50 protein-coding genes, 7 tRNA genes and 1 pseudogene (2 of these 58 running past the window's edge) are annotated in these 56,149 nt (G+C 66.8%); 31 read left to right on the top strand and 27 right to left on the bottom strand.

What is annotated here, in order from left to right:
- The 3 genes from orn to CKW06_RS14770 form a co-directional block, all read left to right on the top strand.
- Positions 1–263, top strand: the end of a protein-coding gene (gene orn / locus CKW06_RS14780) for an oligoribonuclease (protein WP_005413827.1). Its footprint begins 310 nt before the window's first position; only the last 263 of its 573 coding nucleotides appear in the window; its start codon lies beyond the left edge, outside the window; the stop codon is at positions 261–263.
- A gap of 170 nt (positions 264–433) precedes the next feature.
- Entirely contained in the window at positions 434–1,309 is an 876-nt protein-coding gene (locus tag CKW06_RS14775; protein ID WP_024958433.1) for an EcsC family protein, read from the top strand.
- Between the two features lie 139 nt (positions 1,310–1,448).
- Positions 1,449–2,504, top strand: a complete 1,056-nt coding sequence (locus CKW06_RS14770) for an alkene reductase (RefSeq protein ID WP_024958434.1) — start codon at positions 1,449–1,451, stop codon at positions 2,502–2,504.
- Positions 2,505–2,629: 125 nt separating this feature from the next.
- Here the strand turns inward: CKW06_RS14770 and CKW06_RS14765 are convergent, their stop codons facing one another.
- Together CKW06_RS14765 and ppsA are read right to left on the bottom strand one after the other, a co-directional pair.
- Positions 2,630–3,526: a mechanosensitive ion channel family protein gene (locus CKW06_RS14765; protein ID WP_024958435.1), complete on the bottom strand. Its 897-nt coding sequence runs from the start codon at positions 3,524–3,526 to the stop codon at positions 2,630–2,632.
- Between the two features lie 151 nt (positions 3,527–3,677).
- Positions 3,678–6,056, bottom strand: a complete 2,379-nt coding sequence (gene ppsA, locus CKW06_RS14760) for a phosphoenolpyruvate synthase (protein WP_024958436.1) — start codon at positions 6,054–6,056, stop codon at positions 3,678–3,680.
- 144 nt (positions 6,057–6,200) lie between these two features.
- Here ppsA and ppsR point away from each other — a divergent pair, with 144 nt between their 5' ends.
- The 5 genes from ppsR to CKW06_RS14735 all read left to right on the top strand — a co-directional run bounded on the left by ppsR (position 6,201) and on the right by CKW06_RS14735 (position 10,492).
- Positions 6,201–7,022 carry a posphoenolpyruvate synthetase regulatory kinase/phosphorylase PpsR gene (gene ppsR / locus CKW06_RS14755; RefSeq protein ID WP_005410097.1) on the top strand — a complete coding sequence of 274 codons (822 nt, stop codon included), beginning with the start codon at positions 6,201–6,203 and terminating at the stop codon, positions 7,020–7,022.
- 153 nt (positions 7,023–7,175) lie between these two features.
- Positions 7,176–7,685: a DUF1249 domain-containing protein gene (locus CKW06_RS14750; RefSeq protein WP_024958437.1), complete on the top strand. Its 510-nt coding sequence runs from the start codon at positions 7,176–7,178 to the stop codon at positions 7,683–7,685.
- 41 nt (positions 7,686–7,726) lie between these two features.
- Complete coding sequence (locus CKW06_RS14745; protein WP_024958438.1) at positions 7,727–8,215, top strand: NUDIX hydrolase; 489 nt, start codon at positions 7,727–7,729, stop codon at positions 8,213–8,215.
- Positions 8,216–8,377: 162 nt separating this feature from the next.
- Positions 8,378–9,007 carry a DUF2239 family protein gene (locus tag CKW06_RS14740; protein WP_038646182.1) on the top strand — a complete coding sequence of 210 codons (630 nt, stop codon included), beginning with the start codon at positions 8,378–8,380 and terminating at the stop codon, positions 9,005–9,007.
- A 120-nt stretch (positions 9,008–9,127) separates the two neighbouring features.
- The gene (locus CKW06_RS14735) at positions 9,128–10,492 is read left to right on the top strand and encodes an MATE family efflux transporter (protein ID WP_038646184.1); all 1,365 of its coding nucleotides are present in this window, start codon (positions 9,128–9,130) and stop codon (positions 10,490–10,492) included.
- A gap of 742 nt (positions 10,493–11,234) precedes the next feature.
- Here the strand turns inward: CKW06_RS14735 and CKW06_RS14730 are convergent.
- Complete coding sequence (locus tag CKW06_RS14730; protein ID WP_024958669.1) at positions 11,235–11,885, bottom strand: class I SAM-dependent methyltransferase; 651 nt, start codon at positions 11,883–11,885, stop codon at positions 11,235–11,237.
- 343 nt (positions 11,886–12,228) lie between these two features.
- Between CKW06_RS14730 and CKW06_RS14725 the strand changes: the two genes are divergently transcribed.
- The 10 genes from CKW06_RS14725 to CKW06_RS23740 all read left to right on the top strand — a co-directional run bounded on the left by CKW06_RS14725 (position 12,229) and on the right by CKW06_RS23740 (position 22,415).
- The gene (locus tag CKW06_RS14725; RefSeq protein ID WP_005410091.1) at positions 12,229–12,843 is read left to right on the top strand and encodes a CDP-alcohol phosphatidyltransferase family protein; all 615 of its coding nucleotides are present in this window, start codon (positions 12,229–12,231) and stop codon (positions 12,841–12,843) included.
- Between the two features lie 22 nt (positions 12,844–12,865).
- A complete protein-coding gene (phaE, locus tag CKW06_RS14720; RefSeq protein WP_024958668.1) occupies positions 12,866–13,930 on the top strand; it encodes a class III poly(R)-hydroxyalkanoic acid synthase subunit PhaE in 1,065 nt (354 codons plus the stop codon).
- Positions 13,927–14,994 carry a class III poly(R)-hydroxyalkanoic acid synthase subunit PhaC gene (gene phaC, locus CKW06_RS14715; RefSeq protein WP_024958667.1) on the top strand — a complete coding sequence of 356 codons (1,068 nt, stop codon included), beginning with the start codon at positions 13,927–13,929 and terminating at the stop codon, positions 14,992–14,994. Before phaE ends, phaC begins: the two co-directional genes overlap by 4 nt.
- Before the next feature lie 30 nt (positions 14,995–15,024).
- Positions 15,025–15,393 carry a YfeK family protein gene (locus CKW06_RS14710; RefSeq protein ID WP_024958666.1) on the top strand — a complete coding sequence of 123 codons (369 nt, stop codon included), beginning with the start codon at positions 15,025–15,027 and terminating at the stop codon, positions 15,391–15,393.
- A gap of 64 nt (positions 15,394–15,457) precedes the next feature.
- A complete protein-coding gene (locus CKW06_RS14705) occupies positions 15,458–15,661 on the top strand; it encodes a PspC domain-containing protein (RefSeq protein WP_024958854.1) in 204 nt (67 codons plus the stop codon).
- On the top strand, positions 15,658–16,110 hold the full coding sequence (locus CKW06_RS14700) for a hypothetical protein (protein ID WP_024958853.1): 453 nt from the start codon (positions 15,658–15,660) through the stop codon (positions 16,108–16,110). The genes CKW06_RS14705 and CKW06_RS14700 overlap by 4 nt, the downstream gene beginning before the upstream one ends.
- A gap of 731 nt (positions 16,111–16,841) precedes the next feature.
- On the top strand, positions 16,842–17,057 hold the full coding sequence (locus CKW06_RS14695; protein WP_005410085.1) for a hypothetical protein: 216 nt from the start codon (positions 16,842–16,844) through the stop codon (positions 17,055–17,057).
- A 207-nt stretch (positions 17,058–17,264) separates the two neighbouring features.
- The gene (locus CKW06_RS14690) at positions 17,265–19,652 is read left to right on the top strand and encodes a Tex family protein (protein WP_024957814.1); all 2,388 of its coding nucleotides are present in this window, start codon (positions 17,265–17,267) and stop codon (positions 19,650–19,652) included.
- Between the two features lie 208 nt (positions 19,653–19,860).
- Complete coding sequence (locus CKW06_RS14685; RefSeq protein ID WP_012480610.1) at positions 19,861–22,050, top strand: PAS domain S-box protein; 2,190 nt, start codon at positions 19,861–19,863, stop codon at positions 22,048–22,050.
- Positions 22,051–22,112: 62 nt separating this feature from the next.
- On the top strand, positions 22,113–22,415 hold the full coding sequence (locus tag CKW06_RS23740; protein ID WP_012480609.1) for a hypothetical protein: 303 nt from the start codon (positions 22,113–22,115) through the stop codon (positions 22,413–22,415).
- Here CKW06_RS23740 and CKW06_RS14680 read toward each other — a convergent pair.
- The gene (locus CKW06_RS14680; RefSeq protein WP_024957815.1) at positions 22,357–22,647 is read right to left on the bottom strand and encodes a putative quinol monooxygenase; all 291 of its coding nucleotides are present in this window, start codon (positions 22,645–22,647) and stop codon (positions 22,357–22,359) included. The genes CKW06_RS23740 and CKW06_RS14680 overlap by 59 nt on opposite strands.
- Positions 22,648–22,708: 61 nt before the next feature.
- Positions 22,709–23,797 carry a DUF5694 domain-containing protein gene (locus tag CKW06_RS14675; RefSeq protein ID WP_024957816.1) on the bottom strand — a complete coding sequence of 363 codons (1,089 nt, stop codon included), beginning with the start codon at positions 23,795–23,797 and terminating at the stop codon, positions 22,709–22,711.
- A 228-nt stretch (positions 23,798–24,025) separates the two neighbouring features.
- On the opposite strand from CKW06_RS14675, the gene CKW06_RS14670 reads away from it, so the two are divergent.
- Together CKW06_RS14670 and CKW06_RS14665 are read left to right on the top strand one after the other, a co-directional pair.
- The gene (locus tag CKW06_RS14670) at positions 24,026–24,331 is read left to right on the top strand and encodes a GNAT family N-acetyltransferase (protein ID WP_321573242.1); all 306 of its coding nucleotides are present in this window, start codon (positions 24,026–24,028) and stop codon (positions 24,329–24,331) included.
- A 254-nt stretch (positions 24,332–24,585) separates the two neighbouring features.
- Positions 24,586–26,412: a methyl-accepting chemotaxis protein gene (locus CKW06_RS14665; protein ID WP_024957818.1), complete on the top strand. Its 1,827-nt coding sequence runs from the start codon at positions 24,586–24,588 to the stop codon at positions 26,410–26,412.
- On the opposite strand, the pseudogene CKW06_RS14660 reads toward CKW06_RS14665, so the two are convergent.
- Together CKW06_RS14660 and CKW06_RS14655 are read right to left on the bottom strand one after the other, a co-directional pair.
- Positions 26,409–27,843 (bottom strand): annotated as a pseudogene (locus CKW06_RS14660) (GGDEF domain-containing protein). The gene CKW06_RS14665 and the pseudogene CKW06_RS14660 sit on opposite strands and share 4 nt — an antisense overlap.
- A 200-nt stretch (positions 27,844–28,043) precedes the next feature.
- A tRNA-Leu gene (locus CKW06_RS14655) sits at positions 28,044–28,129 on the bottom strand.
- Positions 28,130–28,261: 132 nt separating this feature from the next.
- On the opposite strand from CKW06_RS14655, the gene CKW06_RS14650 reads away from it, so the two are divergent.
- Positions 28,262–28,642, top strand: coding sequence for a response regulator (locus CKW06_RS14650; RefSeq protein WP_005410076.1), 381 nt, complete (start codon positions 28,262–28,264; stop codon positions 28,640–28,642).
- A gap of 10 nt (positions 28,643–28,652) precedes the next feature.
- On the opposite strand, the gene CKW06_RS14645 is transcribed toward CKW06_RS14650, so the two are convergent.
- Positions 28,653–29,609: an SOS response-associated peptidase family protein gene (locus CKW06_RS14645; RefSeq protein ID WP_005410075.1), complete on the bottom strand. Its 957-nt coding sequence runs from the start codon at positions 29,607–29,609 to the stop codon at positions 28,653–28,655.
- 77 nt (positions 29,610–29,686) lie between these two features.
- Between CKW06_RS14645 and CKW06_RS14640 the strand changes: the two genes are divergently transcribed.
- Entirely contained in the window at positions 29,687–30,103 is a 417-nt protein-coding gene (locus tag CKW06_RS14640; RefSeq protein ID WP_024957819.1) for a GNAT family N-acetyltransferase, read from the top strand.
- Between the two features lie 164 nt (positions 30,104–30,267).
- Here the strand turns inward: CKW06_RS14640 and CKW06_RS14635 are convergent.
- From CKW06_RS14635 to CKW06_RS14605, 7 genes are all read right to left on the bottom strand, one after another.
- Positions 30,268–30,343 (bottom strand) — tRNA-Glu (locus tag CKW06_RS14635).
- 47 nt (positions 30,344–30,390) lie between these two features.
- Positions 30,391–30,466: transfer RNA gene (locus tag CKW06_RS14630), tRNA-Ala, on the bottom strand.
- Positions 30,467–30,511: 45 nt separating this feature from the next.
- Positions 30,512–30,587, bottom strand: a tRNA-Glu gene (locus tag CKW06_RS14625).
- A 49-nt stretch (positions 30,588–30,636) separates the two neighbouring features.
- Positions 30,637–30,712 (bottom strand) — tRNA-Ala (locus CKW06_RS14620).
- A 184-nt stretch (positions 30,713–30,896) separates the two neighbouring features.
- Positions 30,897–30,972 (bottom strand) — tRNA-Glu (locus CKW06_RS14615).
- Between the two features lie 54 nt (positions 30,973–31,026).
- Positions 31,027–31,102 (bottom strand) — tRNA-Ala (locus CKW06_RS14610).
- Between the two features lie 89 nt (positions 31,103–31,191).
- Complete coding sequence (locus CKW06_RS14605) at positions 31,192–31,602, bottom strand: heavy metal-responsive transcriptional regulator (protein ID WP_005410073.1); 411 nt, start codon at positions 31,600–31,602, stop codon at positions 31,192–31,194.
- Positions 31,603–31,789: 187 nt separating this feature from the next.
- Between CKW06_RS14605 and CKW06_RS14600 the strand changes: the two genes are divergently transcribed.
- From CKW06_RS14600 to CKW06_RS14565, 8 genes are all read left to right on the top strand, one after another.
- Entirely contained in the window at positions 31,790–32,857 is a 1,068-nt protein-coding gene (locus CKW06_RS14600; RefSeq protein WP_005410072.1) for a GlxA family transcriptional regulator, read from the top strand.
- Between the two features lie 81 nt (positions 32,858–32,938).
- Complete coding sequence (locus tag CKW06_RS14595; RefSeq protein ID WP_024957820.1) at positions 32,939–33,742, top strand: TlpA disulfide reductase family protein; 804 nt, start codon at positions 32,939–32,941, stop codon at positions 33,740–33,742.
- Between the two features lie 30 nt (positions 33,743–33,772).
- On the top strand, positions 33,773–34,615 hold the full coding sequence (gene dsbG / locus CKW06_RS14590) for a thiol:disulfide interchange protein DsbG (RefSeq protein ID WP_005410070.1): 843 nt from the start codon (positions 33,773–33,775) through the stop codon (positions 34,613–34,615).
- A gap of 512 nt (positions 34,616–35,127) precedes the next feature.
- Positions 35,128–36,561 carry a DcaP family trimeric outer membrane transporter gene (locus tag CKW06_RS14585; protein ID WP_024957821.1) on the top strand — a complete coding sequence of 478 codons (1,434 nt, stop codon included), beginning with the start codon at positions 35,128–35,130 and terminating at the stop codon, positions 36,559–36,561.
- Positions 36,562–36,637: 76 nt separating this feature from the next.
- Entirely contained in the window at positions 36,638–37,990 is a 1,353-nt protein-coding gene (gene adiC, locus CKW06_RS14580) for an arginine/agmatine antiporter (protein WP_005410068.1), read from the top strand.
- 20 nt (positions 37,991–38,010) lie between these two features.
- The gene (locus CKW06_RS14575; RefSeq protein ID WP_005410067.1) at positions 38,011–40,299 is read left to right on the top strand and encodes an Orn/Lys/Arg family decarboxylase; all 2,289 of its coding nucleotides are present in this window, start codon (positions 38,011–38,013) and stop codon (positions 40,297–40,299) included.
- Positions 40,300–40,327: 28 nt separating this feature from the next.
- On the top strand, positions 40,328–41,230 hold the full coding sequence (locus tag CKW06_RS14570) for a cation diffusion facilitator family transporter (RefSeq protein ID WP_024957822.1): 903 nt from the start codon (positions 40,328–40,330) through the stop codon (positions 41,228–41,230).
- 180 nt (positions 41,231–41,410) lie between these two features.
- A complete protein-coding gene (locus CKW06_RS14565) occupies positions 41,411–41,845 on the top strand; it encodes a RidA family protein (RefSeq protein ID WP_005410065.1) in 435 nt (144 codons plus the stop codon).
- Here the strand turns inward: CKW06_RS14565 and CKW06_RS14560 are convergent.
- The 9 genes from CKW06_RS14560 to CKW06_RS14520 all read right to left on the bottom strand — a co-directional run bounded on the left by CKW06_RS14560 (position 41,842) and on the right by CKW06_RS14520 (position 49,721).
- Complete coding sequence (locus CKW06_RS14560; protein WP_024957823.1) at positions 41,842–42,555, bottom strand: energy transducer TonB family protein; 714 nt, start codon at positions 42,553–42,555, stop codon at positions 41,842–41,844. The two genes, CKW06_RS14565 and CKW06_RS14560, sit on opposite strands and share 4 nt — an antisense overlap.
- Positions 42,548–43,348 (bottom strand): ChaN family lipoprotein, encoded by an 801-nt coding sequence (locus CKW06_RS14555; protein WP_024957824.1) that lies wholly within the window; start codon positions 43,346–43,348, stop codon positions 42,548–42,550. The genes CKW06_RS14560 and CKW06_RS14555 overlap by 8 nt, the downstream gene beginning before the upstream one ends.
- Positions 43,335–45,806 carry a TonB-dependent receptor gene (locus CKW06_RS14550; protein ID WP_024957825.1) on the bottom strand — a complete coding sequence of 824 codons (2,472 nt, stop codon included), beginning with the start codon at positions 45,804–45,806 and terminating at the stop codon, positions 43,335–43,337. Before CKW06_RS14550 ends, CKW06_RS14555 begins: the two co-directional genes overlap by 14 nt.
- Before the next feature lie 64 nt (positions 45,807–45,870).
- Positions 45,871–46,797: a FecR family protein gene (locus CKW06_RS14545; RefSeq protein ID WP_005413795.1), complete on the bottom strand. Its 927-nt coding sequence runs from the start codon at positions 46,795–46,797 to the stop codon at positions 45,871–45,873.
- A complete protein-coding gene (locus CKW06_RS14540; protein ID WP_012480592.1) occupies positions 46,794–47,303 on the bottom strand; it encodes an RNA polymerase sigma factor in 510 nt (169 codons plus the stop codon). The genes CKW06_RS14545 and CKW06_RS14540 overlap by 4 nt, the downstream gene beginning before the upstream one ends.
- Positions 47,304–47,427: 124 nt before the next feature.
- The gene (locus tag CKW06_RS14535; RefSeq protein ID WP_024956788.1) at positions 47,428–47,934 is read right to left on the bottom strand and encodes a hypothetical protein; all 507 of its coding nucleotides are present in this window, start codon (positions 47,932–47,934) and stop codon (positions 47,428–47,430) included.
- A gap of 94 nt (positions 47,935–48,028) precedes the next feature.
- The gene (locus tag CKW06_RS14530) at positions 48,029–48,253 is read right to left on the bottom strand and encodes a hypothetical protein (RefSeq protein WP_005410058.1); all 225 of its coding nucleotides are present in this window, start codon (positions 48,251–48,253) and stop codon (positions 48,029–48,031) included.
- Positions 48,250–48,951, bottom strand: coding sequence for a glutamine amidotransferase (locus tag CKW06_RS14525; RefSeq protein ID WP_005410057.1), 702 nt, complete (start codon positions 48,949–48,951; stop codon positions 48,250–48,252). Before CKW06_RS14525 ends, CKW06_RS14530 begins: the two co-directional genes overlap by 4 nt.
- A complete protein-coding gene (locus CKW06_RS14520) occupies positions 48,948–49,721 on the bottom strand; it encodes a YggS family pyridoxal phosphate-dependent enzyme (protein ID WP_005413791.1) in 774 nt (257 codons plus the stop codon). The genes CKW06_RS14525 and CKW06_RS14520 overlap by 4 nt, the downstream gene beginning before the upstream one ends.
- Before the next feature lie 76 nt (positions 49,722–49,797).
- Here CKW06_RS14520 and ptsJ point away from each other — a divergent pair, with 76 nt between their 5' ends.
- Positions 49,798–51,084, top strand: coding sequence for a MocR-like B6 salvage transcription factor PtsJ (ptsJ, locus tag CKW06_RS14515; RefSeq protein WP_024956787.1), 1,287 nt, complete (start codon positions 49,798–49,800; stop codon positions 51,082–51,084).
- A gap of 32 nt (positions 51,085–51,116) precedes the next feature.
- Here ptsJ and CKW06_RS14510 read toward each other — a convergent pair whose 3' ends face one another.
- The 3 genes from CKW06_RS14510 to CKW06_RS14500 all read right to left on the bottom strand — a co-directional run.
- Positions 51,117–51,623, bottom strand: coding sequence for a hypothetical protein (locus CKW06_RS14510; protein WP_005410054.1), 507 nt, complete (start codon positions 51,621–51,623; stop codon positions 51,117–51,119).
- Between the two features lie 191 nt (positions 51,624–51,814).
- Positions 51,815–54,925, bottom strand: a complete 3,111-nt coding sequence (locus CKW06_RS14505) for an error-prone DNA polymerase (RefSeq protein WP_024956786.1) — start codon at positions 54,923–54,925, stop codon at positions 51,815–51,817.
- 6 nt (positions 54,926–54,931) lie between these two features.
- Positions 54,932–56,149, bottom strand: partial view of a Y-family DNA polymerase gene (locus CKW06_RS14500; protein ID WP_005413788.1) — the 3' portion only. The gene runs 192 nt beyond the window's last position; 1,218 of the gene's 1,410 nt are visible here — the last part of the coding sequence; the start codon falls outside the window, past its right edge; its stop codon occupies positions 54,932–54,934.

Genomic DNA, 56,149 nt, shown 5'->3' with positions numbered 1-56,149 from the left:
TTTCGCCGATGTGCGGCAACTCGATCTGCCAGGATCGCCGCTTCCTGCACCGCCAGATGCCGCGCCTGGAGAAGTACTTCCATTACCGCAACCTGGACGTGTCCACGGTGAAGGAGCTGGCCAAGCGCTGGGCGCCGAGCGTGGCCGCCGGCGTCGGCAAGAACAGCAACCACACCGCGCTGAGCGACGTGCACGACTCGATCGCCGAGCTGCGCCATTACCGCCAGTTCATGGGCGCGCTGTCGGGCTTGCCCACGGCCTGAACAACAACGCCGGGCAAGGCCCGGCGCGACCGGGTGACACGCGAACTGGTAGTGCCGGCCGCTGGCCGGCAAGGCGTCGGGGCCGAACCCCTTTCCCGCGGCAAGGGCTCCGACCCCTCTGTCGTGCCTCGCGACGAACCGTTCAACTCCCTGGCGCTAAGATCGGCGCCATGAACGAGCCCATCCTGCTCCCCCGCGACATCGCCCACGACGCCCGCGACTGGTCCGACCTGCAGCGGGCGGTGGCCCTGCTGGAAGCGCCGACCCTCACCGCGCGCATGGCCAATCTGGTCGGCACGCCGCTGGAGTTCGCGGTGAAGGCGCTGCCCAGCTCGGTCTCCAACCGCATCCACGGTGCGGTGCAGGCGGCGTTGACCAAGTCGGCGCAGGCGGCGCTGTGGAGCATGGACAACACACCCGGCAAGGGGGCGTCCACCCGCTGGCACAAGCTGGCGGCAGCCACCTCGGGGGCGGTCGGCGGGGCCTTCGGCTTTGCCGCCTTGTTTATCGAACTGCCGGTGTCGACCACCATCATGATGCGCGCCGTGGCCGACGTGGCCCGCAGCGAGGGCTTCGACCTGTCCGAGTTCAGCACCCGGCAGGCGTGCCTGGAGGTGTTCGCGCTCGGTGGCAACTCGCCGCGCGACGACGCCAGCGAGACCGGCTACTACCTGGCCCGCGGCTTCACCACCGACGTGATGCGGCATCTTTCGGCCGAACTGGCTGGGCGTGTGGTGACCGGCCGCGACCTGACCCTGGGCGTGGCACCGAAAGAAGCTGGAAAGCTGCTGGCGAAGATGGTGGAAAAGGTGGCGGCGCGCTTCGGCGTGGTGGTCACTGAGAAATTCGCCGCACAGGCGGTGCCGATCGTCGGTGCTGCCGCCGGTGCAACACTGAATACCATGTTCACCGACTACTACCAGGACATGGCGCGCGGGCACTTCATCGTGCGCCGGCTCGAGCTGAAGTACGGGGAAGATGTGGTGCGCGCCTGCTATGACCGCGTGGCGCATGGCGCGGTGAAGATCGAGCCAAGGCTGGAGTAGAGCCACGCCATGCGTGGATGAGCCCTCGTGGCGGGTGATCCTTGCCTCGAGGGAACAATTGTTTTGCCAGTGCATGCCTGTTGCCTGGCAGCCGGCATCCCCATCCTTTGCGGCACTCCCCCCGCAAGAGATTGCCGCCATGATGTTCACCCCCCACCGCCTGGGTGCGTTGACGCTGCCCAACCGCATCGTGATGCCGCCGATGACCCGCTCGCGCGCCGCCGATGGCAACGTCGCCACCGCGGAAATGGCCGCCTACTATGCGCAACGCGCCAGCGCCGGCCTGATCGTCAGCGAAGGTACCCAGATCAGCCAGCAGGGCCAGGGCTATGCCTGGACCCCGGGCATCCACAGCGCCGAGCAGGTGCAGGGCTGGCGGCAGGTGACCGATGCGGTGCACGCCGCCGGTGGCCGCATCTACGCCCAGCTGTGGCACGTCGGCCGTGTCTCGCATGTGGCCCTGCAGCCCGATGGCGCGGCGCCGGTGTCTTCCTCGGCATTGCTCGCCGAAGGCGTGAAAGTGTTCGTCGACCCGACTGGGGCGGGTCCCGAAGCCGGTGTGGGCGAGATGATCCAGCACTCGATGCCGCGCGCGCTGCGCGAGGACGAGATTCCCGGCATCGTCGCCGATTACGCGCAGGCCGCGCGCAATGCGCTGGCCGCGGGATTTGATGGTGTGGAACTGCACGGCGCCAACGGCTACCTGATCAACCAGTTCATCGATTCGCAGGCCAACCAGCGCACCGATGCCTACGGCGGCTCACTGCAGAATCGCCTGCGCTTCCTGCGCGAGGTGGTGCAGGCGGTGGTCGAGGTTGCCGGTGGCGAGCGTGTGGGCGTGCGCCTGGCGCCGCTGACCACGCTGCAGGGGGCGGTGGACGATACGCCGCAGGCGACCTATCTGGCTGCCGCACACCTGCTCGGTGAGATGGGGGTGGGCTACCTGCACATTGCCGAGGCCGACTGGGACGATGCACCGCCGATGCCGGTGGCGTTCAAGCAGGCGCTGCGCATGGTCTACCCGGGCACGCTGATCTACGCCGGCAAGTACACCGCCGAGCGCGCCAACCCGGATCTGCCCGAGCGCCTGCGTACGGGTGCGGCGCTGAATCTTCCGGATCGCGCCACGTTCTTTGGCGGTGGTGCGGAGGGTTTCACTGATTACCCGGCGCTGGAAGAGAGCGTCGCTGCCTGATTCTGGAGGCTGCCGGCCAGCGGCCGGCACTACCAGGGTGCGCGGGGTAGTGCCGGCCGCTGGCCGGCATTTCAGTCAGGCGGCGAGGGGTAGTGCCGGCCGCTGGCCGGCATTCCACTGCCGGATCACGGCTTGTCGCGCACCAGCGCGTCGGCCTGAACCACGCCGCCATCCTTGCCATGCAGGTACAGGTGCATGTCCTGCTGCGGGTACGGGATGTTGATGCCGGCCTTGTCATAGCCCAGCTTCAGCTGCTCCAGCAGCGTGACCTTGGTGCCGAACCAGTCGGCCGACTTCACGTAGCAGCGGATGCCGAGGTTGATGGCGTGTGCGCCCAGCTCGTAGACCACCACGTCCGGTGCGGGGGTCTGCAGCACGCGCGGGTCGGCCTTCATCAGCGCCAGCGCGGTGTCGCGTGCCAGCTGGATGTTGTCCTCGTAGCCGATGCCGATCACCAGTTCGACGCGGCGTGTCGGCTCCGCGGTGAGGTTGATGATCGGCGCGGCGGTGATCAGCGTGTTCGGAATGGTGGTGTGCTGGTTGTCAGCGCCGGTTAGCACGGTCTGGAAGATGCGCACTTCGCGCACGGTGCCGGTCTGGCCGGCCACCGTGACCACATCGCCCACGCGGAACGGTCGCAGCGTCACCAGCATCACGCCCGAGGCGATGTTGGACAGCGAATCCTTCAATGCCAGACCGACCGCCAGGCCAGCGGTGCCGAGCACGGCCAGCAGCGGGGTGATCTGCACGCCCAGAGTCCCAATGGCCAGCACCACCACGATCACCAGTGAGGCGGCATACACCACGTTGCGCAGGAAGCTGCCCAGCATCGGGTCCACACCCATGCGCGCAGTGGCGCGCGGCATTGCATTGGACAAGCGACGTGCCACCCACAGGCCCACCAGCAGCACCACGATCGCGGCCAGCAACGGCACGCCGTAGGTTTCCAGCAGGCGTTCCCAGTCGAGCGAGTGGAACCAGGGCGTTGCGGCGGGGGCGGCGGGTGCTGCTGCGGCGATCATGCGGAAGTCCTTTGCTGAGAAACGGTGTCTGCGTGGGGCAGGGCGTGCGTGCACGCCAGAAACACGAAGCCCCGCAGAGGCGGGGCTTGCGTGCAGCAGCAGTATCGGCCGACGCCGATGAACACGACGTCAGCCTATGGCCATCACGGCATCAGCCGTTGGCCTTCAGCTTGGCCAGGCGCAGCCAGGTATCGACCACGGTGTCCGGGTTCAGCGACACCGACTCGATGCCTTCCTGCATCAGCCATTCGGCCAGATCCGGGTGATCGGACGGACCCTGGCCGCAGATGCCAACGTACTTGCCCTTGGCACGTGCTGCCTTGATCGCCATCGACAGCAGCTTCTTCACTGCCGGGTTCCGCTCGTCGAACAGGTGCGCAACGATCGAAGAGTCGCGGTCCAGGCCCAGGCTCAGCTGGGTCAGGTCGTTGGAGCCGATCGAGAAGCCGTCGAAGATCTCCAGGAACTCATCGGCGAGCAGTGCGTTGGACGGCACTTCGCACATCATGATGATCTTCAGGCCGTTCTCGCCCTGCTTCAGGCCGTTCTGTTCCAGCACCTCGACGACCTTGCGGCCTTCTTCCAGGGTGCGCACGAACGGAATCATGACCCACAGGTTGTCCAGGCCCATTTCGTTGCGCACGCGCAGCACGGCCTTGCACTCCAGCGCGAAGGCGGCCGAGAAGCTCGGGTCGACGTAACGGCTGGCGCCGCGGAAGCCGATCATCGGGTTCTCTTCGTGCGGCTCGTAGTTGCTGCCGCCGATCAGGTTGGCGTACTCGTTGGACTTGAAGTCCGACAGGCGCACGATCACCGGGTTCGGTGCAACCGAGGCGGTGAGGGTGGCGATGCCTTCGGCCAGGCGGTCGACGTAGAAGCTGACCGGATCACCGTAGCCGGCGATCTTCTCATCGATCTTCTTCTTGGTCGCCGCGTCCTGGCGGTCGTATTCCAGCAGTGCGTTCGGGTGGATGCCGATGTGGCTGGCGATGATCATTTCCAGGCGGGCCAGGCCGATGCCGGCGTTCGGCAGCTGGGCGAAGTCGAAGGCGCGTTCCGGGTTGGCCACGTTCATCATGATCTTCAGCGGTGCCGGCGGCATGTTGCCCAGATCGGTGGTGGTGCGCTCGAAGCCGAGCTTGCCTTCGTAGATGAAGCCGGTATCGCCTTCAGCGCAGCTGACGGTGACCAGCTGGCCATCTTCAATGACCTTGGTGGCGTTGCCCGAACCGACCACGGCGGGCACGCCCAGCTCGCGCGCGATGATCGCGGCGTGGCAGGTGCGGCCACCACGGTTGGTGACGATGGCCGAAGCGCGCTTCATCACCGGTTCCCAGTCCGGGTCGGTCATGTCGGCGATCAGCACGTCGCCCGGCTGCACGCGATTCATGTCGTCCAGCGTCTTGACCACGCGGGCCACGCCCGAACCGATCTTGGCGCCGACGGCGCGGCCTTCGGCCAGCACGTTGCCGCCCTTTTCGGTCAGCGCGAAGCGCTCGATCTGGGTGGCGTGGCTGCGCGACTTCACCGTTTCCGGGCGCGCCTGCACGATGAACAGCTTGCCGCTGACACCGTCCTTGGCCCACTCGATGTCCATCGGGCGGCCGTAGTGCTTTTCGATGACCAGCGCCTGCTTGGACAGTTCCTGCACGTCCTCGTCGCTGATCGAGAAGGTGTTGCGCAGTTCGACCGGAGTGTCCTCGATCCTGACGCGCTCACCCGGGACATCCGAATACACCATGCGGATCGCCTTGCTGCCGAGCGAGCGGCGCAGGATCGCCGGCTTGCCGGCCTGCAGGGTGGGCTTGTAGACGTAGTACTCGTCCGGATTGACCGCACCCTGCACGACCATTTCGCCCAGGCCGAACGAAGAGGTGACGAACACCACGTCGCGGAAGCCGGACTCGGTGTCCAGGGTGAACAGCACGCCGGAGGAACCGACGCCCGAACGCACCATCAGCTGCACGCCGGCGGACAGGAACACGTCCTCATGCTTGAAGCCGTGGTGGACGCGGTAGGCGATGGCACGGTCGTTGTACAGCGAGGCGAACACTTCCTTGACCTTGTGCACGACATCGTCGGCACCGGTGACGTTGAGGAAGGTCTCCTGCTGGCCGGCGAAGGAGGCATCCGGCAGGTCCTCGGCGGTGGCCGACGAACGCACGGCCACCGCCACGTCGCCGCCGCCGTTTTCGGCGCTCAGCTTGGCGTAGGCGGTGCGGATGTCCTGGTCCAGCTGCGGCTGCAGCGGCGCATCGATCACCCAGCTGCGGATTTCCTTGCCGGCGGCGGTCAGCGCGTTGACGTCCTCGACGTCCAGCGTGGCCAGCTTGTCGAAGATGCGCTTGGACAGGTCGTTGTGCGCGATGAAGTCCTTGAAGGCTTCAGCGGTGGTGGCATAACCGCCCGGCACCGAAACGCCCAGACCGGCCAGGTTGCCGATCATCTCGCCCAGGGACGAATTCTTGCCGCCTACGCGGGCCAGATCGGCCAGACGCAGTTCGTGCAACCACAGGATGTTCTCGTTCAAGCGCGATGCTCCGTTTGGCCATCGCCCGAGGCGGGCTGAGTGGCCGCGTCCGTAGGAAGAAGCCGATATGATGCCGGGCAGACCACTGTCGGCACAAGCTTGTGCTGGCGGCCTTTTTAAGCTTCGTAGGGGGTAAAAGCGCGCATGTCGACCATCCGCCCGGTGTTCTACGTTTCCGATGGAACCGGTATCACCGCTGAAACCATTGGGCATAGCCTGCTCACCCAGTTCTCCGGGTTCAGCTTCATTACCGACCGCATGTCGTTTGTCGACGACCCCGAAAAAGCGCGTGAAGCCTGTGCCCGGATCCAGGCGGCCGGGGAGCGGTACCAGGTCCGGCCGATCGTGGTGAACTCCTGCGTGGACCAGAGCCTGAGCCTGATCCTGGCCGACAGCGGGGCGCTGATGCTGGATGTGTTCGCGCCGTTCATCGAGCCGCTGGAGCGTGAACTGGCCAGCCCGCGCCTGGCCCGGGTCGGCCAGGCCCACGGCATGGTCGACTTCGACACCTACCACCGCCGCATCAACGCGATGAACTTCGCCCTGACCCACGATGACGGTATCGCGGTGAACTACGACGATGCCGACGTGATCCTGGTGGCGGTGTCGCGCGCCGGCAAGACGCCGACCTGCATCTACCTGGCCCTGCATTACGGCGTGCGTGCGGCCAACTATCCGCTGACCGACGAGGACCTGGAAAGCGATCGCCTGCCGCCACGCCTGCGCAACTACCGGCGCAAGCTGTTCGGCCTGACCATCGACCCGGACCGCCTGCAGCAGATCCGCCAGGAGCGCCGCCCGAACTCGCGCTACGCCAACCTGGAGACCTGCAAGCGCGAGGTGGCCGCGGCCGAGGTGATGTTCCAGATGGAGCGGATCCCGACGCTGAGCACCACGCATACCTCGATCGAGGAGATTTCCAGCAAGGTGCTGGCCACGCTGGGGCTGCAGCGCGAGTTGTATTGATTCCGGTAGAGCCGGTAGAGCCGGCCGCTGGCCGGCTGATCGATGGACCCTCGGCCGCGATACTGCGCTGCCGGCCAGCGGCCGGCACTACCTCAGGGCTTGGCTTGCGCATGTACGCCCCCACGTTGAAGCACCAACGTGTAGGATCGACCCATGGCCCGAGCCTTGCCCCGTACCGAACGCATTCCCCGCCTGAGCCGGTTGAGCTGGCTCATGGGCCTGTACGCGGAGAACTATCGCCATCTGGTGCGCCTGTTCGAACCGGCCGGACTGGCGGCGGGCAGCTACATTTCCTCGATCGGCGACGGCCTGGATGTCCGCCTGGACGTGATCGAGTGCCACCGCTACACGGTGGAGCTGCGGCTGACCTACTACCTGGCCGACCCGGTCACCGGCGAGCCTGATCCGTCGGCCTACGTCCGCCTGTACCGTGATGCGCGCCAGGCCGAGACCACCCATTGCTACGTCGGCCGCCGCTGGCAGGACACCATGGGCCTGTACCCGCCGCCGGCGGAACTGATCAGCCACCGCATGCGGATGAACACCTTCCTCGGCAAGTGGCTGGAATACCTCGCCGAGCGCGGCCACGGCGTGGCCACCCTGCGCCGCGATCCTGATGGCGCCACTGCGGCTGCCGAACGCCGCCTGTCGCTGGTGCGCTGATCGGCCATAATCCACGGCTGACCTGCCGCTGGATGCTGCCCATGCCGTACACCCCGATCGTCGCCACCCTGGGCTACGTGCTGTCGCCCGATCGTCGCCAGGTGCTGATGATCCACCGCAACACCCGGCCCGGTGACCACCACCTGGGCAAGTACAACGGGCTGGGCGGCAAGATCGAAGCGGACGAGGACGTGGCCGCCAGCATGCGCCGCGAGATCCAGGAAGAGGCCGGCATCGACTGCACGGAAATGCGCCTGCGCGGCACCATCAGCTGGCCGGGTTTCGGCAAGCACGGCGAGGACTGGCTGGGCTTCGTGTTCGTCATCGACAGTTTCGAAGGCACCCCGCACGGCGGCAACCATGAAGGCACGCTGGAGTGGGTGGACCTGGACAAGCTTGATGCGCTGCCGATGTGGGAGGGCGACCGCAACTTCCTGCCACTGGTGTTCGACGCCGACCCGCGCCCGTTCCACGGCGTGATGCCGTACCAGGACGGCCGCATGGTCAGCTGGTCCTACAGCCGGCTGTAACCCGGCGAATCGGGAGGGGGGCGATCTTTCGAGTGGGGATCAACCTTCCAGGTGGGTGCCAACCTTGGTTGGCACGCTCTTCCGGTTGATTAATATCCGGGCAATATTGACGAACGAAAATTACCCGGGCAATATTCGCGCATCACCTCCGATGCCATTGCCATGCCTGCGTCCCGACTCCCTCCCTTCAGTTGTTTCGACGGCCACCGCCTGGTCGCTTCCGGTACCCCGGAAGTGGCCGCGCTGGCCCTCAAGCAGCTGCGCGCCGACAACGCTGCCGGACCCTTGCTGGTGTTCGACAACGCTACCGGCCGCACCCGTGATTTCGATACGCGCGGCAGTGACGCAGAACTGCTGGCGCGGGTCGTCGAAGCCTTTCCCGCCGCCGTCGAGGCGGATGCCGACGTTACTGCCGAAGAGGCGCCGGCAACTCCGCGTGGCCGCGGCCGCCCCAAGCTGGGCGTGGTCGCACGCGAAGTGACCCTGCTGCCGCGCCACTGGGCGTGGCTGGCCGAGCAGCCCGGCGGGGCCTCGGTAGTGCTGCGCAAGCTGGTGGAGGCGGCCAGCCGTGCTGGTGCCGACAAGGACCGGCAGCGCCGCCACAGCGAGCGTGCCTATCACTTCCTGCAGACCATCGCCGGAGACCTGCCGGGTTTCGAGGAGGCCATCCGTGTCCTGTTCGCGCACGACCGGGCGGGCCTGGAAATGGCGTTGCGCAGCTGGCCCGAGGATGTGCGCAATCACGCCCTGCGCCTGGCCTTCGATGATTCTTCGGACCACGCAGACGGCTGAGCCACTGCGCCGTTGCTGAGCGGCGGCGCCATCTGATCGCGGGCCACGGCCGCCCGCTCCCCTTTGCTTGCTTTGCTGGCGGAAACGCCGGGCAGGGCAGCGCCTTGCCCAGAGAACCCCATGGACACCCCCACGCATCCCATCCCCCCGGTCGCGCCGCCCCTCTGGCGCACCTATCTGACCCTGCTGCTGCCGATGCTGCTGACCAACGCATTGCAGCTGGCCGCAGGCACGCTGGACAACATTTACCTCGGCCATCTGCTGGGTACGCAGGCGGTGGCCGCCGCCGCAGCGTTCTTTCCTGTCTTCTTCCTGCTGCTGGCCCTGGTAATGGGTCTGGCGACCGGTGCGATGGTGCTGATCGGCCAAGCCTGGGGCGCGGGCCGGCCGCAACAGGCTCGCGCGGTGGCCGGCAGTGCGGTGGCACTGATTCTGCTGTTGTCAGTGCTGGTGATGGCGGTGGGCGGCGGTTTCGCGCCACAGCTGCTGGCGGCACTGGGCACGCCAGCGCCGATCCTCGGCGAATCCATCGTCTACGCGCGCGTGCTGTTGCTGGCTGCACCTGCATTCTTCCTGCTGTGGCTGGCCACCGCCGTGAGTCGCGCGGTGGGCGATGCGAAGACGCCCCTGCAGGCGCTGCTGTTGGCCACCCTGATCGGCCTGCTGTGCACGCCGCTGCTGATTCTGGGATGGGCCGGCCTGCCATGGCTGGGCGCGGCCAGTGCGGCAGTCTCGGCGGCGCTCGCCTCGCTGCTGGCCCTGGCCTGGCTGACGTGGCGGTGGCAGCGGATGGGGCACCCGTTGGCCCCGGGGCATGAGCTGCTGCAAGCCATCCGCTTTGATGGAGCGCTGATCCGTTCGATGCTGCGCATCGGCATACCGTCTTCGTTGCAGATGCTCAGCCTGGCCATTGCCGAAATCGTGCTGCTGGGCTGGATCAACCGCTATGGCTACACGGCCACGGCCGCCTACGGTGCGGTCAATCAGTTGATGAGCTGGGTGCAGCTGCCGGCAATGTCCCTAGGGATCACTGCCACCATCCTCGCCGCGCATGCGATGGGAGCGGGGCGTACGGCACGGCTGCCTGCCATCGCCCGCACCGGGGTGATGCTGGGTCTTGCGATGCTGACAGTCGTGGTGCTGCTGGTGATGGCGCTGGCGCCGTGGCTGACTGGTTTGATCCTGGCGGCCGCAGAGCCGCGCGAACTGGCCACGCAGCAGTTGCGCACGGTGGTGTGGGGCGTGCTGGCGATGGGAGGCAGTGCGGTGCTGGTCGGAGTGATGCGCGGCAGCGGCACGGTGCTGTTGCCGGCATTGCTGGGCATGGCTGCCGTGTTGCTGCTGGAGCTGCCGTTGGCGATGTGGCTGCAGTCCCGGCACGGTCTGGCCGGGCTGTGGTGGGCATGGCCGCTGGGGTTGCTGGCCATGCTGGTGATGCAGGTGTTCTGTTTCGCGCACTGGCGGCGCCGCGTGCAGGCTGGGTAGTGCCGGCCGCTGGCCGGCAATCCGCAATGGCCGGAGCAGCCGGCCAGCGGCCGGCTCTACCACTCGGTCGGATCGCATCCGCCGCGGATGCAGGTGTTCTGTTTTGCTCGCTGGCGGCAGGTGCAGGTTGGGTAGTGCCGGCCGCTGGCCGGCAATCCGCAATGGACGGAGCAGCCGGCCAGCGGCCGGCTCTACCACTCGGTCGGATCGCATCCGCCGCGGATGCAGGTGTTCTGCTTTGTTCGCTGGCGGCAGGTGCAGGTTGGGTGGTGCCGGCCGCTGGCCGGCAATCCGCAATGGACGGAGCAGCCGGCCAGCGGCCGGCTCTACCACTCGGTCGGATCGCATCCGGCGCGGATGCAGGTGTTCTGTTTTGCTCGTTGGCGGCCGAGTGCAGGCCGGGTAGTGCCGGCCGCTGGCCGGCAATCCGCAATGGCCGGGGCAGCCGGCCAGCGGCCGGCGCTACCACTCGGACGGATCGCATCCGGCGCGGATGCAGGTGTTCTGTTTTGCTCGCTGGCGGCCGGGTGCAGGCAGGGCAGTGCCGGCCGTTGGCCGGCAATCCGCAATGGCCGGAGCAGCCGGCCAGCGGCCGGCTCTACCACTCGGACGGATCGCATCCGCCGCGGATGCAGGTGTTCTGTTTTGCTCGCTGGCGGCCGGGTGCAGGCCGGGTAGTGCCGGCCGCTGGCCGGCAATCCGCAATGGCCGGAGCAGCCGGCCAGCGGCCGGCGCTACCACTTCAGTGCCGCTGTGCCAGCAGCAGGTGGAAGTGTTTTTCGCGCGCCTGGCCATCATTGCCGGTCGCGGTTTCCCGGTGGCTGCGCCAGGCCGAGACGCGGAAGCCCGATACCCGCAGCGCCAGCTCCACCGTGTCCAGCTCATGCAGCTGGAAGTCGGCGGCGAATGGCAGGCTGCGCATGAAGCTGGCATCGCCGAAGGCCAGGCACAGGCGGCCGCCCCGGCGCAGCACCCGCGCCAGTTCGTCCAGCACCGGGGCCAGGTTCGGCCAGAAGTACAGGGTGTTGACCGCCAGCGCGGCATCCATCGCGGCATCGGCGACCGGCAGTGCATGGGCGTCGCCGTGTCGCATCGCCGCACGTTCGGCCACCCCGGCGTCGGCCAGCCGCTGGTTGCCGGCCTCGACCATGGCCGTGGACAGCTCGATGCCCAGATAGTGGCTGCCGGTGGCCTGCAGCATCAGTGGCGCGAAGGCCGCATTGCCCGGGCCGACCTCCAGGACCCGTTCGCCGGCACCGACGGCCAGCAGCCCGATTGCGGCCAGGTTGAGTGCGCCGTTGCTGTGGTTCATCGAGTCGGCCACCGCCAGCGCGGCCTCGCCGTGGGGCTGCCGCAGCTGTGCGGCCAGGGTGGGAGCATCCAGCATCATCATCGTCCGTTGCAGAGTTTCGGACGTGGCGGCGGCGGGTCCGCCGGTGACCATAGCGCCGACCCTGTGGCTTGGGAAGTAGGGAAACCCCGCTTCCGGGTGATGAGGAAATGTCCAGCGTCGCAGTCGGTGAGATCTGGTTGTCCACAGGGGGTGTGGATTACGCGTGGGCAACTTTGTGGATAAGCCGCGACAGGCGCCACCCCCCTAGGCTGTCAAGATGGGTGGCGAAAAATTCACCGCTGGTGAGGGCAGGTGAGGGAGCGGTGAAGGCGGGTCCTGCCAGTGCTGTCGCCAGCGGCGGCGCTCGCGGTAACCTGTGGGCCTTGATGCTCCGTGAGACCCCATGAAACGTCACTTCTCGATGCTGCGCGAATTCCAGCTGGCCGACTGGTTCACCCTGGCCAATGCTTTCTGCGGCACCGGTGCGGTCTTTGCCGCGATGCGCTTCCTGCAGGACGGCGAGCGTGGCTACCTGCTGTTCGGCATGGCGCTGATCCCGCTGGCCTTCATCTTCGACGCGCTCGACGGGCGCATCGCGCGCTGGCGCAAGTCCAGTTCCACCCTGGGCCGCGAGCTGGACTCGCTGTCGGACGTGATCTCCTTCGGCGTGGCGCCGGCGGCGCTGGCCTATGCCTGCGGCATGCAGGGCGGCTGGGACTGGCTGGTGCTGAGCTACTTCGTCTGCTGCGGCGTCAGCCGCCTGGCGCGCTACAACGTCACCGCCGAGGCGCTGGCCGGTGACGAGGGCAAGGTCACGTATTTCGAGGGCACCCCGATCCCGACCAGCCTGGTGCTGGTGATCGTACTGGCGATTGCCGCCGGTACCGATGCCATCGGCCAGGACCTCTGGTTCGGCCAGTGGCAGATCGGCCCGTGGCAGCTGCACCCGATGGTGCTGTTGTTCGCCCTGTCCGGGTCGCTGATGATCAGCAAGACCCTGCGTATCCCCAAGCCATGAGCCAGCCCTGCGGAGGCCTGCGATGACCAGCTCGGCCCACGACGCCGGCAGCAGCGATTTCGAAACGCTGGCGCGGCAGTACTTCGGTGCCTGGGGCGATGCGCTGCGCCACGCGAGCACGCCCGGTGCACCGGCCGGCGGCGACCCCGGCAGCTGGCAACGGCTGTTCGACTGGTGGGGCCAGCTGTTGCCCGAACAAGGGCAGGGCGCGCCGGAAGATGCCGTGCGCCGTTTCCGCGAACAGGCCGGCAGCTGGTACGGCACCATGCAGGAAGTGGCCGCGCGTTTCGCCGGCCGCGATGCCAGCAGCGCCGAGGTGGCCCAGGCCTGGCGCGAGGCAGTGCAGGGGCAAGGCGATGGCATGCTGCAGTGGATGCTGCAGGGCGCCCGTGGCAGCACCCACGCCGGCGCCACCGCGCCCGAATTCGCCGCATGGCTGCAGCAGTTCCAGCTGCAGGCGGGCCCGTGGCTGCAGAGCCCGGCATTCGGCCCCGGCCGCGAGCACCAGGCGCGCTGGCAGGCGCTGCTGCGGGCGCAGGAGGAGTACCAGCAGCATTCGCGCGCCTACGTTGATCAGATCAGGCAGGCGTTGGACGAGGCCTTCGCGTTGTTCGAGCAGCGTCTGGCCGAGCACGAACAGCCCGGCAGCCAGTTGACCAGCGCCCGCGCGATGTTCGACCTGTGGATCGAAGTGGCCGAGGAGGCCTACGCCAAGGTCGCCATGTCCGAACCGTTCCAGCAGGTGTACGCCTCGCTGGGCAACGCGCAGATGCGCCTGCGCGCCGGCCTGCAGCGCGAGGTGGAACAGATGAGTGAGCGTATCGGCCTGCCGACCCGCAGCGAGATGGACGCCGCGCATCGCCGTATTGCCGAACTGGAGCGCAGCCTTCGCCGCCTGCAGGCACAGGTGGCGGTGCTGGCGGGGACCGCCGCGGTCGATCCGGTGTCGCAGCCGGCACCGGCGAAGGTGAAGCCGGCCGCGCGCAAAGCCGCGAAGAAGGCCGCGCCGGCGAAGAAGGCGCCTGCAAAGAAGGTGTCTGCGAAGAAGGCTGCGTCTCGCGCGTCCACTCGGGCGCGTGACCGATGAAAGGACCGCTGGGCTTCAACGCCGATGACCTGATGCAGGAAACCCTGGCCATGCAGCGCACGCTGATGGAAGGGCTGAAGCTGCTGCCGCAGGTGGAAGACGTGGACTATGGCGTGACCGCGCGCGAGGAAGTCTGGCGTGACGGCAAGGTGGTGCTGTACCGCTTCGTCGGCGAACAGGCACCGACCCGGCGCACACCGCTGCTGATCATCTACGCGCTGGTCAACCGGCCGTACATGGTCGACCTGCAGGCCGACCGTTCGCTGGTGCAGAAGCTGCTGGCGCTGGGCCAGGACGTGTACGTGCTGGACTGGGGCTACCCGGACCGGTCCGAACGCTTCCAGACCCTGGAGGACTACCTGCTGCGCTACATCGACGGCGCGGTCGATGCGCTGCGTGCGCGCAGTGGTGGCCCGGTGGACCTGCTGGGTATCTGCCAGGGCGGCGTGTTCGCACTCTGCTACGCCGCGCTGCGCCGGCAGAAGCTGGGCAAGCTGATCACCATGGTCACCCCGGTCGACTTCCAGACGGCTGACAACATGCTCTCGCATTGGGCGCGGCAGGTGGACGTGGACCTGCTGGTCGACACGCTGGGCAACATCCCGGCCGACCTGATGAATGCCAGTTACCTGATGCTCAAGCCATTCCGCCTGAACGTGCAGAAGTACGTCGGCCTGCTCGACATCCTCGATGACAAGGCCGCGCTGGAGGATTTCCTGCGCATGGAGAAGTGGATCTTCGATTCACCGGACCTGGCGGGCGAGGCGTTCCGCGATTTCATCAAGCAGTTCTACCAGGGCAACGGGCTGGTGAACGGCACGGTGCGGATCGGCGAGGAAGCGGTGGATCTGTCGCAGGTGACGCTGCCGGTGCTGAACATCTATGCCGAGCAGGACCATCTGGTGCCGCCGGATGCCTCGCGCGCGATGCGCGGGCGTTTGGGCACGGACGACTACACCGAGTCCAGTTTCCGTGGTGGGCATATTGGTATCTACGTTTCCGGCCGCGCGCAGCGCGAAGTACCGGCCACGATCGATGGCTGGTTGAAGGCGCGCGATCTGTAGAGTCGAGCCATGCTCGACTGACTTGGGGGGATGATGTACCGGATTTTGTTGATTCTTGCGGCACTGCTGACAGCACCACTTGCCCACGCCGCACCCAGTACGGATGCACGCCGGGAGATCGCCCAGCTGATCGCCAGCCTGGACGGCTCCCAGTGCCGTTTCCAGCGCAATGGCAGCTGGTACGGCGGCAGCGACGCGCGCGCGCACCTGCAGCGCAAGTACGATTACCTGCTGAAAAAGGGCATGGTGGACAGCGCCGAGCAGTTCATCGAGCGCGCTGCCAGCCAGAGCAGCATGAGTGGCAAAGCCTACCGCATCCAGTGTCCGGGGCAGCCTGAACAGACCGCAGCCGCCTGGTTCGGCGCACGCCTGCAGGCCCTGCGCCACCGCACGCCGTAGACATGGGGGCGGTGTAGAGTCGAGCCATGTTCGACTGCCTTGTCCGTTTCCCGGAGCTGCCGCCATGAACACCACGCCCAAAACGCTGTCGCGTTCATTGAACGACCGCATGATTGCCGGCGTGATGGGCGGCATTGCCCATCGCTTCGGCTGGAATGCGACCCTGCTGCGGTTGATCTACGTGTTGGTTTCGCTGGCCTCCGCCGCCTTCCCTGGCATCCTGGTCTACCTGATCCTGTGGCTCCTGATCCCCAACGAGGCCGATTGAAGACTGGAGCAATGCCCTGGCCGATCTGGCTGCGCGCGCTGCAGGTGCTGGGCGCGGTGTGGACGTCACCCAATTCCCTGCTCGGCGTGATCGGCGGCCTGGCCGGCATGCTTGGCGGCGCGACATTGCGCTGGAGCGGCCGTGACTGCGCGCTGGTGTTCGACCGCTGGCCGTGGGGGCCAGGCGGGGCGATCACTCTGGGGAACGTGATCCTGCATACCGGCCATGACCTGGGCATTTCCTGCCGCACCTATGCGCATCAGGCAGGGTGGGGCGCGGAGCCGCTGATCCGGCTGGATGATCACGAACGGGCGCACGTGTACCAGTACATGGTGCTGGGCCCGCTGTACCTGCCGGTGTACCTGCTGTGCGGCGGGGTGAGTGCGCGCAATCCGTTCGAACGGGCGGCCGATCATTTCGCCCGGTTCGGGCGTGGCTGGTGGCCGTAGTTTCCAGCCAACGGCGCAGCCCCTCGTGGGTGGTCGCGGAATGCGTTTCATGCGATTGGGCCGGGCGGGGTGGGTTCGCGGGACACGCCGTGAACCCGTCCCTGGGGGCTCGATGGCGCCATCCATGGCGCCAACGGTCCCGCGAACCCACCCCACCCGGCCCCTGACAGTTTCCGTGCGCGTCCAGCCACGGAGAAGAAATAGAACAGCAGAAGCGGGTCGCGCGCTGCGCTTGCTCGCGAGCGGGGCATGGCTTGGCTTGGCTCTACAGGAAGCAACAAATCAGCCGGCCAAGCTGTTTTTGCTTTTGATCTTCTTTTTTCTTTTCCGTGGGGGGAGGCAGGCATCAGGAACCTGTCAGCGGCCGGGAGGGTGGGTGGGGCGGGGTGTCCGCGGCATGGATACCGCGGCCAAGCCCTCAGGGACGGGTTCACGGCGTCCCCGCACTACCCACCCTCCCGGCCAGCCCCCGGGAAACCAGCTTTCCGCGAACAACCAAACCACCCACGAGGGGCTGCGCCGTTGGCGGGAATCCCCCCACGGATTCGTTAGCCGGAAGTTAAAGATCCGTAAGCATTCTGCTGCGATCCCGCAGTCATCTGCATGCAACCGATCGTCATTAGACTTCGTGACGTTCCAGTCAGGTTCGACGCGGTAAGCTCTCCCTCGATGAGCTCGCAGCATCGTTCATCGAGTGCAGTACGCAGTAGCAATTTGGAGGAATACATCACATGGCAATCGTTCTTTATGTCGGTGGTAGCAAGGATGGCGAGAAGGGCGTGGTGCCCTACGGCTTCAGCAAATCCCGCGCCGACACCGCGCTGGGGCCGGAGTTCTACACGGAGCGGTTCATGGAACTGCAGGGTGTCGGCAAGGTCCGCCTGATGGCCCTGGAAGGCATGCGTGACGAGATCGTCATGCAGCGCGCCGCCCGCCACTACCGCTGACCTTCGCAACACGCGGCAGGGCGCGCCCACCATCGCGCGCCCGCGCCGGCATCCCAGCCCAGGGCCAGTCCGAGTCCTCTCTCCGCCAGGATGCCGGCGTCCACTCCGGCCCCGCCGCTGAACCTCGCCCCCTGTCAATGCCTTGTCCGGCTCCGTCGTGGATTGCCAGAATGGGATCTTCCCGTACCGCGGCACAGACCTGAAGCAATGCACGACGCCAAGAACGCCCAGAGCGCGCTCGCCCAGCAGATCGCCCAGACCATCGCCGACGAGATCGGTGCCCAGTCCGCCCAGGTGCGCGCCGCCGTCTGCCTGCTCGACGAGGGCGCCAGCGTTCCGTTCATCGCGCGCTACCGCAAGGAAGTGACCGGGGGCCTGGACGACACCCAGCTGCGCAACCTGGAAGTGCGCTTGACCTACCTGCGCGAGCTCGAAGACCGTCGCGCAGCGGTGCTGGCCAGCATCGGCGAGCAGGGCAAGCTCAGCGACGAGCTGCGTAACGACATCCTGGCCGCCGACACCAAGAGCCGGCTGGAAGACCTGTACATGCCGTACAAGCCCAAGCGCCGTACCCGCGCCCAGATCGCCCGCGAGGCCGGTCTGGAGCCGCTGGCCGATGGCCTCCTAGCCGATCCCACGCAGGACCCGCAGGCCTTCGCGGCCGCCTTCGTCAACACCGACAAGGGCGTGGCCGACACCAAGGCCGCGCTGGAAGGTGCGCGCGCGATCCTGATGGAGCGCTGGGGCGAGGACGCCGCGCTGGTCGGCGAGCTGCGCACCTGGCTGGGAGAGACCGGCGTGATCCGTGCCCGCGTGGCCGAGGGCAAGGAAACCGAAGGCGCCAAGTACCGCGACTATTTCGAACATGCCGAATCTCTGGCGAAGATTCCTTCGCACCGGTTGCTGGCGCTGTTCCGCGCGCGCCGCGAAGAGATCCTGTTCCTGGAACTGGACCCGGGCAGCGATGCCGAGGCCGGCCACCAGTACGCCGAAGGCCGCGTGGCGCGCAGGGCCGGGATCGCCGACCGGGGCCGCGCCGCCGATCGCTGGCTGCTGGACGCCTGCCGCCTGACCTGGCGCGCCAAGCTGCACACCCATCTGCTGCTGGACCTGTTCAACCAGGCCCGCGAGAAGGCCGAGGCTGAGGCCATCGCGGTGTTCGGCGACAACCTGAAGGATCTGCTGCTGGCCGCACCGGCGGGCCCGAAGACCGTGCTTGGGCTGGACCCGGGCATCCGCACCGGCTGCAAGATCGCCGTGGTCGATGCCACAGGCAAGCTGGTGGCCACCGACACCATCTACCCGCATGAGCCACGTCGCCAGTGGGACCAGTCGGTGCAGACGATCAAGCAACTGTGCGCCAAGCACAACGTTGAACTGATCGCGATCGGCAACGGCACCGCCAGCCGCGAAACCGACAAGCTGGCCGGCGAAGCGATCAAGGCTGCCGCCAACCCGAAGCTGCAGAAGGTCGTGGTCAGCGAGGCGGGCGCCTCGGTGTACTCGGCCTCCGAGTTCGCGGCCAAGGAGTTCCCGGGGCTGGACGTGTCGCTGCGTGGCGCGGTGTCGATCGCGCGTCGCCTGCAGGACCCGCTGGCCGAACTGGTCAAGATCGAACCCAAGGCGATCGGTGTCGGCCAGTACCAGCACGATGTGGACCAGTACCGGCTGGCACGGGCGCTGGATGCGCGCGTGGAGGACTGCGTGAACGCTGTGGGCGTGTACGTGAACACCGCATCGGCCGCGTTGCTGTCGCGGGTGTCCGGCCTGTCGGCCACGGTGGCCGAGAACATCGTGCGCCATCGTGACGAGAACGGCCCGTTCAAGCGCCGCAAGGATCTGCTGAAGGTCGCGCGCTTGGGCGAGAAGACCTTCGAACAGTGCGCCGGCTTCCTGCGCATCGCCGACGGCGACCAGCCGCTGGATGCTTCGGCGGTGCACCCCGAAGCCTATCCGGTGGTCGAGCGCATCGTGGCCAGCACCGCACGCCCGATCAAGGCGCTGATCGGTGATGGCGGCTTCCTGCGTGGCCTGAAGGCCGAGCAGTTCACCGATGACACCTTCGGCTTGCCGACCGTGCGCGACATCCTGAAGGAACTGGAGAAGCCGGGCCGCGACCCGCGTCCGGAGTTCAAGGCTGCGCGCTTCGCCGAAGGCGTGGAGGACATCAAGGACCTGCGCGAGGGCATGGTGCTGGAAGGCGTGGTGAGCAACGTGGCGGCCTTCGGTGCCTTCGTCGATATCGGCGTGCACCAGGACGGCCTGATCCACATTTCGGCGCTGTCCGACACCTTCGTGAAGGACCCGCGTGACGTGGTCAAGGCTGGCGATATCGTCAAGGTGAAGGTGCTGGAGGTGGACGTGGCGCGCAAGCGCATTGCCCTGACCCGGCGCCTGGACGATACCCCCGGGCAGGCCACCAGCCGCCCGGGCCAGCGTGATGAGCGCGGCCATGGGCAGGGTCCGCGCCGGGATGCAGGCGGCCAGAACCGCGGGCCGAACCGGGGCCAGGGCAATGGTGGCCGTCCCGCCGCGTCCGCGCCCCCGGCCAACAACGCCCTGGCCGAGGCCTTCGCCCGCGCCAAGCGTAGTTGAGGACCGTGTTCCCCGTCACGCTTGATTCGTGGCGGGGGACTTGTCGATTTTCCCCGTGATTGCGCACACTTGCGCTTGAGGGGAGGCGTCCGGCCACCCCGCTGTCGCTGGGGAGGGCCATGACGCCAGCAGGACCCGTCGTCTTCGTTGAGGTCTGCAGCGTCGCGCTGCGGCCGCTGCCTGCCTGCGCGGGCCGGGGGCAGCGGTGATGGCGGGCCAGGGCACCAACGGCAACGGGTTGCTGGAGCGCCGCCTGCAGGCGCTGGCCGAAGAGCGTCGGCGGCTGGCGATGATCATCGATGGCACCGCCGCGGGCACCTGGGAATGGAACGTGCAGAACGGCGAGATGCGGGTCAACGCGCGCTGGGCCGAGATTGTCGGTTACCGCCTGGAAGAGCTGGAGCCGGTCTGCCAGAAGACCTTCCTGAAGCTGGTCCATCCCGATGACATAGCGCTGTCGGACGCGGCACTGGACGAGCATTTCGAGGGGCGCACCGACAACTACGCGTGCCTGCTGCGGATGCGCCACAAGAATGGCCAGTGGATATGGATCCAGGACCGTGGCCGCGTCTTCGAATGGGACGGGCAGGGCAAACCATTGTGGATGGCCGGTGCGCATGCCGACGTGACCGAGCTGCAGCAGGCCCGACAGGATGCGGCCGAAACACGGCAACGCCTGCAGGCCGTGGTCGATGCCTCCGACGAGGTGGCGGTGATCGCCACCGATATCGATGGCACCATCACCCTGTTCAACACCGGCGCGCAACGCCTGCTGGGCTACAGCGCGGCGGATGTGGTCGGCCAGCGCCGGCTGGATGCCTTCCACGATCCGCAGGAACTGAATGCCTGGCTGCGACCGCTGGCCGATGCCGATGGCCAACTGCCAGATGTGTTCGAGGCACTCAGTGCGCGTGCCGATGGCCAGACCTATTCGCGGCAATGGACGCTGCTGCGCAAGGACGGCCAGCCACGCCAGGTACGCCTCTCGATCAGCCGCATGGACGGTGCCGACGGTGTACGCATCGGCTATGTCGGGATGGCCATCGACATCACCGAGATCCTGCAGGCGAGGGCCGAAGCGCGCTTGTCCGCGGAGAAGTTCGCCGGTGCGTTCACCTCGGCTGCGCTGGGCATGGCGCTGGTGTCACTGGAAGGGCGATGGCTGGACGTCAACGATGCGCTGTGCCGGATCCTCGGCTATCCGCGGGAAGAACTGCTGCAGGTGGATTTCCAGCGTCTCACCCATCCTGATGACCTGCAGACCGACCTGGCCCTGGTGCAGGACCTGCTGGCCGGGCGTCGCAGCCACTACCACCTGGAAAAGCGTTATCTCGATCGCGATGGCAAGGTCATCTGGGCCCGATTGTCGGTCTCGCTGGTGCGCAACGAGCATGGCGAGCCGTTGCATTTCGTGTCGCAGATCCAGGACATCACCGCCCAGCGCAGCAGCGAGCAGCGGCTGTTCGAGAGCGAACAGCGCAGCCGCATCACCCTGGATGCCGTGGCCGACCTGGTGCTGAGCGTCAGCCTCGATGGCCGTATCGATTACGCCAATGCCGCTGCAGTACGCATGTTGGCCGGCGATGGCGCGTTGTCGCTGGCCGGACACAAGGTGCAGGATGTGCTGGCGCTGACCACCGAATACGCGCCGGGTTCGGTGCTGGACGTGTCGGTACTGCTGGATCCGGACAGCAATGCGGTCGACCTGCATGCCGACCTGCTGCTGCGCCTGGGTGCCGCCACGGTGCCGGTGGACCTGACCCGCGCCTGGTTGCGCGATGACGAGGGCCACGTGCGAGGCGCGGTCTGGGTGCTGCGCGACGATACCCAGCAGCGTGCCCGCCAGCGCGAGGCGCGTCATCTGGCCGAGATCGATCCGCTGACCGAACTGAGCAACCGCCGTGGCTTCGAGGTGCATCTGCAGCAGGCGATCACCCGCGTCGAACGTACCGGCCAGGCCGCGTCGCTGATGTACATCGATCTGGACCGGTTCAAGCCGATCAACGATACCTGGGGCCATCTGGCTGGCGATGCGGTGCTCTGGGCAGTGGCCAGTGTTCTGCGTCACGGGGTGCGCGATTCGGATGTGGTGGCGCGGCTGGGCGGCGATGAGTTCGCGGTGATCCTGTCCGGTTGCACGCCGCGTCGTGCAGCGCGCATTGGCGGCGAGCTGCTGCATACCCTGGCGTCGCTGTCGATTCCGTGGGACCAGGACCGGTTGCGGGTAGGGGCTAGCATCGGCATCGCGCCGCTGGCCGGAGGGATGAGCGTGGACCAGGCGGTGGCCGCGGCCGATGCCCAGTGTTACCGGGCCAAGGCGATGGGCCGCAACAACGTGCAGGTGCAGGGCGAGGCCAGTGAGCTGCCGGGCGATGATTCCGAGGTCGTCGAGGGCTGATCTCAGCCTGTGAGAGGGCGGGCGCAAATACTCCGCGCACCTCCTCTCTTACAGGTGATCCCATGAATGTCTGCAACCCGATGGCGGTGCGTGCCTTCGCCCCGGCCCTGGTCGGCTGGTGCCTGGCCCTGGCGGCCGGGCTCCGGCTGGAGGAGGTGCGTGAGGACCGTCTCGCCCAGGCAATGTTGCCGGTGCTGCAGGCGAGCGTGGTGGCGCTGCTGGCCCTCACCCTGGCGTGCACGGTGGCGGCCAGCCTGGTGCTGTGGCGGCACAGGCGCCGGGATCACCGTCGCGTTGATGCCGGCACTACAGAGGCGCAGCATCCATCAGCAGGAACCGGCATGGCGCGCGCTGGAAGGCATTGATCTGCGGCACCAGCCGCTGGAAATGTTCGCTGGCGCAGTGGATGTCCAGGGCGGCGCGGTCAGGCCATTGCTCGATGAAGATGAAGTGCCCGGGATCCTTCTGGTCCACGAACAGTTCATAGCCGAGGCAGAGCGGCTCGCGCTGCGTGCACGCGACCAGTTCCCGGTACAGCGGAAGCACGGTGTCCACGGCATCGGGATGGATGAAGTCTTCGGCGATGACCTTGAGCATGCAGGCACCTCTGGATGGGGCCCTGCAGGATAGTGCCGGCGGGTGGCCGGCACCCATCCCGTCAACGCAATACTGCGTCCGCACTGACCAGCTGCACATCGTGCATCTGGTTGAGGTAGGCCTCGTAGTAGCCCTTGTGCGAGGCACCGACGATGGTCAGCATGCGGGTGCCCGGGTGCTGGCCGAGCACGTCGCGCATGTTGGCGACCATGCGCAGGTTGCGGGTTTCCCAGTAGCCCACGTAGTTGCGGCCGAAGCCTTCCGGCGAGGGTTCGACGAGCGTCGCGCCGAAATCGCTGTTGAAGGCCAGCATCGCGGCCTCGGGTGCGTTGTAGGCGCGATACATCGCGAGCAACCCATCCGGTTGAGCAAGATTGGCTTCCAGTCGTTCATCGGCCGCCCTGCGCGCTTTGGCGAAGGAATTGTCCCAGGCACCGCGTATGGCGGCAGCGTAGGCCTTCTGCTGCGATTCCGGTGTAGGCGAATCCGCAATGTGGTCGTCGACCGCCCACAGCCGCTCCAGCCCCAGGCGCGCGGCGAGGACGCCGGCCACCAGGCCGGCCTCGTTGCGGCGTGCGATGCGCGTGTCGAGGAACTGCACCAGCTCCGGTGTCAGGCTGTCCGAGGCACGTCGCTCTTCGCTGGGCAGCCGCAGCCATTGGACGACTGCCGAGCTGCTCTCGCCCGCAGCCAGGAACACTGCGGCCAATCGGCGTCGCTGGGCAGCGGTTGGCGCCTTCGGCCAATCCGCAAGCAGGCGTTCCATCTCCACGTTGGCGCTGGGCACGTCCAGGCCGGTGGCGGCCTGCGCCGGTGCCGGATCGACGCAGTAGTCCGCTACGCTGTCGGCGTATCGGGCCGGATTGCGGCGCATGAAGTCACACTGCAGGCCGGACAGGTTCTCCACTGCGATCGCGGTGGGCCGCCAGGCTTCCAGGCGCTGCAGCAGAGGTTCCAGCATCGCCGGCGTGAAGGTCTCCGGCAGGCTGGACAGGTGCGGGCTGCCCAGCACCAGCACTTCGTTCGGGCGCCCTGCGGGCGGTCCCTTCAGCTGGTCCGGGTGGAAGGCCGGTCGATAGGCGGTGTCGTTGGCCAGCGCGCTGCTGCTGCACACGGCCAGGAAGAGAAGGCTGGCAAAGCGAGGGAACATGCGATCTCCATGTCGATGAGCATCCTGCGGGACCTTCATGCTGGTCATATTCTCCTGCCGCGGAATCCCGCATTGGTCATGTAAACCTTTTTGCCTTGAGCTGCATCCTTCTGCTGAGCGATGCTGTACCCAGCGCTCAGGCAATGCAGAACATGACGTCCGACGACTGGACCATCGACAGTCCGCGGCTGCACCTCCGGCCATTCACGCCCCGGTGTATTCCTTGGCCTGGCAGGCCTGCATCGAGCCCGTGACGCAGAACCCGAACTGGGCATCTGGATCGCAGAAATGATGCATGGGCACGGCTATGGTCGCGAAGCCGTGGCGGCGGTGTGGTCGGCCGCCTCAGGGCGCCTGCGCTGTGCTGCGTTCCGCTATCCGGTGGCCGAGCAGAACCGGTCCAGCCGTTCCCTCGCTGAGTCCCTCGGGGGACCGCCTGTAGCACGTGAGCAGGGCGTGAAGTACACGGCAATCGTCTACCGCATTCCGGCTGCAATGCACGGAGTTGCGACGGACGTCGCGGAATCCCGCTAAAGCGGCTGACGGCATCGCCGATACTCCCTCTGGATCCCGCTCCAGTCACCCGCCGCAGGACCCCAGGCTGCCCCCGATGGGCGGTCCGCGCAGTGTGTTCCGCCGCTCCCAGATGCCGATCGCACCCGCAGCAGACGTTCTTGGCAGTCGCTCGAGAGGTGCCGTTGGCACCTGTAGTCCCTGGCAACTGATGTTGCCGCCGGGCATCCCGCCCGTCGGGTCACAACCGCTTACCGGACACCGAGGATCAGACAATGCTCATTCCAGGCTTCACGGCAGGCGCGCAGGCGCCGGCCGAGCTGCACACCCGTTGGTCGCCGTGGCGTGCGCTGCTTGGCGTACTGGCGCCGCAGCAACGCACCAGCACAGAGAAGGCGATGACCGAGCGCACCGAGCTGGAAGCGCAGGTGGCCGCGCTGCATCGCGTGCAAGCCGTCATCGAGTTCGCGCTCGACGGCACCATCCTGCAGGCCAATGACAATTTCCTGCACGCGATGGGCTACCGGCTGGAGGAGATCCAGGGCAAGCATCATTCCCTGTTCGTCGACCCCGAGCTGGCGCGCAGCGCCGAATACCGCGACTTCTGGGCGCGCTTGGGGCGCGGCGAATACGACGCCGGACAGTACCGCCGCTTCGGCAAGGGCCAGCGCGAGATCTGGATCCAGGCCTCGTACAACCCGGTACTGGACCGCCAGGGGCGGCCGTACAAGGTGGTCAAGTTCGCGACCGACATCACCGCGCAGAAGCTGCAGGCGGCCGACTCGGCGGGGCAACTGGCCGCGATCACCAAGTCGCAGGCGGTGATCGAGTTCAGCATGGATGGCCGCATCCTGTCGGCCAATGACAATTTCCTGGCCGCCACCGGCTACAGCCTGGACGAAGTGCGCGGGCAGCACCATTCGTTGTTTGTCGAGCCCGAGCATCGCAGCAGCATCGACTATCGCCAGTTCTGGGAGAAACTGGGGCGCGGCGAATACGACGCCGGCCAGTATCGGCGCCTTGGCAAAGGCGGGCGTGAGGTCTGGATCCAGGCATCCTACAACCCGATCCTGGACCTCAATGGCAAGCCGTTCAAGGTCGTCAAGTACGCCACCGACATCACCGCGCAGGTGCATGAAAACCAGGCCATGCAGCGCGCGGTGGCGCAGACCCGCGAGGTGGTGGCCGCGGCCAAGCAGGGCGATCTGACCCAGCGCGTGTCCACCGCCGACAAGAATGGCTCGATCGCCGAACTGTGCGAAGGCGTGAATTCGCTGGTCGAGGCGATGGCCGCGATCATCGGCCAGATCAAGTTCGCCGCGGACACCATCGCGGTCGGCGCGACTGAAATCGCACAGGGCAACAGCGACCTCTCGCAGCGCACCGAGCAGCAGGCGGCATCGCTCGAGGAAACCGCGGTGTCGATGAAGGGCCTGGCCGAGACCGTGCAGCGCACCGCCACCAACGCGCGCCAGGCGAGCCAGCTGGCCGGTGGAGCCGCCGATGTCGCTGCGCGCGGCGGCAGTGTGGTGCATGAGGTGGTCGAGACGATGGCGGTGATCAATGCCTCGTCGCGGCGCATCGTCGACATCATCGGGGTGATCGACGGCATCGCCTTCCAGACCAACATTCTCGCGCTGAACGCAGCGGTCGAGGCGGCGCGTGCCGGTGAACACGGCCGTGGATTTGCCGTGGTTGCCACCGAGATCCGCGAGCTGTCGCAGCGTTCGGCCAGCGCAGCGAAGGAGATCAAGCACCTGATTGATGAGTCGGTTGCCAATGTGGGTGCCGGTACGGCGCAGGTTGAGAGCGCGGGCCGCACCATGGACGAGATCGTGACCAACGTCCGCCGGGTGAGCGACCTGATGACCGAAATCAGCACTGCCTCGCAGCAGCAGAGCGACGACATCCAGCAGATGAACCAGGCCGTCGATCTGATCGACCAGGGCACCCAGCAGAACGCGGCCCTGGTCGAGGAGGCGTCGGCGGCGGCACGCAGCATGGAAGAGCAGTCGGCGCAGCTGCTGCAGACGGTGGCCAGCTTCCGCTTGCAGGGCGGCGCCGGGCACCGGCACGGAGCGGCGGCGCTGCATGCGGTCTAGGCGCGGCGACCGGACTGTTCTTCCTTGGTTTCGGTGTCGCCGCGTACGCAGTTGCGACCGGCATGCTTGGCGCGATACAGGGCCTGGTCGGCGCGTTCGACCAGGCCGCGCGGATCGCCGTCTTCGCCGGGTGCCTGCCAGGCCACGCCGATGCTGATGGTGACGCTGGAAACGGGGGCGGGCAGGGCTGCGGCTTCGACCGAAGCGCGCAGCCGTTCGCCCAGGCCCAGGGCGTGGGTGGCATCGGGCGAGGGCAGGGCGGCGATGAACTCTTCGCCGCCATAGCGGGCCAGCAGATCGTCGCCCCGTTGCAGGCAGCCATCGAGGATGCCGGCGACGGCACGCAGGCGCCGATCACCTTCCGGATGGCCGTAGGTGTCGTTCAGCCGTTTGAAGTGGTCGATGTCGATCATCAGTACCGCCAGGCCCTGGCCCTGGCGGCGCGCGCGGCGGTGGGCCCCGATCCAGCGACTCATCGAAGCTGCGCCGGTTGCCCAGTCCGGTCAGCGGATCGCGCCGCGCCAGCGTTTCCAGTTCATCGCGCTGGCGCTGGATCTCGACCTGGCTCAGCACGCTGCGCAGCGCATAGCCGAGCAGGGAGCCGATGAAGCCGACCGTGGCCAGGGTCGGCTGCAGGCGCGCGACCAGAAGCGCCACCAGCATCAGCAGCAAGGGCAGCATCAGTGGTACGCCGGCATCGACGATGCGCCGCAGGCTGCGGGATACCTCCATTGCCGGGCAGCGACGATGGCTGCCCGCCAGGATGGCCAGCAGCACGAACAGTCCACTGATCAGCAGGTCGCCCCAATTGCCGTCGGGCACCTGCGGCTGATAGGTATTGATGTAGAAGGCCAGCAGGAAGTAGCCCAGCGCGTAGATCGTCAGCGTCCGGAAAAAATCGCGGCGGTCCGGATCGTCCTCGGCCAGGAAACGGATCAGTCCGAAGCAGAACACCAGGCTGTTCTGCACGCCGCTCATGGTGTTCAGGCACTGCGTCCACAAGGCGGTGTTCAGCGGCGCCATGGCCCGCGCATGCAGGTAGTACAGCAGCCAAAGCAGGGCAATGATCCCGAGGTCCACCGCACGGATGTAGCGGTTCCCGCCGCCCGGGCTTGCAGCGACGTAGGTCAGGGGGATCCGGTAGAACACGTACAGGATCAGTGTTGAGGCGGTCATCTGCGCAGGGGCGAGGCCGGCCACATTGCGGTACAGCAGCGCCAGCAGCGCGAGAGAGAACAGGCCGACGGCCGCGCCGAGCAGTCGCCACTGGCAGGCCGCCTGGCTGACACGTGCACGCCGTACGCAGGCCAGTGCAGCCAGCAGCGGCGCGGTGATCAGCATCAGGTAGGAGCCGACCGGGTCCTGCGGGCCGACAAAGGCAATGACGAGCGCGTGCGTGACGAGAAAAAACAGTGCAGCACGCAACGTCATGCAGTCCCCCACCCCCGGATCCGGCGGGATCACGATAGGCAGATGTACGTGAGGCTGGCAAGAAAAGTGTGCACTACGTCTAGCGACAACCCTGTCAGCGGTCGCAGTTTTGCGTCAACACAGTGACACCGGAGCGGCTATATGGGCCTGCATCGCCTGAAAAGCAAAAGGCCAGGTCATGGACCTGGCCTTTGATGCTGTGGTGCCGGTGAAAGGACTCGAACCTTCATGGGGTCACCCCCGGCTGATTTTGAGTCAGCTGCGTATACCATTCCGCCACACCGGCAGGCAGCGTGTGAGTGTAACCGAGGAGGGCAGGGCTTTCATAGGGGCAAGGCAGATCGAGGCGTTTCCTGTCGGCATCGGCTCTGCGATGGCTATACTGCGCCGGCTTGAATGCCTCCAGGAGCCATAGCCGATGACAGTGTTGCAGGACCTGAGGGTGCTGGTGGTCGAGAACGACGAGATGAGCGCAGCCTTGCTGCAGATGCAGCTGGTGCATGCCGGCGCGACCGTGGTCGGGTTGGCGGCGAGCGTGGCTGAAGCATTGCGCGTGCTGGAAGACTCGGTCCCCGATGTGGCCCTGCTGGACTATCGCCTGGCCCGCAACGAGACCAGCGAGCCGGTGGCGGCAGCATTGTCGGCGCGAGGCGTACCGTTCGTGCTTGCCACCGGAATGCTGGCTGAGCAGCTGCCCGAGTCTATGCTGTCCGGAGTACTGCTGGTCAAGCCGTATCTGTCGGCGGACCTGACCCGGGCGCTGAGCCGTGCGGTGGGCCGTTCCAGCGCAACGGCGTGAGAACGGCGCTTCAGCCGGCCTCCTCGTACAGGTAACGGATGTCCTCGCGGTCGTCTAGGATGCTGTACTGCCCGGCCAGGTTGTCCGGATCGGGGTTGAGCCACGCATCGAGATGCTCCCTGCGGATCGGTATCACGCCGCGATCGTGACCTGCCGCGGCGACATCGCGTGGCGGGGTGTCGGTGATCGTGGCGAATGAGAGCAGGCGTCCTTCCGGTCCCTCCCATTCCGCCCAGAGGCAGGCCAGAAGCAGGTCGCGGGGCGGGTCGGGGCGAAACTCCAGCACCACATCCTGCTCCTTTTCACTGGCGCCAAGCGCGCGCCCTGCGATCGCGTGGCGTGGTACGTGCTCATAGAACGCCTGCACCACGACAACGCCGTGGCGAAGGCCGAACGCGCCGCGCCAATAGCCTTCCAGGCTGTCGCGTCGTGCGTTGTAGGTGCCGGGGTAGAGCACGTCGTTGCGTGCCGGCTTGTCCGGCAGCCGGCATTGGTAGCGCATCGGCTTGATCACCCGTCGGCCGCTCTCGCTGACCATCACCGGCGCGTAGGTGCCGGGAAAAATGCGGTTGTCGCGCGGCAGTAGTTGTACCCGGTGCAGGTCCTCAAGCCGGGCCTGGGCGCGCTCGATGCGGTTGCCGGCCACGCGCAGGTCGTTGCGTGCCTTCTGGGTCGGGCGGGTGGCGAGCGTCGCGTGGGCGATATCGCGGCGCTCGCGTTGGCGGGCCAGCTCCGCCTCGAGATTCTGGCGTTCCTGCGCATGCCACTGCTGGATCTTCGCAACGATGTCGCGACCCTGTTCGGTGCGCGCGCCGGCAAAGCCGTCGTCCATGGCCTTGGGGGTTTTCGGCCGCTTCTTGCCGGGATCGTGCGCGTACAGTTCGGCGAACTCCTCCAGCGACAGGATGGCACCGAACTCGCGGACCAGCTTGGCGTAGTCAGCGCGGATCAGGGCGGAATAGCACATGGGAACTCTGCAGGCCTGGGTCGCAGTCGTTGCGACGTGGATGCGGCAGGATAGCCCGACCTACAGGGAGATACCGCATGAATGATTCCGTCAGCTGCCAGTTCCGCGAGGCTGTCCCCACGGTCGAAGACTATTGCCAGCTGCGTGTGCTGGCGGGCCTCAGTGCCAAGAGCCAGGAGGCGGCGGCACGCGCGCTGCCCAATACCCTGTATGGCGTGTGCGCCTACCAGGGCAATGAGCTGGTAGCGATGGGCCGCATCGTCGGCGATGGTGGGTGCCACCTGCAGGTCTGTGATATCGCCGTGCTGCCGCGCCTGCAGGGGCAGGGCCTGGGCAAGGAAGTGATGCGTCGCCTGGATGGCTGGATGCAGGCGAACCTGCCGCCGTCTGCATACGTCAGCCTTCTGGCCGATGGTGAAGCGCACCGGTTGTACGCGCAGTTTGGTTTCGCACCCGCCGCACCTGCATCGATCGGGATGTATCGCCGGTTCTGAGATGTGTTCAGGCTGAGGCCATCCATGCGTGGCATGGATCTACTGGGCCAACCGGCCGCCGGATCCATCCCGGCCTGCAGTAGATCCGCGCCATGCGTGGACAGGGTTTTCCCGGGAATCTCAGGCAAAGAAAAACCCCGGCCGAAGCCAGGGTTTTCAAGAATTGGCGTCCCCACGGGGATTCGAACCCCGGTCGCCACCGTGAAAGGGTGATGTCCTAGGCCTCTAGACGATGGGGACGCACGAAAACTTCAAGTTGTAGATCCTTCGACGGCCTAATGTCGAAGTGGTGGAGCCAAGCGGGATCGAACCGCTGACCTCCTGCATGCCATGCAGGCGCTCTCCCAGCTGAGCTATGGCCCCATGAAACTCCGGATGATCTGCCGGGAGCAGAGTCCGTTTTGAAACTGGCGTCCCCACGGGGATTCGAACCCCGGTCGCCACCGTGAAAGGGTGATGTCCTAGGCCTCTAGACGATGGGGACGCACGAAAAACTTCAAGTTGTAGAACCTTCGACGGCCTAATGTCGAAAGTGGTGGAGCCAAGCGGGATCGAACCGCTGACCTCCTGCATGCCATGCAGGCGCTCTCCCAGCTGAGCTATGGCCCCGTGTTACCGAGCCGCCTATCATACCTGCGTGTTCACGTTTGTGGAAGTCTTTTTTGAACTTTTTTCGTTCCGGTTCAACCGCAGCCACGAGGGCAGGGGAACCGCAACGCCACACCCTGAATACCGGTAGGCGGTGAACAAAAAAGACCCGGTTATCGGCCGGGTCCTCGTTGTTCGTGATGAGTGGCGTCCCCACGGGGATTCGAACCCCGGTCGCCACCGTGAAAGGGTGATGTCCTAGGCCTCTAGACGATGGGGACGCAATTCTCATCAATGTTCTTTAGCGACCTTTCGACGGCCTAATGCCGAAAGATTGGTGGAGCCAAGCGGGATCGAACCGCTGACCTCCTGCATGCCATGCAGGCGCTCTCCCAGCTGAGCTATGGCCCCACGTCGCTGAGGAGCGAAATAATAGCCTTGCCCCAGGGGGTTGGCAAGCATTTGTTGCACTTTTCTTCACGCGTGTTGCGAAGCCGATGTCAGTCGCCTGCGGCCGTGGTGTCGTCGGTCAGAGCGGCCAGGATCGGGCACTGGTCCAGCGCGCCATGGCCGGGGCAGGCGTCGACCAGCTGCGACAGCGCGATGTGCATGCGCTGCAGTTCGGCCATCCGTTGTGCGATGTCCTGCAGGCGGGCCTGCGCGGTGTCACGCACGCTGCCCATGTCCTGCTGGTGGTGATCACTGAGCGCGAGCAGTTCTCCGATTTCCTCCAGGCTGAAGCCCAGTGCCTTGGCGCGGCGGATGAAGCGCAGCCGGCGCAGATCCGGCTCGCCGAAGATGCGGTAACCCCCGGCCGAGCGCGCCGCCGTCGGCAGCAGCTGCTGCCGTTCGTAATAGCGGACCGTATCGATCGGCACGCCCGCCTGACGGGCCAGTTGTCCAATGTTCATGGCAGCTCTCCTGCGGATCCTGCCGGCCATTGTGAAGCCTGGAGTCTGGTCGAGAGTCAAGGCTTCAGCTCGGTGCGCGCATTCAGCCCACTTTGCAACTTTCTTCATAGCCCCGCAGATGGGCCTGTTCCTACCCTTCGCCTGAACCGGCCGTTCGATGGCCTGCAACGAACCGAGGAGGTGGTCTGTGGAGGGAGTCAGGAACGAAGCATTCGTAGAGGTTGCGGTGGTCGAATATCCGGGAGGGGACCCCTCCGCCGCCTCTGTGCTGGCCGAAATGGCCCACGTCGCCAACCGCCTGGCCCAACAGCAGCGCCGACCCTTCAAGCGTGTGCTTGTCACCCGCTGGATCGTTCCCGCCAGCCAGACCGGTGTACACCGCATCGCGGGTGCTGAAATGCTCGACGCCGCCATTCCCGCGGTGATCGCGGTTCCCGGCCAGATCAGCCCCGGAGCCTGTCTGCGCGCCGAGGAGGTCCTGCTGGACTGGTTGCGGGCCCATTATGACGGGGGCAGCCTGCTGGCTGCTGCCAGCGACGGGGTCGGTGTACTGGCCCGTGCGGGACTGCTGGCCGGAAGAACGGTCAGCGGCCCCGATCTGGGGCGACATCCAGGGTTGCAGGCGCAGGCGGTGAGCTGGGTGCCCAGTGAGCGGGCGCTGGTCGACGATGGCGATCTGCTGACGGTTGGCGGATCGCAGGCATGGCGTTTCCTCGGGCTGCGTTTGCTGTACCGGCTGCACGGGCAGGGCGTGGCGAGCGCGGTCGCGCAACAGCTCGGGATCGTCGTGCCCGCAGGAATCCAGCAGGATCTTGAGCGTTTCAGTGCCAACTTCGCCCACGGTGACCGCGATGTGCTGAAGGCCCAGCGCTGGCTGCATACCACTGCCGCACGAGGAGCCACTCTGGCCGCAATCTGCGAGGTTTCCGGATTGGAACCGCGCACCCTGCAGCGGCGCTTCCTCCGAGCGACCGGTCTGCGGCCGATCGAATACTGCCAACGGCTGCGCATTGCCAAGGCGCAGACCCTGCTGCAGCAGGGCGCAGGCATCGAGGAGGTGGCCTGGGGGGTGGGCTACGCTGATCAGAGCGCGTTCCGGCGTCTGTTCCTCCGCATCGTGGGCATGACACCGGCCAACTATCGCCGCCACGTCAACTGCAAGCGGCGGGAGCGACCGTTGATGCCGTCGGTGGCCGGAAGTCTGCGCGGCCTGCAGGCGTCCCCCGGAATGCAGTTGGGGCGGAGTGCGGCCTGACCATGGGGGGGCGGGCGAGCGCTTGCAACCTGGGCGTGACGCTTTGACCATGCAGGCAGTGGAACTTGAACAGGTGGGCTGATGTCGAGTGTTGGACCGGTACCGATGCCGGTGGTGTTGATCCTGATGTGCACGTTGCTGGCCATGATCGTTGCCCGTCTTTGGCCGCGCAGGGCAGTGGGAATGCCGCTGCCGTCGGCAGCAGGCATCGTGCTGGACATGCTGCTGATCGGCCTGCTGTGTGGTCGTGTCAGTTTTGTTGTGCTGAATTTCGCGCTCTATCGTTCGGAGCCCTGGAGCATTCTGCAGGTCACCGATGGTGGCTATCACCTGATGGTGGTGCTGGTGGCCGGGCTGTCGTGGGGATTATGGCGTCTGCGGCCGTGGCGTCAGTTGCGTGCACCGGTGCTGACGAGCGCACTGGTAGGCGTGTTGTTCTGGGTCGCTGGTGGCCAGTTGCTGTCGGCATGGGAGGAGCGGCAGATGCCGTTGCCGGCGCTGCAGGTGGCGGACCTTCAAGGCGATCGTATCGATCTGCAGCAGTTCCGCGGCAAGCCGCTGGTGCTGAATCTGTGGGCCACATGGTGCGGGCCCTGCCGGCGTGAGATGCCGGTGCTGGCGACGGCACAACAGGCACATGATGACGTGCAGTTCGTATTCCTCAACCAGGGTGAAACCCTGGATGAGGTCCAGGGTTTCCTGGCCGGCGAACGACTGATGCTGGGCAACGTGCTGCTGGATGATGACGCTGCTGCTTCCACCGTGCTCGGCGTTCAGGCATATCCTTCCACGCTCTTTTTCGACGCCGATGGGCGCCTGCGTGAACTGCACCTGGGCGAACTGACTGCGGCCGGCCTTGAACACAAACTGCGCCGGCTGCGGTAGCCTGCGCGGGCATCTCACTACGGAGTTCCCATGTTGTCGATTTCCCTGCGCACCGCCCCGGCGGTGCTCCTGCTGCCGGTCATGCTGGCATTGGCCGCCTGCAGCCAGGCACAGACGCCGCCGGGCAAGGCCGCCACGGCATCGGCGACGACTGCTCCGGCATCTGCCGCCAAGGGCGACCGTCCAGCGGTGCTGAAGGGCATCGAGAAGCACGGCTTCGAGGTCGTTGCCGAGTTCGATGCGCCGGACGGCCTGCGCGGTTTTGCTGGCGTGGTGGGAGGGCAGCAGCCTGCAGCGGCCTATGTCACGGCCGATGGCAAGCACGTACTGGTGGGCAGCCTGTTCGATGCCGAAGGTAATGATGTGGCTGCCGAAGCGGTCGAGAAGCTGGTTGCCGCACCGATGTCGGCCAAAATGTGGACCAAGCTCGAAGCCAGCGCCTGGGTACGTGATGGCAAGGCCGACGCGCCCCGCGTGGTCTATACCTTCAGCGATGCCAACTGCCCGTATTGCCACAAGTTCTGGGAGGCGGCCCGTCCGTGGGTCGACGCCGGCAAGGTACAGTTGCGCCACATCATGGTGGGTGTGATCCGCGAGGACAGTCCGGCCAAGGCCGCAGCCATCCTCTCCGCACGTGATCCGAGCGCGGCGCTGCTGGAGAACGAACACCAGTTCGACCGTGGCGGCATCAAAGCGCTGCCGAACATCAGCCGCGAGATCGCCGGCAAGCTCGACGCCAACCAGGTGTTGATGCTGGAGATGGGGTTCCAGGGCACCCCGGGCATCCTGTTCCAGGATGCACAGGGCCAGGTGCAGCGCCGGGCCGGATTGCCGCAGGGCGACGACCTGCAGACGGTGCTTGGTCCGCGCTGATCCACGCCTGCATGATGATGTAGACCACAGGCCCGCATGGTGACATGCGGGCCTGTTGCGTTCCTGCCACAGGCGAACACAACCGCTTGCGCATTGTCTGTTCGTCGTCACGTCTGAATCGTGACTGAGATCAAGCATCGTGCCTTGATTCCAATCAAGGCCAAAAGCGACAAACAGACTAGCCTTTGACGCATGGAATACAGCGTCAATGCGCGATGGATGCCGCGCTCGCCACGCCCTGATCAGGGTCGGCCGGCACAGCCATTCACGACACTCTCACTCTGTGCTTGTTACCCAGACCGCTGCGGTCGCCACCTCTCTGGCAGCGCGGCCTTGATGGAGTCGACATGGGTGCAGGCGGGGCAGTGTCATCGTCCTGTTGCCTGCCCTGCGCAGGCTGGCCGATGTCGTCGACGCAGTACCCGCATTTCCAGCAACGGCAACGCGAAGCCAGGGCGGCGCATGCATGCGCTCCGGAACCGTGATGCGAGTGTTCGTCAGGGGAGGATGCAATGCGTTTGGCCGTACTGAGTCTGGCATGCCTGGGGGCACTGGCGATCACGCCGGCGTACGCTCAACAGGGTGATGCAGAGGATGCGCAGGCATTGCGGCGCGAGATGGCCGCCATGCGCCAGGCGCTGGAACGCATGCAGCAACGGCTGGACCGGCTTGAGCAGCGCGATGCTGCGCCTGTGCAGGCAACAGCCGCGCCTGCAATGGCGCCGATGGCCTCTGCCGCCCCTTCCGACGTGATCCATCGCACCCAGGTGCCGGGTGTGGCGCAGCCGGTACTGCCGCAGCGCGATTCGGTCGCTGATCCGTCCACTGCGGCATCGCGACCGGACAGTGCGGCGGGCCCGACCGACCCGGATCTGAAGGGGTTCTTTGCCATACCCGGCACTGATACGGTGATCCGCATCGGCGGTTACGCCAAGCTGGATGCCATCGCCGATTCGCGCGCGGCCGGCGACGAGGATCAGTTCATTCCCTCGTCGATGCCGGTGGGCGGCAGCCACCGCGATGTCTCCAACTTCAACATCCACGCCAAGCAGACCCGCTTCAGCTTCGAGGCGCGGCGTCCAACCACGCACGGCAACCTGCGCTTCTATCTGGAGAACGACTTCTTCGGCAGCAGCGATGGCTACGAGTTCCGCCTGCGGCATGCGTATGGACAGCTCGGCAATACCTATGCCGGCTATGGCTACTCCAGCTTCATGGACCCGGACAGCCTGCCCGACACGCTGGACTTCGCCGGGCCGGGCGGCGCCGGCTATCTGCTGGTGGCCGGCATCCACCACAGCTTCACGATGGGCAAGGGCAACACGCTGACCGTGGCGGCCGAAGACCCGAAGACTGAACTTGCCGGTGCCAGTGATGAGCGGGCTGCGGTGAACCGTCTGCCGGACGTAACCGTGACCGCGCGCATGGAGCGCGACTGGGGCCACCTGCAGGTGGGCGCGGTGGCGCGCAGCCTGGCCTATGACGGCGATGGCGAGCGCGACCGGCGAATGGCCGGCGGCCTGCAGCTGAGTGGCTCGGCCTCGGTGGGCGAGCGCGACCTGCTGCTGTTCGGTGCGCTGGGAGGACGCGGCCTCAGCCGCTATACCGCCGACCTGACCGGCTCCGGGCTGGACGCGGTGGTCGGTGTCGATGGCCGCCTCGACGCGTTGGACCTGCACGGCGGCTTCGTCGGCTATACCCACTACTGGTCCGAGCTGTGGCGATCGAACCTGATCTTCGGCCAGCTGACCCTGGAGCGGAATGCCGCACTGGCGGCCGATGCCTTCCGGCAGAGCCGGTACGGCGTATTCAACCTGATCTGGAGCCCCGCGCCGTCCTGGACGATGGGCATGGAGCTGTTGTACGGCCGCCTGGAACAGCAGGGCGGCGCACGCGGCGACACGGTCCGGGTGCAGGGCAGCCTGCAATACAACTTCATCAAATAAGCGCCAGCGGTCGTACGCCAGCGTAACCGTCCCAACGCCCGGTTGTACCGGGCTCATGCCAGTACAGGAGATTGTCATGGCAGAAGCAAAGAAAATCGGGGTGGTCGGAGCCACCTTCCTCGTCGCCGGCAACATGATGGGCTCAGGCGTGTTCCTGCTGCCATCGAGCCTGGCCAAGATTGGTACCGCCTCGATCTGGGGCTGGTTGATCACTACCGCCGGTGCGCTGTTGCTGGCCTTCGTGTTCGCCAAGCTGGGCAAGCTGGCACCCAAGGCGGGCGGCCCGTACGCCTATGCGCGCGACTGGTTCGGGCCCTACATGGGCTTCCAGACCAACACCATCTACTGGTTCGCCAACTGGATCGGCAACGTCGCCATTCCGATCGCGGCAGTGGGCTATTTCAGCTACTTCTTCCCGATCCTGTCCGAGCCGCTGGTGCGCTGCATCGCGGTGCTGATCCTGGTGTGGGCGCTGAGTTTCGCCAACGTGATCGGTCCGGCGTTCGTCAGCCGGGTGCAGACCGTCACCACCAGTTTTGCGCTGGTGCCGATCCTGGGCATCGCCATCTTCGGCTGGTTCTTCTTCGATGCCGACATTTTCAAGGGCGCCTACAACGTGTCCGGCGAATCGAACTTCGGCGCGATCTCCAGCGCCGCGGCGCTGACGCTGTGGGCCTTCATTGGCGTCGAGTCGGCCTCGGTCACCGCTGGTGTGGTCGAGAACCCGGAAAAGAACGTGGCCCGCGCCACCCTGGCGGGTGTGTTCCTGGCCGCCATCGCCTACATCGCCAGCTCCTCGGTGATCATGGGCATGGTGCCCAATGGCGAACTGCAGACTTCCGATGCGCCGTTCGCACTGGCTGCGGCCAAGGCCGTCGGTGGCTGGGGCGGTGCGCTGGTCAGCCTGTGTGCCTTCATCGGCGCTGCCGGTTCGCTGGGCGGCTGGATCCTGCTGACCGCGCAGAGCGCCAAGGCGGCCTCCGATGACGGCCTGTTCCCGAGCATCTTCAGCAAGACCAACAAGGACGACGTACCGGTCAAGGGCGTACTGATCGTGGCCGTGCTGATGACCTTGGCGGTGCTGGTCACTTCCACCTCGGAAACCGCGTCGGCACAGTTCGACGTGATCACATCGGCGGCGGTGGTGCTGACCCTGCTGCCCTACATCTACTCGTGCGTGGCCTGCTACTTCGTGGTCGAGCGCTCGCACACCCTGGTCCACACCGGTGCGTTCTGGACCCTGACCAGCCTGACCGTCGTTTACTGCCTGTGGGCGATCTACGGCTCGTCGGGAACCATCGTGCAGTACGCGTTCCTGTTCGTGCTGTTCATCACCGTGTTCTATCCCTTCTTCAGCGAGGAGCGCCGCCAGCAGCGGCAGCGCGCCCGCGAGGCCTCGGCGATCAGCGCCGGCGCCCAGCGTTCCTGAGTTAGACAAGGAGAATCAACGTGTACTTCAAGTCCCTGGACTACCCGGTCATTGTCATCGACAACGACTACGAGTCGCCGCGCATCGGCGGCATCCTGATCCGCGCCCTGGTGGAAGAGCTGCGCAGCAACGACCAGCGCGTGCTGTGCGGCCTGAACCTGGACGATGCCCGTGCCGGTGCCCGCACCTACGTGGCGGCGTCGGCGGTGCTGATCTCGATCGATGGCAGCGAAGAGGTGGATGGCGAGTTCCAGCGCCTGACCGCCTTCCTGCGCGAGCAGAGCGCGCGCCGCGCCAACCTGCCGGTGTTCCTGTACGGCGAGCGCCGCACCATCGAGAAGGTGCCGAGCAAGCTGCTCAAGTACATTCACGGCTTCATCTTCCTGTTCGAAGACACCAAGAGCTTCATCTCGCGACAGGTGATGCGCGCGGCCGAAGACTACATGAAGAACCTGCTGCCGCCGTTCTTCAAGGCGCTGATCCATCACGCGGCCGAGTCGAACTATTCCTGGCATACGCCGGGCCATGCCGGCGGCGTGGCGTTCACCAAATCGCCGGTCGGCCGTGCATTCCATCAGTTCTACGGCGAGAACACCCTGCGCAGCGATCTGTCGATCTCGGTGCCGGAGCTGGGTTCGCTGCTCGATCACACCGGCCCGATCAAGGACGCCGAGAACGAGGCGGCACGCAACTTCGGTGCCGACCATACCTTCTTCGTCACCAACGGCACCTCCACCGCCAACAAGATCGTCTGGCACGGCACAGTGGCCCGCGGCGACGTGGTATTCGTCGACCGCAACTGCCACAAGTCGCTGCTGCACGCGCTGATCATGACCGGCGCGGTGCCGGTGTACTTCACCCCCAGCCGCAACGCGCATGGCATCATCGGCCCGATCAGCCTGGACCAGTTCACGCCCGAGTCGCTGCAGCAGCGTATCGCCGCCAACCCGCTGGCCAGCAAGGCCTACAAGGCCGGCTCCAAGCCGCGCATCGCAGTGGTGACCAACTCCACCTACGATGGCCTGTGCTACAACGCCGAGAAGATCGCCGACGAGATCGGCAGCGCGGTGGACTTCCTGCATTTCGACGAAGCCTGGTACGCCTACGCTGCGTTCCATCCGTTCTACGAGAACCACTACGGCATGGCCAAGGGCAAGCCGCGCGAGCAGGATGCGATCATCTTCACCACGCATTCCACGCACAAGCTGCTGGCCGCGTTCTCGCAGGCCTCGATGATCCACGTGCGCAACTCGGCGCAGCGCAACCTGGATGCCGAGCGCTTCAACGAGTCGTTCATGATGCACACCTCGACCAGCCCGCATTACGGAGTGATCGCGGCCTGTGATGTGGCCTCGAAGATGATGGAAGGCGACGCCGGCCGTTCGCTGGTGCAGGAAATGCATGACGAGGCGATCGCGTTCCGCCGCGCGATGCTGCATGTCCGCGATGACCTCGGCCGCGACGACTGGTGGTTCAGCGTGTGGCAACCGACCCAGGTCGAGCGCAGTCTGGACAAGGGCGATACGCCGGCACCGATGGTGGCCAAGCGCGAGGAGTGGTACCTGCAGCCGGATGCGCACTGGCACGGCTTCGAGAACCTGGTGGATGACTATGTTCTGATCGACCCGATCAAGGTGACCCTGCTGACCCCGGGCCTGGCGATGGACGGCAGCATGGGCAAGCTGGGCATTCCGGCGGCGGTGCTGAGCAAGTTCCTGTGGGGCCGCGGCATCACCGTGGAGAAGACCAACCTGTACTCGGTGCTGTTCCTGTTCTCGATGGGCATCACCAAGGGCAAGTGGAGCACCCTGGTCACCGAACTGATGGCGTTCAAGGAACTGTACGACCGCAACGCGCCGCTCAGCCAGGCACTGCCGACGCTGGCCGCCGACTACCCGAATGCCTACGCCGGTTGGGGCCTGCGTGACCTGTGCGACGCGCTGCATGCGTTCAACCAGGAATTCGCGGTGGCCAAGGTGATGCGCGAGATGTACGTGGATCTGCCGACGCCGGTGATGACCCCGGCCGATGCCTACAACCACCTGGTGAAGGGCGAGATCGAGCGGGTCGACATCGAGCAGGTCAGTGGTCGCATCGCCGCGACCATGCTGGTGCCGTACCCGCCGGGCATTCCGACCATCATGCCGGGCGAGCGCTTTGGCGACAGCGATGAGCCGATCATCCAGTCGCTGCGCATCGCCCGTGAGCAGAATGCCCGCTTCCCGGGCTTCGAGTCGGACGTGCACGGGCTCATCATCGAGAACGACGGCGATGTGACCTCGTACAAGGTGGAGGTACTGAAGGCCTGACCGGCGACGGTCTGCCCTTCGGCGAACGATGGATACCGCGCGCGAGCAACGCATCCTGAAGTTCTCGATCGGGGTCACCATCGCGGTCAGCGTGGTCGGCTTCAGCGGTGGCCTGCTGGTGGGATCGCAGGCCATCCTGTTCGACGGTGTGTACAGCCTGGTCGACGTTGCCCTGACCCTGGTGTCGTTGTCGGTGCTGCGGCTGGTGGCGCGGGAACAGAGCCCGCGCTTCCAGTACGGCTACTGGCACCTGGAGCCGATGGTCGAGGCGCTGGGCGGTGTGATCCTGTCGCTGGCCTGCGTGTATGCGCTGGCCAACGCGGTGATCGGTTTGACCACGGGCGGACACGAGGTGAAATTCGGGCCCGCGCTGTGGTGGGCGGCGCTGCTGAGTGCCAGCAACCTGGCGATGGCGGCGTTCGTCGCCCAGCGGGCGCGGCGCCTGCGCTCGGCGCTGTTGTGGCTGGATGTACGGGGCTGGCTGCTGGGTGGCTTGATGAGCCTGGCGGTAGTGCTGGCCTTCGTACTGGCCCTGGTCCTGCATGGCGGTGAGTGGCACCACTGGGTGCCGTACCTGGATTCGATCGTGCTGGCATTGATCAGCCTGGCGGTACTGCCGGTACCGGCGCGCAGTGCGTGGAAGGCCATGCGCGAAGTACTCCAGGTGGCGCCGGATGATCTGGACCGGCGCGTGCAGCAGGTCATGCAGGCATTCGTGGCCGAGCGTGGCTATGCCGGTTTCACCAGCCACGTGGCGAAGATGGGGCGGATGCGCTTCATCGAAATCCATGTGCTGACCGATCCGGCTACGCCCTTGGGCTCGGTGGGCGAGGTCGATGCGATGCGTGACGAGATCGCGGTCAGGCTGGATGCTCGGGGCAGCACGTTCTGGCTGACCATCGATTTCACCGCAGACCCGGCGTGGACGTGACCACGCTTCTGTAGAGTCGAGATTGCTCGACTGCTTTTCGTCAGCGGAAGTCGAGCAGGCTCGATTCCACGGGATCGCGTGATCGTTGCGCGTGGCAGACCGGTCTGTTGCACCGGATCCGTTTGACCTCAACCGGGGTTGAGGTCACAGACTGCCGGCAACCCCCACGAGGCGCGCGGCATGAACCTGCTGACCACACCGGACTTCAGCCATGGCCTGCTGGAGCTGTTCAATCCACCGGGCCTCTACGATCCTTCGGCCAACGGCTACTCACACGTGGCGGTGGTGCGCCTGCCGGCACGGGTGATCCACGTGGCCGGGCAGGGCGGTGAAGATGCGCAGGGCCGTCTCTCGCCCAGCTTCGAGGACCAGGTCGGGCAGGCGCTGGACAACCTGCAGACCGCGCTGCGCTCGGCGCAGGCAAGCCTGGTTGATGTGGCGCGGTTGCGCATCCTGGTGGTCGGCCACGATGAGGACCGGCTGGGCATCATTGCCCACCAGGTGCGGCGACGCTGGCCGAATCGTGCGGCGCCCACCTGCACGCTGATCCCGGTGCCGCGACTGGCGCTGGACGGCATGCTGTTCGAGATCGAGGCGGAGGCCTACGCCGCCTAGCGCAGGTAGTACTCCACCGGCACCACCAGTTCCTGTGGTGCCTTCAGTTCATCGGGAATGGGTGGTAGCGGCTGCGCGCGACGGAAGGTCTGCAGCGCAGCGTCATCGAGCATCGGCTGGCCACTGGACTGTTCCAGCCGCAGAGCCAGCAGGCGGCCTTCGCGGTCGATGCTGGCCCTGACCCAGGCAGTGCCCTGCTGCCGGCGCGAGCGTGCGGCGGCAGGGTAATAGCGGTAACGCTCCAGCCGTGCCATCAGGCGGGCTTCCCACTGGTCGCTGGCGGCGCCGGCCTGGAAGTCCGCCGGTGGCGAGTCTGGAGCGGGCGGAGCGGCCGTGATCGATGCCGGTGCGGGACTGGCATCGGTCGCGGCCGCCGGCGGGGCGACCGGCAGCGGCGTTCGACCCGTCCCGCCCGTTTCGCTGGCGGCCAACTCGCCCTCGCGCGCGGCGGTGGGTTTCGGTGGCGAGGGCGACTTTGCCGGTTGCGATGCGCGCGCCTGCTGCGCCTGGCTGGGGGCGTCGGCCTGGCGCTCCTCTACGGGCTGTGGCGGCGTGGCCGGCGCCAGCAGGCGCAGGCTGATGCGCACGTCCTGCTCCGGCGGCGGCAGCATCGGCGGCGCTGCCACCCAGTGCACCAACAGCAGCAAGGGCAGCAGGTGCAGGACGGCGGTGATCGCGATCGCCTGCCAGTGTTGGCCGCGCTCACTCATCGTCCAGCACCCACAGCAGATCGGCATCCGCCGCATCCACGGTTTCACCCGGCGAAGCCAATGCGATCACCAGCGCAGGCGTAGCCGGTGACAGGTAGCCCGGTACCCCGGTACCGCGCAGTACATGCCAGCGCCCCGCTACCAGCAGCGCCGGCGCGGGCGCATCGAGCAGCACCTGTGCCATGCGTGTGTCGCGGGCCTGTTGCACGGCCAGCATCCCTTCCAGCATCGGTGCTGCGTCTGCGTGCTGGGCCAGCACCACCGCCGACAGGCGCTGGCGGGCAGCGGCCACCGGGAACCGTACGCCCTTGGTGGACGCGAGCAGCGCGTTGACCTCGGCACGCGACAGGTTGCCGCCGAACAGCGGCGTGCCTGCATCGGCAGCATCCTGTACCAGCCCGCCATACGCGGCCCACGGCCAACGCGTATCCCATTCCAGCAGTTCCTGCAGGCGTGCACCTTCGGCCTGGTTGCCCTTGGCCAGCCAGCGCTGCACCCGCTGCAGGCGTGGCTGGCGCTCGCTGGCGATCATTTCCAGCACCAGCGAACCCTGCGGGCGCCGCCGCTGCAGCGCCTGCAGCAGCCAGCGCTGGGCGGCGTGGTCTCCGGCGAGGTCATGGCGCTCACCCAGCATCAGCCTCCGGGCGTCCGCCGCACGCGCCACGAACGCGGCTTCGTCCAGGTGCCGGCCGTTGGCCAGGTCGATCACTGAGCCAGGCATCGACTGCGCGCTGGCCACGGTCGCCAGCGCGAGCAGGCATACGGGCAGCCAGCGACGGCTAGAACGCCACATTGACGCCCATCGAGACGGTACGGCCACGGCCGTTGCCGCGGTCCAGGATCGGGCTGAAGATGCTGTCGATCGAGGCATTGTTGTCATAGGCCTTGTTCTGCAGGTTTTCGATGTTCAGCCACAGCGTGGTGTTGGCCTGGGGCTTGAAGCTGGCGTAGAAGTCGAGCAGCACGCCGGTGCCGCCGGTCTTGCGGGTCTGGAAGAAGTCGTAGCCTTCCTCGGTCGGCCCGGAGTACTCGGCGCGCAGGCCGGCCTGCACGCGCTGCTGCCACCAGCGGCCGCCCACGTCCAGCGTCCAGTAGCGGTCGGGCAGGGCGGTGATGTCTTCCAGGTTGACGAACTCGATGGCCGGCGCACTGGTGTGCGAGCGGGTCCAGCTCAGCGTGGCGTGGTAGTGCTCGCTGGCGTAATGCGCTTCCAGTTCGATACCGCGCATGCGCACCACGCCGGGGTGGTTCATCCAGCGCGTGGTGGTGCTGAAGTCGTCCACGTCCAGCGCATCGGTCCAGGCAGTGAGTTGCGGATCGCTGTCGATCGGCACCACGAACGGTTCCACTTCCGGCGGATGCACGATCAGCAGGTACTGCGGCTTGATGTAGTCGCGGATGCGGTTGTCGAAGCGGGTGATCCGCAGCTGTGCCAGGTCACCGTCGACCAGCAGCGAGTCGGTGCTGAGGTTGGCACCGAACTGCAGGTTGCGCGAGCGCTCGCGGCGCAGGAACGGGTTGGCGCCCACGCCATCGGCGTCGCTCATGCCTTCCAGCGGGATCTTCTCGAAGAACATCTCCTGCACCCGCGGCGGGCGGGAAGTACGCGAGGCTTCTGCGAACAGTTGCAGCCAGTCGGTGGCTTGCCAGGATACCGCCAGGCTGGGGCTGAGTGCGCGCTCGGTGCGACGCACGTCGATGCCGCCGCCATTGATCTCCGCGCACTGGCCGGGCACATCCGAGCACACCGGGATGTGGCCACGGATGCCGAAGCGGTCCTGGCGCAGGCCGGCGGTCAGCGCGTAGATGTCGTACTGCAGCTCCAGAGTGCTGAACACGCTGTCCAGCTGGCTGCGACCTTGCGGGTTGGCACCGCGCAGGACGGGGGTGTCGGCCACATAGATGTCCGATTGGTGCTTGATGCCGGTGTTCCAGCGCGCCTGCAGTGCCCCGATGTCGAAGCGGCTGGTGTTGTCCACGGTCCAGCTGCTCAGGCTGCTGTGGGTGCGGCGACCGATGTAGCTGGAATCCTCCACTGGCGGATAGAACAGCCGGGTCTTGTTGCCGGCGAAGGTTGCACGCAGGTCGATCCACGGCGAATAGGGTGTGTAGTGGTAGCTGGCGCGCTGGTTGCGCGCGGAAATCTGCCACGGATAGTTGTGGTAGAAGTCGTTTTCGTAACGCATGTGGCTCAGGTTCAGCCGGTGCTGGTCGCTGGGCTGCAGGCGTGCTTTCAACAGCCAGCTGCTGGGCTGCTGGCTGCCCGGGTCGGCGTTGTTCTTCTGCCCACGCGCGGTTGCGTATTCGCTGCTGCGGCTGCTGCTGGCAGCCGCCAGCAGGCCGAACTGGCGGTCGCCACCCTCTTCACTGTGGCGCCAGGCACCGGCGAAGGTACGGCCGCTGCCGTAGCCGTTGTTGCCGTGGCGATAGCCTGCACGCAGGCCCCAGTCACGGCGCTCATCGAGCAGATCGTCGATATCCAGCGTGCGGAAGTTGGCACTGCCGGCCAGCGTGCCCGCGCCATCACCACCGGCGACCGCACCGCGCTGCACGTCCACGCCGGCCAGCAGGAAAGGATCGACATAGGCGAACGGACCGCCCGAGCCATGCCCGGCATTGTTGCGGAAGGTCTGGGTGACACCGTCGATCATGGTGTTGACCCGGCCGGCACCGGTCATGCCGCGGATGTTGACCTGCAGGCCCGGCTGGCTGCGCGAATGGAAGCTGTGGGTGCCGGGCATCGAGCGCAGCAGGCTGTTGCCTTCCTGGCGTTCGGCCATCGCCACGCGCTCGCTGCCGACCGTGGGCGCAAAGCCATCGCGGGTGGCCGGTACATATTGGCTGGCGCCGGCACCCGGCGCCTGGCCGTGCGTGGTTGTGCCCTGCACCCGCAGCGGGCCGGTGCGGCGGCTGCCATCGGTACGTTCAGCCGGCGCCGGTTCCAGGGCGGCACGACGCGCATCCACGAAGCGCGGGCGCAGGCCGCTGCCCGCCAGCAGGCGCGTCAGGGCCTGCGCATCGTCGAAGTCACCGCGCAGCGCAGGCGCCGAATGACCGGCAGGCAGCGCCGCGCCGATCACCAGATCTACACCGGTCAGCCGGCTGTAGGCGTCCAGCGCGGCGGCCAGTGGCTGGGCGGGAAGATCGTAGCTTCGAGTGGCGGCCTGCGCGTGGGCGCTGTCTGGCAGCAGTGGAACGGTGCTGGCGCAGGCCAGCGACAGGGCGAGGACAAGGGGGCGGGGGCACAGCATCGGGGGCTCCAGGGGCTGACGCAGAGCGTCGTCATCCTGGGTAGACGCGGTGATGGGCCCAATGTCAGGGTGCATCGCGCTGCTCCTCGCGCGGCGGCAACCACACCTGCATGCCCGCGCCGATACGCAGTACACGCACATGCAGCTGCGCGGCGAGCTGGTCGCGGTTGCTGGCGGCACCATCTGCATTGCCCAGTAGGGTGACCGGCCGTTGGCGAAGCCGTGCACCGACGATCCAGGTATGTCCGCCATGCCAACGGTCCAGCCCCTGGGTGACGTCGGCAAGCGGCGCCGAAACCCAATGCAGGCGCCGTTCGCGCCAGGCCAGGGTGCTGTCGTCTGCCGGATGTGCTGCAGCAGTCGCTTGTCCGTTGAAGCGTATCTGCTGCCCCTCACTGGCCTGCACGCTGGCGGTACCGCTTTCTACACGGACGCTGTGCTCGGTGACCGTGACCACGCTGTTGTCGCCCTGCACGGCCAGATCAAACGCGGTTCCCAGCGCAGTGACCGTGCCCTGTGGAGTGTGTACCTGGAATGGCCGGTCGGCATCGGCGGCGACCTTGAACCAGGCTTGCCCCTGCTGCAGCTGCAACTGGCGGCGCTGTGCATCGACGCGCACATGCACTTCGCTGCCCGGTGACAGCAGGACGTGCGAACCGTCTGGCAGGGCTTCATCACGGATCTCGCCTGCAGCAGTGCGCAGTACCTGCGCAGCGGGTGGCGAGGCGGTGCGGCTGTACAGGCCGAGCGCGCACAGCAGCAGTACCGCAATGCCGGCCTCGCCCAGGCGCCGCCGCTGCCGCCGTTGCTGTTGCCGTTGAAGACTGGGCAAGGTGGCACCGGCCTGCCACAGCTGCTGCAGATGCTGGTACTGCGCAACATGGCGCGAATCGGCCTGGCACCACTGGTCGAACGCGTTCTCGTCGCGGGTGCCATCGTGTCCATCCAGCCACCAGCGTGCGGCTTCGCGCGCGATCGCGTCCTGGCTCATGCGCCGGGCACCTGCTGCAGGGCGACGAGGGCGCGCAGCAGATGGCCGTGCGCGGTCTGCCGGCTGATGCCGAGCTGGCGCCCGATCTCGGCAAGCGCCAATTGTTCAACCCGCGCCAGCAGGAACACCTGGCGCGAGCGCGGTGGCAGCGCGGCGACGATCGCGTCGAGGTGGCGCAGCTGTTCGGCGTCGAGCAGTCGCTGCTCGGGCAGTGGTGCAGGATCGGCGATGGCCTGCAACTGCGTGTCATCCAGTACCTCTTCGCGACGGCGCTGGCGCTGCCGGTAGTGATCCGCGATCAGGTTGTGGGCGACGCGGTACAGATAGGCGCGGCCGTTGCTCAGCAGGCCGCTGGCGGCGACTTTGACGACACGCAGCCAGGTTTCCTGGACGACGTCATCGGCGTCGCTGCGTTGCGGGAGTTTGCGGCGGACATGGGCGTGCAGCGGCCGGTAATGGGCCGCGCACAGCTGCGCGACATCCGTCGGTTCGACAGGCGTGGACACGGGGCGGGCGACAACTGGGAAAGGGAACAGCCCGCGGCGGCAAGGGCAGCGGCTGCACCTTACAGCAAAAGAGAATCATTTGCATCAATGGCGCGAGGCACGGCACGCATGGGTCACCGCGGCGTCAGCGCGGACGATAGTCGCAGTGGATCTGCAGGGCTTCGGTGGCGTTGTGATGCAGCTCGAAGCCGCACTGCTGCAGGCTGCGCTTCACCTGCACGACGGCTTCGGAATGACGGGCAACGCGACGATCCTGCCAGCGCGGTGGGGTGAACACGCCCAGGGGCAGCAGCCGCAGCCGCTTGCCGTGCAGTACCAGTGAGACATCGACATGACGGCCATCGATGTCGTGGCCGTTGGCACCGAAAATGGCATCGATCTCATCGCGGCGTTGCGGGTAGCAGGTGCGGAATGCTGCGATGCCGAGCCGTCGTACCGCGCGGCGGAAGCCGCCGAGACGGCTGTGGCCGGGTTCGAAGCCACGGGTGAGCAGCAGGCGCAACCCGGCAGGCAGCATCGCCTGCGCGTCGAGCAGGCGTTGCAGTACCTCTTCTTCCAGTTGGATGCGGGTGGAGGGCCAGCGCGGGGCGATGAGCAGTCCGTGGTGGTTGCCGCGTTGCAGGGTCAACATGCGTGAAGCTTCGCACGCGGGCGAACAGCCGCGGTAGTGCCGGCCGCTGGCCGGAAGATCCGGATGCCGGCCAGCGGCCGGCACTACCATCGGGTCAGATGTCGCGGTACTGGATCTGCGAAGCCAGTACCCGCAGGCCATCGGCATTGCTGGACAGGATGCGCTCTTCGCCGACACCTTTCTGCCGTTTCAGCTGGAAGCCCTGATCGGCAGGCAGCTGTGCGGCAATGGCGTCCATGCGTTGCAGGGCATCGGGGCCGCTGCAGTCGAAGTGGCCCCAGTGGGCGCCATCGCGGTGGATCTGCAATCGGTAGTTCATTGCGGTGTCTCCGGCAGATCCTGCAGCCAATGGTCGAACATCGCGGTGGCGGCCGCTGCCAGCGGTGCGCCATAGCGACGCGCCTGCGCACGCAGGTCGTTGGGATCGATGCCGGCCTGGGCCAGCTCCAGCGTGTGGCCGATCAGCCAGCGCTCGAACTGGCGGGCATCCAGTTCCGGGTGGCATTGCAGGGCCAATGCGTGGCTGCCGATGGCGAACGCCTGGTGACGGCAGGCCGGCGTGCTGGCCAGGCGGCGTGCGCCGGCCGGAAGTTCGAACGCCTCACCATGCCAATGCAGTACCGGAATGCCCTGCAGGGACTGCAGCGGAGAACGCTGGCCTTCATCGGTCAGCAGCAGTGGCGCAAAGCCGATTTCCTTGCCACCACTGGGAGCGACACTGGCACCGAGTGCCCGCGCCATCAGCTGTGCACCCAGGCAGATGCCCAGGGTCGGCCGCTGCCGCTGCAGCCGGCGCTGCAGCAGGGCAATGCTGTCGTTGACGAAGGGGTAGGTCCCTGTGTCATTGGCACTGATTGGACCGCCCAGCACGACCAGCAGGTCGGCGGTTTCGGCGTCATCGAGCGCATCGACGCCGGCCTGCAGCAGCTGCAGCTGCCAGCCTTGCGCCAACAGCAGTGGCTGCAGGGTGCCGAGGTCTTCAAAGCCAACGTGCTGCAGGACAACCGCGTGCTTCATGCCGGGGCTCCGCTGTTCGGCCAGTAGAAGCTGTCCGGGGTGGCGCGGGCGCCGAAAATGGCCTGGCCGACGCGGACCACGGTGGCACCTTCCTCGATGGCCACTTCGAAATCACCGGACATGCCCATCGACAGCTGCGACAGGTCCAGGTCGGGCGGGGCGGTGCGTTGCAGCTGGTCGCGCAGTTCGCGCAGGCGCACGAAGCAGGCGCGCACGCGCTCGACGTCGGGGGTGAAGATGGCCAGGGTCATCAGGCCGCGCACGCGCAGGCGATCGAAGGCTGGCAGCTGTTGCACGAAGGCCTCGACCGCGTCGGGTTCCAGTCCGTACTTGCTGGGTTCGGCCGAGGTGTTGACCTGCACGAACACATCCAGGGTGCGCTCTTCCAGTTGCAGGCGCTGCTGCAGGGCCTCGGCTACGCGCAGGCTGTCCAGCGCCTGGAACTCGCTGGCAAAGCGCGCCACGTAGCGCGCCTTGTTGGTCTGCAGATGGCCGATCACCGACCAGTGCACGCCCAGGTCGGCCATCGCTTCGGCCTTGCGTTGTGCCTCCTGCACCTTGTTCTCGCCAAGTTCGTGGCAGCCTGCGGCCACCGCCATGCGGATGCGGGCTTCATCGACGGTCTTGCTGACCGGCAGCAGGCGCACGCTGGCCGGGTCCCGGCCGACGCGGGCGCAGGCATCGGCGATGCGTTGGCGCACCGTGACCAGGTTGGCGGCGATCTGTTCAACGGACTGGGCGACGGGCCAGTCGGCGGCGGCAAGGGGCATGCGGGCACCTCCAATGCAGGGCGGCCAGGGTGGGATACACTGGCACAGGACAAGAGATATTTTGGCATAGGACAAAATGAAAATCACCGGGCACAGTGCCGAGTCGATCTTCGACAGCATCCGTGAGGGCATCGGCGAGGGCCGCCTGCCGGCCGGCAGCGTGCTGCCGCCGGTGCGTGAACTGGCCGAGCAACTGGGCGTGAACCGCAACACCGTGGCCGCTGCCTACAAGCGCCTGGATGCGGCGGGCCTGGCCAGCACGGCGGGCCGCCGCGGCACGGTGGTGCGTGGCCTGCCGCCGCCGCTGGCGCGCGAGGGCAGTACGCCCGGGCTGGCGCTGCAGGACCTGGCCGGTGGCAATCCGGATCCGCGCCTGCTGCCGAACCTGCGCCTGGCCCCGGCCGCACCGCGGCTGTATGGCGTGGGCACGGTCGACCCGAGGTTGCAGGCGCTGGCGCGCGCCTCGCTGGATGCGGACTGCCCGGCGGGTTATGCGCTGGAGCTGACCCATGGCGCGGTCGATGGCATTGAACGCCTGCTGGCGGCCTGGCTGCTGCCGGGGGATCGCATCGCGGTGGAGGATCCGTGCTTCCTCGGCAGCCTCAATGTGCTCAATGCCGTGGGCCACGCGCCGTTGCCGGTGGCGGTGGACGCGCATGGCATGCAGGTCGAATCACTTCGGCAGGCGCTGGAGGGCGGTGCACGCGCGGTGCTGCTGACCCCGCGTGCGCACAACCCGACCGGGGCCAGCCTGGATGCGAAGCGGGCACGGGCGTTGCGCCAGCTGCTGGCGGCCTACCCGCAGGTGGCGGTGCTGGTCGACGATCATTACGCGCTGCTTTCGCAGCAGGCCTACCACTCGGTACTGCCGCTGGATGGCCGGCGCTGGGCGCTGTTGCGTTCGTTGTCCAAACCGCTCGGCCCCGACCTGCGCCTGGCCTGGTTGGCCTGCGATGAAGAAACCGCGATGCGGTTGCGGCTGCGATTGGCGTCCGGCACCGGCTGGGTCAGTCATCTGCTGCAGGATGCGGCGACGTCGGTGCTGGCGTCGGCAACGCAGCGGACGAAGATCGCCTCGGCAGGTGAGCGTTACCAGCAGCGCCTGCAGTCGCTGCAGGAGTTGCTGCGCGCGCGTGGCATGCCGACGCCGCTGCCAATGGAGGGATTGAACCTGTGGCTGCCGTTGTCGGCTGACAGCCATCCTCAGGTGCTGGCACTGGCTTCGCGCGGATGGCATGTGCGGGCGGGCGAAGTGTTCGCGGTGGCGGCGCCGGGACATGGCCTGCGCATCACCTGTGCGGCGCTGGGGACGACGCAGCTGCGGCAGCTGGCCGATGACCTGGCGGCCGTGTGCGGGGTGTAGCGTCGAGCATGGCTCGACGCTACAGAAGCCGATCAGGGCGCGGCGTTGGCGCCAGGGCGCACGTAGTAGGACTGGCCGCTGTCATCGACGAACATCAGCTCCGGCTTGCCCTGCCAGGAGGTGAGCATGGCGCCGGTGTTGTTCTGGTGCTTGACCATCAGGCTGGCGCCGCGATCCGGGTTGGCGACGACCTTGAATACTTCGGTAGTGCCGGTGGCATCGTCGAGGGTGAGCAGGGCTTCGCCGCCGCGGTCGCTGGTGCCATAACCACCACGCTCGGAACCGTCGGGGCCAAGCAGGATCAGGCCAGACAGTGCCGTGGCACGCGGCCCCTGGGTGCGGCCCTGGCTGAGCGGGTCGGGGACCGGTGCGCCGAGGATGACCCGCGGCTGGCCGCTTGCATCGTGGATGACCAGGCCGCGTGCTTCGATGATGCGCTGTGGCGATTGGCTGCGATGCAGGTTCCAGGCGGTCCAGCCGGAAACAAGCAGGGCGAGGGTGGAGACCACCAGTGTGGTCAGCAGCAGCGCACGGGGCATCGGGTGGTCCTTCCTTGGATGTGCCGACGATAGCGGATGCAAAAGGGGATGGGTAGAGTCGACTGTCAGTCGACTGCTGTTCGATCAGATCACGGAGATTCCCGCGCTGGCGCGCGCAAGTCGACTGACAGTCGACTCTACCTCTACCTGCTCGACATCACCCAGTGGCCGTTACACGGTGATTCCCGGCGTCAGTGGAAATCGCGGCTGTGGCTGCGCAGTCCCTGCAGCAGTTCATCCAGGCAGTGCATGCGTTGCACGATGACGTGCTGGACGCCATCGACGCGTTCCAGGCGACCATCGATCTGCATCAGCTGGGTATCGACCAGCACCCGGTGCTGGCGATCGGCCAGGTGCCGCCAGACCACGGCGTTGACCATGCCGGTTTCATCCTCGAGCGTGAGGAAGGTGACACCGCTGGCGGTCTGTGGGCGCTGGCGCATGCGTACCAGGCCGGCGATGCGCACGCGACGGCCATGGCCATGGCTCGCCAGTTGCGCGGCATCCAGGCAGCCACGGCTGCGCAGCTGCACGCGCAGGAACGAGATCGGATGGCGGCCGAGGGTGGTGCCGGTGCTGCGATAATCGGCCTGCATGTCCTCCCAGGCGCTGGGCAGGGGCAACGGCACGCGGGCTTCGGCGGTGGCGCGGGCCTGGTCGAACAGCGGCAGCCGGTTTTCCACGCCGGAGATATCCCAGCGTGCACGATGGCGATGGCCACTGAGCCCACGCAACGCACCGGCATCGGCCAGCAGGCCCTGCTGGCGGCGGTCCAGGGCGGTGCGCTGGCACAGGTCGCCGACATCGTCGAACGGGCGCCGCGCACGTTCGCGCATGATGGCCTGCACGGCGGGCTCGTTGCAGCCATCGACCAGGCGCAGGCCGAGCCGGATCGCGGCTGCGCCCCTGCTGAAATCCAGGGTGCAGTCCCAGTCGCTGTGGCGCACGTCCACCGGCAGCACGCGGATGCCGTGCCGGCGCGCGTCCTGCAGCAGCTGGTCGGGGCTGTAGAAGCCCAGCGGCTGGCTGTTGATCAGGCTGGCGGTGAACGCGGCCGGGTGATGGCACTTCAGCCAGCAGCTGTTATAGGTCAGCAGGGCGAAGCTGGCGGCGTGGCTTTCCGGGAAACCGTAATCACCGAAGCCCTTGATCTGCTCGAACAGGTGCTCGCCGTACTCGCGGCTGAAGCCGTTCTTCAGCATGCCGGACAGCAGCTTCTCGCGATGCGGCTCCAGGCCGCCACGGCGTTTCCATGCGGCCATCGAGCGGCGCAGGGCATCGGCCTGGCCCGGCGTGTAGCCGGCCGCTTCCACCGCCAGCTGCATCACCTGTTCCTGGAACAGCGGCACGCCCAGCGTGCGTGCGAATACGCGTTCCAGCTGCGGTGGGTAGAGCGGGTTGTCCGGGTCGTTCAACGCGTCCGGTCCCTGTTCGCGCAGGATCCGGCGCCGCTCCAGATAGGGGTGCACCATGTCGCCCTGGATCGGGCCAGGGCGCACGATCGCCACCTCGATCACCAGGTCATAGAACGTGCGTGGCTGCATGCGCGGCAGCATCGCCATCTGGGCGCGCGATTCGATCTGGAACACGCCGATGGTGTCGGCGGCGCAGATCATGTCGAAGGTCTTTGCATCCTTGGGCGGGATCGCATCCATGCGTCCTTCATGCAGGCCGTGCTGCTTCAACATCGCCAGGCATTTGCGGATGGCGGTGAGCATGCCCAGCGCCAGGCAGTCGACCTTCATCAGGCCGGTGGCATCCAGATCGTCCTTGTCCCACTGGATGACGGTGCGGTCGGCCATCGCCGCGTTTTCCACCGGCACCAGGGTCGACAGCGGATGCTCGGAGATGACGAAACCGCCCGGATGCTGAGACAGGTGGCGTGGGAAGTCGATCAGCTCGGCGGTCAATGCCAGCAGCCGCCGCATCAAGGGCGTGTCCGGGTCGAAGCCGCGCTCGCGCAGGGTTTCCGGCAGCGGGATGCTGCCTCCCCAGTGGTCCATCGCCGCGCCGAGTTCGTTGACCTGGTCCATCGGCAGGCCGAGCGCACGGGCCACGTCGCGGATCGCGCTGCGGCCACGGTAGCTGATTGCTACTGCGGTCAGTGCGGCGCGCTCGCGGCCATAGCGCTTGAACACGTACTGCAGCACTTCCTCGCGGCGCTCGTGCTCGAAGTCGATGTCGATGTCCGGCGGCTCATTGCGCTCGGCGGAGATGAAGCGTTCAAACAACAGATTGCTGCGCGCAGGATCGATCTCGGTCACGCCCAGCACAAAGCACACCGTCGAATTGGCCGCCGAGCCACGCCCTTGGCAGAGGATGTCCTGGCTGCGGGCGAAGCGCACGATGTCATGCACGGTAAGGAAGTAGGAGGCGTAGTTTTTCTCCCGGATCAACGCCAGCTCATGTTCGATCTGCTTGCGCTGTGCGTCCTTGATGCCGTCTGGCCAACGCCAGGGAATCTTTTCTTCGACCAGCTCGCGCAGCCAGCTGTCCGGGTCATGCCCCTCCGGCACCAGCTCGCGCGGATAGGTGTACTGCAGCTGCTCCAGCGTGAAGTGGCAGCGTTCGGCGATGCGCAGGGTCTCGGCCAGCAGTTCGGCGGGATACAGCTGGGCCAGCGCGGTGCGCGGGCGCAGGTGGCGCTCGCCGTTGGGAAACAGGCGCCAGCCGGCCTCGGCCACGCTGCAACGATGGCGGATCGCGGTCAGCGTGTCCTGCAGGGCGCGGCGGCGTCGCACGTGCATGTGCACATCGCCACTGGCGACCAGCGGCAGGCGGTGACGTTCGCCGAAGGCCTGCAGCTGCTGCAGGCGGCGTGCGTCGTCGTGTTCGTGGTGCAGTTCCACCGCCAGCCACAGGCGATCATCGAAGCCGGCGCGCAGCAGTTCCAGGTCGGTAGCGGCCGGTTGCCGGTCCAGCCATAGACAGAGCAGGCCGTTGGGCAGGCCGAGCAGGTCCTCGCGCAGGCAGCGGTACTCGCCCTTCGCCGCGCGCCGCCGGCAGGTGGTGATCAACTGGCACAGCCCGGCATAGGCGGCCTGGTTGCTGCACAGCAGGGCCAGCTTCGGTCCGTCCTCGACCTGGAATTCGGCGCCGACGATCAGCGCCACGCCATGCGCCTTCGCCGCCTGCCAGGCACGCACGATGCCGGCCAGCGAGCATTCGTCGGTGATCGCCAACGCGCGGTAGCCCTGGCCGGCGGCGCGCGCGAACAGCTCTTCGGCGATCGAAGCACCACGCTGGAAACTGAAGGCCGACAGGCAGTGCAGTTCGGCGTAGCCGGGCAGTTCGCTGTGCATGGCGGCTCAGCCGAACCAGCCGTGCAGCATCCACGGCGCATGCGGATCGTTGCGCTCACGGAAAGCCCAGCCGCGCTGGCCGTGTGCGGTTTCCACCACGTAGTAGTCGCGGCGCGCGTCGGCCTGGTCCCACCAGCCCGATTCGATCCGCTCCGGCCCGGTGACGATGCGCAGCCGCGGATCACGCAGCGGTTGCGGAGTGTCCAGCAACCAGCCAGGGCGCAGCGGCCAGTACGACGGAGGCTTGGCCGCAGGCTGGCTGCCACTGGCGCGTTCGGGGCGATGGTCGGCCTGCACCGCCAGCGGCTGCACGGCGTCATCGCCCAGCCGCGCGCGCAGGCGCTCGCGCAGCTGGTTCCAGGGCATCGCCTGTGCCGGCCGGGTATCGAACAGGTCGCGCGCGGCGGGCACGAACGGTGGCAGTTGTTCGGCCTGCAGGCGCAGTGCGCGGCTGCCGGCCGGCAGGGCGAACGCTTCCATGCGGTTGCGCGCGATCTCGAACAGCAACGCGGGATCGCGTTCCGGTGCCAGCAGGCCGATGGTCAGCACGCTGGCCGGCAGCAGGTCGTGCTCGAAATGCAGGTCGAAGCGCTGCACGCCGCCATCGCGCGAACACAGGAACGCGGCCAGGTCCAGCAGCAGGCGACGCAGCGGGAACAACAGGGCCTGGCTGGATTCGATCTCGTACTCGAATTCGATGCGTGCATCGAAACGGTCCGGTGGCTGGTAGTAGCGCAGTGGCGCGGTGGGTAGCCCACGCAGTGCATCCAGCTGCTGCAGGACCTCGGGGGCAAAGCGCCGGGCCAGGCTGTCGCGCGGCAGCTCGAGCACTGCGCCCAGCGTGCGCAGGCCGGAGCGGCCGAGCACCGTCACCGCCTCGTTGGGCAGGCCGCAGCGCGGCAGGGGCAACTGCGCCAGCGCCGCCGGCAGTTGCTGTGCATCGATGCCGAGGCCGTCGTGGACGTTGGCCAGCACGCGCGCGGCATGTGGGGTAGGTGCGGCCACCAGACGGTGACGGAAGCCGAGTTCGTGCAGTTCGTTGCGCAGCCGCTGCTGGATCGTCAGCCAGTCACCGAACAGGGCGCGGCTGGCGCCGATCTCCAGCACAAGTGCATGCGGGAAATCGAGGCTGACCTGCGAGCTGTAGGCGTAGGCCCAGCTGGCCAGCAGCTGCCGGGTGTGCTGTTCGGCGTTGGGATCGTAATCGTGCAGGTGCATGTCCTG

Origin of the sequence: Stenotrophomonas maltophilia, from assembly GCF_900186865.1 — a bacterium.
Lineage (GTDB): Bacteria > Pseudomonadota > Gammaproteobacteria > Xanthomonadales > Xanthomonadaceae > Stenotrophomonas > Stenotrophomonas maltophilia.
The sequence above is the reverse complement of the archived record's forward strand: the minus strand, read 5'-3'. Positions and strand labels throughout refer to the sequence as shown.

Coding starts and splice junctions, on each gene's coding strand:
- CKW06_RS14585 (WP_024957821.1), top strand. CDS start 35,128: ATGCGTTTGGCCGTACTGAGTCTGGCATGCCTGGGGGCACTGGCGATC.
- CKW06_RS14710 (WP_024958666.1), top strand. CDS start 15,025: ATGATGTACCGGATTTTGTTGATTCTTGCGGCACTGCTGACAGCACCA.
- CKW06_RS14530 (WP_005410058.1), bottom strand. CDS start 48,253: ATGAACTACCGATTGCAGATCCACCGCGATGGCGCCCACTGGGGCCAC.
- CKW06_RS14685 (WP_012480610.1), top strand. CDS start 19,861: ATGGCGGGCCAGGGCACCAACGGCAACGGGTTGCTGGAGCGCCGCCTG.
- CKW06_RS14680 (WP_024957815.1), bottom strand. CDS start 22,647: ATGCTCAAGGTCATCGCCGAAGACTTCATCCATCCCGATGCCGTGGAC.
- CKW06_RS14650 (WP_005410076.1), top strand. CDS start 28,262: ATGACAGTGTTGCAGGACCTGAGGGTGCTGGTGGTCGAGAACGACGAG.
- CKW06_RS14740 (WP_038646182.1), top strand. CDS start 8,378: ATGCCTGCGTCCCGACTCCCTCCCTTCAGTTGTTTCGACGGCCACCGC.
- CKW06_RS14560 (WP_024957823.1), bottom strand. CDS start 42,555: ATGAGTGAGCGCGGCCAACACTGGCAGGCGATCGCGATCACCGCCGTC.
- CKW06_RS14570 (WP_024957822.1), top strand. CDS start 40,328: ATGGATACCGCGCGCGAGCAACGCATCCTGAAGTTCTCGATCGGGGTC.
- CKW06_RS14520 (WP_005413791.1), bottom strand. CDS start 49,721: ATGCCCCTTGCCGCCGCCGACTGGCCCGTCGCCCAGTCCGTTGAACAG.
- phaE (WP_024958668.1), top strand. CDS start 12,866: ATGACCAGCTCGGCCCACGACGCCGGCAGCAGCGATTTCGAAACGCTG.
- ppsR (WP_005410097.1), top strand. CDS start 6,201: ATGTCGACCATCCGCCCGGTGTTCTACGTTTCCGATGGAACCGGTATC.
- CKW06_RS14725 (WP_005410091.1), top strand. CDS start 12,229: ATGAAACGTCACTTCTCGATGCTGCGCGAATTCCAGCTGGCCGACTGG.
- CKW06_RS14750 (WP_024958437.1), top strand. CDS start 7,176: ATGGCCCGAGCCTTGCCCCGTACCGAACGCATTCCCCGCCTGAGCCGG.
- CKW06_RS14535 (WP_024956788.1), bottom strand. CDS start 47,934: ATGTTGACCCTGCAACGCGGCAACCACCACGGACTGCTCATCGCCCCG.
- CKW06_RS14595 (WP_024957820.1), top strand. CDS start 32,939: ATGTCGAGTGTTGGACCGGTACCGATGCCGGTGGTGTTGATCCTGATG.
- CKW06_RS14690 (WP_024957814.1), top strand. CDS start 17,265: ATGCACGACGCCAAGAACGCCCAGAGCGCGCTCGCCCAGCAGATCGCC.
- CKW06_RS14735 (WP_038646184.1), top strand. CDS start 9,128: ATGGACACCCCCACGCATCCCATCCCCCCGGTCGCGCCGCCCCTCTGG.
- CKW06_RS14675 (WP_024957816.1), bottom strand. CDS start 23,797: ATGTTCCCTCGCTTTGCCAGCCTTCTCTTCCTGGCCGTGTGCAGCAGC.
- CKW06_RS14545 (WP_005413795.1), bottom strand. CDS start 46,797: ATGAGCCAGGACGCGATCGCGCGCGAAGCCGCACGCTGGTGGCTGGAT.
- CKW06_RS14730 (WP_024958669.1), bottom strand. CDS start 11,885: ATGATGATGCTGGATGCTCCCACCCTGGCCGCACAGCTGCGGCAGCCC.
- CKW06_RS23740 (WP_012480609.1), top strand. CDS start 22,113: ATGAATGTCTGCAACCCGATGGCGGTGCGTGCCTTCGCCCCGGCCCTG.
- ptsJ (WP_024956787.1), top strand. CDS start 49,798: ATGAAAATCACCGGGCACAGTGCCGAGTCGATCTTCGACAGCATCCGT.
- CKW06_RS14525 (WP_005410057.1), bottom strand. CDS start 48,951: ATGAAGCACGCGGTTGTCCTGCAGCACGTTGGCTTTGAAGACCTCGGC.
- CKW06_RS14510 (WP_005410054.1), bottom strand. CDS start 51,623: ATGCCCCGTGCGCTGCTGCTGACCACACTGGTGGTCTCCACCCTCGCC.
- CKW06_RS14765 (WP_024958435.1), bottom strand. CDS start 3,526: ATGATCGCCGCAGCAGCACCCGCCGCCCCCGCCGCAACGCCCTGGTTC.
- CKW06_RS14775 (WP_024958433.1), top strand. CDS start 434: ATGAACGAGCCCATCCTGCTCCCCCGCGACATCGCCCACGACGCCCGC.
- CKW06_RS14645 (WP_005410075.1), bottom strand. CDS start 29,609: ATGTGCTATTCCGCCCTGATCCGCGCTGACTACGCCAAGCTGGTCCGC.
- adiC (WP_005410068.1), top strand. CDS start 36,638: ATGGCAGAAGCAAAGAAAATCGGGGTGGTCGGAGCCACCTTCCTCGTC.
- CKW06_RS14550 (WP_024957825.1), bottom strand. CDS start 45,806: ATGCTGTGCCCCCGCCCCCTTGTCCTCGCCCTGTCGCTGGCCTGCGCC.
- CKW06_RS14505 (WP_024956786.1), bottom strand. CDS start 54,925: ATGCACAGCGAACTGCCCGGCTACGCCGAACTGCACTGCCTGTCGGCC.
- CKW06_RS14770 (WP_024958434.1), top strand. CDS start 1,449: ATGATGTTCACCCCCCACCGCCTGGGTGCGTTGACGCTGCCCAACCGC.
- CKW06_RS14705 (WP_024958854.1), top strand. CDS start 15,458: ATGAACACCACGCCCAAAACGCTGTCGCGTTCATTGAACGACCGCATG.
- phaC (WP_024958667.1), top strand. CDS start 13,927: ATGAAAGGACCGCTGGGCTTCAACGCCGATGACCTGATGCAGGAAACC.
- CKW06_RS14605 (WP_005410073.1), bottom strand. CDS start 31,602: ATGAACATTGGACAACTGGCCCGTCAGGCGGGCGTGCCGATCGATACG.
- dsbG (WP_005410070.1), top strand. CDS start 33,773: ATGTTGTCGATTTCCCTGCGCACCGCCCCGGCGGTGCTCCTGCTGCCG.
- CKW06_RS14555 (WP_024957824.1), bottom strand. CDS start 43,348: ATGTGGCGTTCTAGCCGTCGCTGGCTGCCCGTATGCCTGCTCGCGCTG.
- CKW06_RS14640 (WP_024957819.1), top strand. CDS start 29,687: ATGAATGATTCCGTCAGCTGCCAGTTCCGCGAGGCTGTCCCCACGGTC.
- CKW06_RS14695 (WP_005410085.1), top strand. CDS start 16,842: ATGGCAATCGTTCTTTATGTCGGTGGTAGCAAGGATGGCGAGAAGGGC.
- CKW06_RS14565 (WP_005410065.1), top strand. CDS start 41,411: ATGAACCTGCTGACCACACCGGACTTCAGCCATGGCCTGCTGGAGCTG.
- CKW06_RS14745 (WP_024958438.1), top strand. CDS start 7,727: ATGCCGTACACCCCGATCGTCGCCACCCTGGGCTACGTGCTGTCGCCC.
- CKW06_RS14665 (WP_024957818.1), top strand. CDS start 24,586: ATGCTCATTCCAGGCTTCACGGCAGGCGCGCAGGCGCCGGCCGAGCTG.